The following is a 57,671-nucleotide window of genomic DNA, read 5'->3' on the forward strand; positions in this document are numbered from 1 at the left end:
GGCGTGCTTCGAGCATTCCGAGTGCTGCCGTCATGTCGGTGGCCGCAACCTGAAGCGCCTGCGGAAGCGTCCGCACGCTGTGGTCGAGTTTGATGTGCGCGTCCCACAGCGGGTACCACAGGCTGTCCGCAACCTGGGCCACGACCGCCGGGTCCATGTCGTCGTGCAGCAGAATCAGATCGAGATCGGAATACGGCAGCAGTTCGCGTCGGCCGAGACCACCCACGGCGACGATGGCAAACCCACAATCCGGTTTGATGCCCAGTTCGGTCCCCTTGGTGGTCAACCAGAATTCGTGCAGATCGACCAGTGCATGTCGCAGCGCGGGGGCGTCGAGCCTCCTGTTCTTGACGCCTCCGGTGAGTAGGGCCTTGCGTGCGCGGGCCAGGTCCGCAGCTTCGTCGGATCCCCCTGACGAGACCGGCCCTGGCCCCGTCGCTTTCGCGACGGAACCAGGGCCGAAGTTCTCGGACCCTTTCGGGTCAGAGTGCATCGCCACCGCGTTCCCCGGTGCGAACCCGGATGACCGACTCGACTGGCGAGACCCACACCTTGCCGTCACCGATCTTGCCGGTTCGAGCGGCCTCGACGATCACCTCGACCACCTTGTCCACGGCCGCGTCGTCGACGACGACCTCGACCCGGACCTTGGGTACGAAGTCCACGGAATACTCCGCGCCTCGGTACACCTCGGTGTGGCCCTTCTGTCGGCCGTAGCCCTGAACTTCGCTGACTGTCATACCCAGCACTCCGGCCTGCTCGAGTCCGGTCTTGACGTCCTCGAGCGTGAACGGCTTGACGATTGCTGTGATCAGCTTCATGTGCTCATCCCTTTCCAAACTCTGAAGTGCCTGAATTCACTTTAATCACGTGCTGATCACGCGAGGTCGTATGCGGTCTCTGCGTGTTCGGTCTCATCGATGCCGCGTGCCTCGTCCTCGGCCGAGATTCGCCAGCCCAGGGGCTTGAGTGCGAAGCCGATGATCGTCGTCAGAACGCCGGTGAAGACGAGTGCTGCGAGTGCGATCACGATCTGAACCACCAGTTGCTTGTAGTCGCCGCCGTAGAAGAGGCCGGTTGCGGTGCCGAAGAATCCGATACCGATCGTGCCCCACAGGCCGGAGACAAGGTGAACACCGACGACGTCGAGCGAGTCGTCGAAGCCGAAGCGGAACTTCAGGCCGACTGCGAGAGCGGACAGGATGCCGGCTACTGCGCCGAGGAAGATGGAACCGACCGGGTTGAGCGCACCGGCAGCAGGGGTGATGGCGACCAGACCGGCGACCGCACCGGAAGCTGCGCCGAGGCTGGTGGCGTGGCCGTCACGAATACGCTCGGTAGCGAGCCAGGCCAGGACTGCGGCACACGTCGCGGTGGTCGTGTTGACCCAGGCGAGACCGGCGTTACCGTCGGCGGCGAATGCCGAGCCGGCGTTGAAGCCGAACCAACCGAACCAGAGGAGTGCGGCGCCGAGCATCACGAAGGGCAGGTTGTGCGGACGGAAGGCGGTCTTGCCGAAGCCGAGACGCTTGCCGACGATGAGTGCGAGGACCAGACCGGCCATACCCGCGTTGATGTGAACGACTGTGCCACCGGCGAAGTCGATCGGAGCGACGTTGGCGACGGTGACTCCGTCGTCGTTGACCGTGGTGCCGAAGAGCTTTGCCGCGATGCCGTCCTCGGAACCCGAGAGGAGTCCGCCACCCCACACCATGTGTGCGAGCGGGAAGTAGACGACGGTGACCCAGATACCCGAGAACAGGAGCCAGGTGCCGAACTTGACCCGCTCGGCCAGGGCACCACTGATGAGTGCGGTGGTGATGATCGCGAATGTCACCTGGAACGCGATGTCGATGACGTTGGGGTAGCCCCAGGCGCCGGCGATGAAGTTGCCGTCAGCATCGGTGATGCTGTTCTTGAGGCCGAAGAACTCGAACGGGTTGGCAAAAATGCCCCCGATGTTCTCGGTGCCGTAGGACATCGACCATCCCCACAGAACGTAGATGACGCCGATGACGGCCATGGCCCCGAAGGACATCATCATCATGTTCAGGACGGACTTGGACCGAGACATCCCGCCGTAGAAGAAAGCGAGGCCGGGTGTCATCAGCAAGACCAGAGATGCAGCCATCAGCATCCATGCGGCGTTACCGGAGTTCGCCAACAAATCGTCGGTACTCACTTACTACCTCCTAGTCGCACGTGCCGGGCAGCACGTCGTTAAGGAGAAGAGTGCTGGGCTGGTGTTTCGTCCATGGCGCTGTCGCGTTTCGCAGACGTGAACCAATTGCCCAAATTTGTTGCAAACAGGTTTCGCCAGGGGGTTCTACCAACCCTGTGCGCCTTTTCGGTAGTTCGCGCTACCAAAAAGGCGCACGGGGGCGTCAGCCCAGGAGGGCGTCGACGAACGCACCCGGCTCGAAGGGCGCCAGGTCGTCGGCACCTTCACCGAGACCGACCAACTTCACCGGCACACCCAGTTCATGCTGAACCTGGAAGACGATTCCGCCCTTGGCGGTTCCGTCCAGCTTGGTCAGTACGACGCCGGTGATGTCCACGACCTCCGCGAACACTCGAGCCTGCGCCAATCCGTTCTGGCCGACCGTCGCATCGAGAACCAGCAGAACGTCGTCGACCGAGGCCTTCTTCTCGATAACCCGCTTGACCTTGCCGAGCTCGTCCATCAGGCCGGTCTTGGTGTGCAGGCGGCCGGCGGTGTCGATGAGGACCACGTCGACGCCGTCCGCGATGCCCCGTGAGACCGCGTCGAAGGCAATCGCAGCGGGATCGCCCCCCTCCTTGCCACGAACAACTTCAGCGCCGACACGCTCGGCCCACGTCTGGAGCTGATCGGCGGCGGCCGCGCGGAACGTGTCCGCGGCACCGAGCACGACGCGACGACCGTCGGCGACGAGCACGCGAGCCAACTTGCCGGTGGTCGTTGTCTTGCCGGTCCCGTTGACGCCGACGACGAGCAGAACAGCCGGGTGATCATCATGCGGCAATGCGCGGATGGAGCGGTCCAGTTCGGGACGCAGTTCGGCGATCAACACCTCGCGCAGAAGGGCGCGGGCGGCAGCCTCGGTCCGGACGCTGCGGGCCGCCATCTGCTCACGAAGCTTCGTGACGACCTTTTCCGTGGTCGCGGAGCCGAGGTCTGCGATGAGGAGGGTGTCCTCGACTTCTTCCCACGAGTCCTCGTCCAGATCGCCGCCACCGAGCAGACCCAGCAAGCTCTTGCCGACTGCTGACTGCGAGCGGGAAAGGCGCCCGCGCAGTCGGTCCAGCCGACCCTCGGTCGGGTCGATCTCGTCCAGCACGCGCGGTGCAGGCTCGACTGGCGCGGGAACGACGACGGGCTCGGGAACGACAGGTTCTTCGACAACCGGTTCTGCTACCGGCGCCTCTTCTACTACCGGCTCTTCGACAACCGGCTCCTCGACGGCGGCCGGCTTCTCCGCAACAGGTTCTTCGACAACCGGTTCCGCGACAGTTGGTTCCTCGATAACCGGTTCTTCGACGATCGGTTTTTCGACGACAGGTTCTTCGACGACGGGCGGCTTCTCGGCGACCGGCGGCGTCGGAACCACCGGAGGTGGCGCCGTTGCCGTCGACCCCTGACTGAAGTTGAACCCGCCACCGGCCTTGTAGCCGCCTGACTTGTCCTTCTCGGAGGCGCCGAGCTCCGGCTTCGTCTCGGGCGCCTTCAGCGATACCTGCCCCTTGCGGTAGCGCAGGAATCCGGCAACGAGAACGACGAGTAGTACGGCCGCTACAGCCGCGATGATGATCCAAGCCTGGGTAGTCACCGGCCCATTGTTTCAGGCTCCGACCCGGAAAGTGAGCAGGGCTTACGTCGAGGCCATGTCTTGACCGCGAAGTCGCTGCGAAATCACGGTGGTGATGCCGTCGCCGCGCATGCTGACGCCGTACAACGCATCGGCGATTTCCATCGTCGGTTTCTGGTGAGTGATCACGATCAACTGCGACTTCTCCCGCAATTGTTCGAAGAGTCCGATCAGCCGCCGCAGGTTGGTGTCGTCCAACGCCGCCTCGACTTCGTCCATCACGTAGAACGGGGACGGGCGTGCCCGGAAGATCGCGACCAGCATGGCCACCGCGGTCAACGACTTCTCGCCGCCCGACAGCAACGACAACCGTTTGACCTTCTTACCGGGCGGACGCGCCTCGACTTCGATGCCGGTGGTGAGCATGTCCGAGGGATCGGTGAGGACCAGCCGCCCTTCTCCCCCGGGAAACAATTTCTCGAACACTCCCACGAACTCACGCTCGACGTCGGCATAGGCCTCGGTGAACACCTGCAGAATTCGTGCGTCGACGTCTGCGACCACAGCAAGAAGGTCCTTGCGTGCGGTCTTGACGTCCTCGAGCTGAGTGGAGAGGAAGGTGTACCGCTCCTCGAGAGCTGCGAATTCCTCGAGCGCCAGCGGATTGACCTTGCCGAGGGTGGCGAGGTCCTTCTCGGCCCGCTTGGCGCGCCGTTCCTGAGTCGCGCGGTCGTACGGAAGCGGAGCGGGGGCGGTGACCTGCTCCCCACGCTCCTTGGCCTGCTCGTACTCCTCGATTTCGAGAGCGGTCGGCGGCAGTTCGACCTCGGGCCCGTACTCGGCGATCAGATCGTCGAGGCCGATACCGTACTGATCGAGGATCGACTCCTCGAGTTGTTCGATGCGCAGCGCTGCCTGTGCCTTCGCTACCTCGTCGCGGTGGACGGCGTCGGTGAGCGAAGCGAGTTGTCCGGTCAGTGCTCGGACTGTCTCGCGGACCTGATCCAGCTTGGCCGTGCACTCGGTGCGGGCCCGAGCCAACTCGTCACGGTGAGCAAGAGCCGCGGCGACGACGGTCTCGAGTTCGGCCGCCACACGCTGTCCCGATTCGGCCACGGCAGCTGCGACCTCCGCAGCGTGCGCCCTGGCGCGCAGAGCCCGTTCGGCGCGGATCCGCGCTTCTCGTTCGGCGGCCGCGGCGCGGCGAAGCGAATCAGCCTTTCCGCGTACGGATTCCGCACGCTCTTCGGCGGTGCGCACGGCAAGGCGAGCATCCATTTCGACGATGCGCACTTCGGCGAGCGCTGCTGCGGCCATTTCGCGATCGGCAGCGGTCGATTCCGCACCGTGTCCCGGTGCACTGCCGTCGGTTTCGGCGACGCGCAGACGTTCCTCCAGATCCGCGAGCTTTGTCAGCGACTCACCGCGGCCCTCCTCGGCACGCACTCGCTGGGCGGTCAACCGCTCGGATTCCGCGTGGGCGACTCGCGCTGCCTGCCCCAATCTGCCCAACTGCTCGTAGATGGCGGACATGGCAGCGTCCGACTCGTTGAGCGCGGCCAAAGTTTGCTCCGCGGTCTCGCGTCGAGCGGCCTGTTCGGCCAGAGCGCCGGACAGCGCCGCGTCGAGTTCCTCGGATCGGCTCTCCGTTGCCGCCAGTTCCGCTGCTGACGCGTCGATCGCCGCCTGCACCTCGAGCGTGCTCGGTTGCCGATCCGAGCCACCGATCATCCACCCCGAACCGTGCAGATCGCCGGAACGCGTCACTGCGCGAATTCCCTTGTGGTCAGCAACAACTCGAATCGCGTCATCGAGAGTCTCGACCAGGACGACGCCATCGAGGATGGCGGTCAATCCGGCACGCAACTCGTCAGGGCAGTCGATGACGTCGACGGCCGGACGACTACCCGGCGCGATCTCGGCCTCGCGCTTGATCGCCGGTTCACCGCTCACGATCAGTGATGCACGTCCACCGTCCTGATCGGCCAGTGCTGTGACAGCGGAACGAGCAGAGTCCAGCGACTGCGCCACGACGGCGTCCGCCGCCGGCCCCATCGCGGCAGCGATCGCGGCCTCGTAGCCGGGTTCGACGTGAATCAATCCGACCAGCGAGGTGATGCCGTCGTCGCCGCGGTGTTCGAGCAGCCAGCCGCCACCGTCCTTGCGCTGCAAACCCATCGACAGTGCCTCGATGCGCGCCCGGAGCGAAGCGATGCGTTGCCCGCTCGTTTTTTCTTCCTCACGAAGCTCTTCGACGCGCGCGTCGATCATCTCGAGAGCCTCGATGGCGCGTTCGTGATTGGTATCGAGGCCGACTTCACCGGCGTCGAGGTCCCCGATGCTTTCTTGCACCGTGTCGAACTCGGCCTGTGCGGCATCGCCACGCAGACGAGCCTCGTCGATCGCCTCGGTCAGCCGAGACACTTCCGCGTCGACGGATTCGACGCGGGTACGCAGAGTGTCGACCTGACCGGAGAGTCGAGCAAGACCTTCACGGCGGTCGGCGACGGCACGAACTTCCGCCATGTGCGCCCGTTCCGCTTCTGCTGCAGCATCTTCGGTGGCTGCGAGCTGATCCCGAGCAGCTTCCGAGGCCGCTCGCGCGATTTCGACGCCTTCGAGGAGTTCGGCCTCCTCGGCAGCAAGACGTTCGGCGCGCGCCTCCATCTCGTCCGGGTCCTGGCCGCGGTTGCCGACGGGTTCGGAGTCGAGATGACGCGCACGCTCGCGGGCGATGCGCACAGTGGCGTTCACGCGTTCGGCAAGCGCGGAAAGCTGGAACCAACTCTGCGCAGCGGCTTCCGATCCCGGAGTCAGACGAGCGAGAGCTTGCTCCTGGCGCCCGAGTTCGAGGTTGGCCTCGTCGAGCGCAGCCGCCACCTGGTTGTACTGTTCACGGGCCGCTTTCTCGTCCTGTGCCTGGTCGTTCAACTGGTTTCGACGGGTCACCAGATCGTCAGCGGCCAGACGCATCTTTGCATCACGCAGGTCAGCCTGGACCGTCTGTGCTCGCCGAGCAACCTCGGCTTGGCGTCCCAGCGGTTTGAGTTGCCGACGCAGTTCCGCGGTGAGGTCACTGAGGCGAGCGAGATTGGCCTGCATGGAATCGAGTTTGCGCACCGCTTTTTCCTTGCGGCGGCGATGTTTGAGGACTCCCGCGGCTTCTTCGATGAAGGCGCGTCGATCTTCGGGACGGGATTCGAGGATCGCGGCGAGCCGTCCCTGCCCGACGATGACATGCATTTCGCGGCCGATGCCGGAGTCGCTGAGCAGTTCCTGGACGTCCATCAGACGGCAGGACGAGCCGTTGATCTCGTACTCCCCCGCGCCGTCGCGGAACATGCGGCGCGTGATCGACACCTCGGAGTACTCGATCGGGAGCGCCCCGTCGGCGTTGTCGATGGTCAAGGTCACCTCGGCGCGGCCCAGCGGCGCGCGGCCGGAGGTGCCGGCAAAGATGACATCTTCCATCTTGCCGCCGCGCAGGGCCTTGGCGCCCTGCTCGCCCATCACCCAGGTCAACGCATCGACGACGTTGGATTTACCCGAGCCGTTCGGGCCGACCACACAGGTAATTCCCGGCTCGAACCGAAGAGTCGTTGCCGACGCAAAGGATTTGAATCCCTTGAGTGTCAGACTCTTGAGGTGCATGGGGGGAAACTTTACCGCCAAACCGGTCAGCGTTCGACGAACCCTGTCAGGTCGCCCCTGGCGGTGTCCCAGCTGTCGACCACGAGATCCACCGTGCCCGGGGTAGTGCCGGAGCGCAGCAGCTCCACCAATCGCTCGAGCTGCGTGCGTTGGCCTTCCGCCACGACGAGCACTCGACCGTCACGCTGATTGGACGCATATCCGATCAATCCGAGTTCGAGAGCGCGGGCCCTGGTCCACCACCGGAACCCGACGCCTTGAACGTATCCGTGAACCCACGCCGTCAACCGCACAGGCGCTGCTTCAGCCATGACGCTCAGCCCGCCACACGTTCGAGACGGTGAACGTCACCCAGGAATCCGGTGGTGTAGAGCGCGTTGGGATCCCAGCCCGGTCCGGCGCCGAACTTGACCGCAGATGTGAACGGCAGACCCGAGGCGATCTCACACGAAGATCCCGAATCCGGATCGACGCGAACAACTTTGCCGCCTGCATTGAATGCGACGTACAACGCGCCGTCCGGTCCGACGGTCAGATCGTCCGCCATGTTTGCCGGACCGAACCCGGGGAGCGTGATCGTTCGCACCGGCCCGCCCAGATCGTTTGCGTCGAGGATGTGGACGGCGGTGACCATGTCGAAGGTCGTGCTCACGTAGATCGTCGAACCGGAGCGTGCGAGGCCGTCGACGGTGCCGAGGTCTTCACGAACGATCGAACTGCTTCCGTCACTGTTGACGACCGTGAGCCCCGGCCTGGTGAGTGTGCGGGCAGTGAGGAAACGGTTATCGTCCAGCTGCACAAGCCCGTTCGGCATCACCAGACCGTCGGCGATCGTTGTCACCGACCCGTCTGCGACGTCGACCTTGCGGAGGCTGCCGTCGGCGATTCCGAACAGTCCCGAGACAGTCGAGTTGCCCGTGGTGAAGTACACGGATCCCTCACGCGCGACCAGACCGCCAGGTCCGGTGACGTCACCGACCAAAGTTGTCCGTGTTCCGTCCGGCGCCACTTTCAGCAGTGCACCCGGCCCGATCAGAGCCGACTGCGACAACACCATCGATCCGTTGCCGTCGAATTCGAGGTTCTCGAGCATTCCGGCACCAGTCGTCACGACGCTCGACGTCCATGTGCCGCAACTACCGGCCGAGCCGTCGGCCGGGACCGAGGCCTGCGCTGGAGCACTCAGCGCCACAACGGAACCCAGTGCGATCGCAGCGACAACGCTGCCGGCGCGGAACATCAGGCTTCCGTGTCGAACGACAGAGTGACCTTGGTTCCGGCCTTGAGCGTGCGCCCGACCGTGCATACCTTGTCCACGGAACGCTCGACGAGAGTGATGAGGCGCTGCTGTGCCTCGGCATCCAACTCGCTGAGATCGAGCTCGAGGACCTCGTCGAGCTGCGGGTAGACCTCGTTTTCACGATCGGCGGCTCCGGACACTCGGACCGTCGCGTCGTAGTTGTCACCGAGCCGGCGCGAGATCGGGAAGTCGGAGCTCATCCCGGTGCATGCGGCCAGTGCAATTTTGAGGAGTTCGCCGGGCGTGAAGACTCCTGGCACCGATTCGGAGCCGATGAGAACCTCTGCGCCGCGCGAACTCTTGCCGGTGTAGAGGCGGGTTCCGGTTCGTTCGACCCAAAGCTCCGTGTGAGCCGGGGCGGTTGCAGTGGTGTCGGGAGTCTGTTCAGCCATGACGCAATCTTGCCACTCCGCCGAACCGAAGGGGCGGGAGACCTAGGCGATTCGCCGTGCCCTCGGGGTCGGCTGGCACCGCGGGCAACTGAACGACGATCGATTCATGAACTTCTCACGCTTGATCGGCGCGCCGCATCGCGGGCACGGGAGGTTTTCCTGCCCGTACGCCGACAGCGACCGGTCGAAGTAGCCCGATTCCCCGTTGACGTTCACGTACAGCGCGTCGAAGGACGTACCGCCCTGATCGAGCGCTTCACCCATCACCGAGTGTGCCGCGGTCAACAGTTCTCGAAGTTTGGGCCTGGTAAGCGTTTCGGCGATTCGGTTGCCGTGAATCTTGGCGCGCCACAATGATTCGTCGGCGTAGATGTTTCCGATTCCGGAGACCACCGTCTGGTCGAGAATCGCGCGCTTGATCTCGGTGTGCTTGCCCCGCAGGACTTTCACGACGGATTCGAGATCGAACGCCGCATCCATGGGATCGCGGGCGATGTGCGCCACCGACTCGGGCAGCATCGTTCCATCGACCTCGACGAGGGGTGAAATCGACCAGCCACCGAAGGTCCGCTGATCGACGAATCGAAGATCGGCCCCGGAATCGAGGGCCAACCGAATGCGTAGGTGCTTTTCCCAGTCGACTGTCGGGGGTTGGACCAGCATCTGTCCGCTCATCCCGAGATGAACCACCAGTCCGACACCGGCAGGCTCGAGAACCAGCCACAGGTACTTGCCGCGACGCTCTGCCGAAGCGATGGTCTGCCCGGTGAGTTGGCCGATCAAGTCCTCGGAACCGAGAATGTGGCGCCTGATCGCGCGGGGATGGAGTACCTCGACGGCCTCGATCGCCGCACCTACAGCATGAGACTGTAGGCCGCGGCGAACGACTTCGACTTCGGGAAGCTCAGGCAAGAGTGAACTCAGCCGGCAAGATCAGGCGTGTCGTCAGCAGCGACTGCGGTAGCAGCGGCATTCTCCGACATCGTCTTCCATGCCGAACTTGCTGCCTTCTGCTCGGCTTCCTTCTTGGAACGACCGACACCGACACCCAAGGGTTTGCCACTGATGAGAACGGTGGCCGTGAATTCCTTGTCGTGATCGGGTCCTGTGGCGGTGATCTCGTAAACGGGAACTCCGGCACCGTGTTCTGCGGTCAGTTCCTGCAGACTCGTCTTCCAATCCAGACCCGCGCCCAGAAGCGGTGCGCGAGTGAGGAGATCGTCGAACAGATCGAGGACGACGCGTCGCGCAGTCTCGATGCCGTGCTGCAGGTGGATGGCGCCGAGAATCGACTCCATACCGTCGGCGAGAATGGACGGCTTGTCACGGCCGCCCGTCATTTCCTCGCCCTTACCCAGCAGCAGGTGTGCTCCGAGTCCACCTTCACCCAGAGTCCTGGCAACTTCGGCGAGTGCATGCATGTTGACCACGCTGGCACGGATCTTCGCCAGATCACCTTCGGATTTGTCCGGGTGGGACAGGTAGAGATTTTCGGTCACCGTGACGCCGAGAACGGAATCCCCGAGGAACTCGAGGCGCTCGTTCGTGGGCAGTCCGCCGTTCTCGTACGCGTACGAGCGGTGCGTGAGAGCCAGGGTCAGAAGACCGGGCTCTATATCTACGCCGACAGCGGCGAGGAGCTTGTCGTGATTGCCCTCGCCGCCGGCGGCTGAAACTGTATTTTCGCTCGTCATAGTCTTTCTCCGGGGAGAACTAGACAGCAGCGGTTACCTGGCGGCCCTTGTAAGTACCGCATGACGGGCATGCGATGTGGGGAAGGGTCTGCTCGCCACAGCCACGGTTGGGGCAGGTAACGAGGGTGGGCACAGTGGTCTTCCACTGGCTACGACGCGACCGCGTGTTGGATCGCGACATTTTGCGCTTGGGGACAGCCACTTCTACTTCTCCTCGGCTTCGGTGATCACAAGATTTTCGCTGGTGTTTGATTCCACGCCAAATTTGGCCGCGAGACCAGCCCAGCGAGGATCAAGTATGTCATGCCCATGCCCAGATTCCGCAATCGCCAGGCGAATGCCACATTCTGAGCACAATCCCAGGCAATCGTCACTGCACAGAGGCTGGAGCGGAAGCGCCAGCCCGACTGCATCGACGATGACCGGTTCGAGGTCGATTTCGTCGTCTTCGACCGCGTAGACCTCTCCCTCTTCCGTCGTCTCCTCGGTGGTGCTGTCCGGGTAAGCGAACAACTCCGTGAGATAGATGTCCACGGTGTCGGTGAAAGGTTCAAGGCACCGCGAGCATTCACCCTTGGTGGGTGCGTGCACGTTTCCGGTGACGAGAACGCCTTCGGACACTGCTTCGAGACGAAGATCGAGATCTATGTCCGCGCCCGCTTCGATCGCGATCAGATCGAGACCGATACGGTTCGGGGACTGAATTGTTCTCTCGACGGTACGCATCGACCCTGGACGACGACCGAGCTTGACCGTGTCCAGCAAAAATCCCGCATCACTTGACTGATGCGACGAACTACGACGATGCGTTGACAAAGAGAACTCACCTAACTGTTGAAACTGGTATGGGCAACCACTCCACAATACGGCAGCTACAAGGCAAATCCCAATTCGATCCACGAAAAAGTGGGCCGCCCCATATCGGACGACCCACCCTCGACTGACTTGTCTGCTCTATCGGCGCCGCTCGGAACGACGATCGTCGTCCTGGTAGTCGGGAACCCCCGAACCCGTTCGAAGCTGTTGACGACCACGCCCGACTGATCGAACCGTTCCGGTGAGGAACTCTTCGAACTCGGCCAACTTGGTGTCCACGTACAGGTCACACTCCGAACGCATCCTGTCGGACTCGGCATGAGCGGCGTCGATCACTCGCGCGGATTCCGCGTGAGCTGACTGGACAACCTCGGTCTGCGACACCAGACGAGCCTGCTCCGCCGTTCCCTCCGCCACCGAATGTTCGTACGAGGCCTGGCCGGACTCGATCATCCGATCGGCCTCGGCACGCGCCCGTCCGGTGACGGCCTCGTACTCACGACGGCCGTCGGTGACGGTCCGTTCCGCTTCTGCTTCGGCGTCCTCGACCAACTGATCGGCGTGCGCACGCGCTTCGGCAACCATGCGATCGGCCTGAGCCTTGGCATCGGACAGAATCCGGTCGGCGTCGTCGCGTGCGTTCTCCACAGTCGAGGTTGCCTCGGCATTGGCGCTGCTGACCGTCTTCTCGGCGTTTGCTCGCGCGTCACCGACCAATTTGTCGCGATGATCGAGGACGTCCTGAGCGTCGTCCAGCTCGCTCGGAATTGCGTCCCGGACGTCGTCGAGTAGCTCGAGTACGTCACCGCGAGGCACAACACACCCTGCGGTCATGGGAACACCGCGCGCCTCTTCGACAATTGCGACCAGTTCGTCCAGTGCCTCGAATACGCGGTACACAAGCAACCCCAATCTCTACCGGCCGAAATCGGCCCACATCGTCACCGGTCCACTCGGACCTGTGCCCGTTCCTGTCCAAGTTTGCCGGAAGAACGGCCAACGGGGTGTCGTCGTGGGCGGTGTGTCGGGGATCAGCTGTTTTCGGCTGCTCGCTCGGCGATACGTGCGAGTAGCCGAGAATGCACTTTGGCCGGCAACATGTCGGAGACGTCGCCGCCGAAAGTCGCGACTTCCTTCACCAGAGAACTCGACAGGTAGCTGTACGTCGGATTCGTGGCGACGAACAGTGTGTCGACGCCCGTGAGCTTCTGATTCATCTGAGCCATCTGCAGCTCGTAATCGAAGTCGTTCGCGCCGCGCAGACCCTTGACGATCGCGCTGAGGCCTTCTTGTTTCGCGTAGTCGACCAACAATCCGTGCCACGACGTGACGCGAACGTTGGGCAGGTGACTCGTCGCGTCTTCGAGCATCTCGATCCGCTCGTCGATCGTGAACATGCCACGCTTGCTCTTGTTGATCAGCACGGTGACCACGACCTCGTCGAATTGCGCAGCAACTCTTCCGATTACGTCGAGGTGACCGTTGGTCACAGGGTCGAAGGATCCGGGACAGACGGCGCCAGTCATGAGTCCAGACCGTAGCAGGTGGCCAGCTCGATGCGGGCTTCACCGTAGTTCTTGGCCTTGATCGGCTCGTAGCCCTGAGGCCACACGGTCTCCGGCGAGCGCGACGATCGTTCGAGTACCACGATCGTGCCCTCCCCCACCCATTTGTTGGCCTGCAGATCAGCGAGCATGGACACGACAGCCTCGTCGGTTACCGCATACGGTGGGTCCGCGATCACGATGTCGTATTCACGCGCGCTCGGACCCGAGACCACGGCCGCAACCGGAGCGGCGCGAACCGTCGCCCCAGGCAACGCGACAGTGCCGATGTTCGCCTTGATGACGGCAGCAGCCTTGGCATCCGATTCCACGAGAACAACGTGCTCGGCTCCCCGCGAGAGCGCCTCGAGGCCGAGAGCACCCGAACCCGCAAAGAGGTCGAGAACCGCGCACCCTTCGAGATCGATGCGCGCTTCGAGAGCACTGAACAGCGCCTCACGAACCCGATCCGACGTCGGACGGGTGCCGCTCGGCGGGACTCGCAGGCGTCGACCGCCCGCAAGTCCCGAGATGATGCGTGTCACTCTGCGGCGCTCTCCCCCGTCGAGACGACTACCAGCAGGTCTCCGCCCTCGACCTGTTGGACGGCGCTGATCGCGATCCGAGAGACGACGCCGGCGCGCGGCGAGGTGATCGCCGCTTCCATCTTCATTGCTTCGATCGTGGCCACGGTGTCGCCGGCCTCGATCTTCTGGCCTTCCTTCACCGCGAGCGTCACGACGCCCGCGAACGGTGCAGCCACGTGGCCCGGGTTGTTCTTGTCGGCCTTCTCCGCCACCGGTACGTCACTGGCAATGGAGCGATCGCGGATCGAGACCGGGCGCAGCTGGCCGTTCAGGATGCACATGACAGTGCGGTAGCCGCGCTCGTCGGGCTCGGAGATCGCCTCGAGACCGATGATCAGTTCCACGCCGGGAGCCAACTCGACCCGGTGCTCGTCGCCGCGCCGCAAACCGTAGAAGAACTGGTTCGCCGAAAGCCGCGACGTGTCACCGTACTTCTCGCGGTGTTCGAGGAATTCCTTTGTCGGGCCGGGGAACAGCAGACGGTTCAGCGTCGCCTGACGGTCCTTCGACGAGCCCTCGAGCAGCACCTCGTCCTCAGCGGACAACGTCGCTTCGGGCTTGGCCTGGCCACGTCCTTCGAGTGCCTTGCTGCGGAACGGTTCCGGCCAACCACCGGGAGGCGTACCGAGTTCACCGCGCAGGAAGCCCACCACGGAGTCGGGAATGTCGAACTTCGCCGGATCTGCGGCAAACTCCTCCGAAGGCACGCCGGCGCCGACAAGGTGGAGGGCGAGGTCGCCGACGACCTTCGACGACGGCGTCACCTTCACGAGATGCCCGAGCATGCGGTCTGCGTCGGCGTACTTGGCTTCGACCTCTTCGAACCGGTCGCCGAGACCGAGAGCAACGGCCTGGGTCCGGAGATTGGAGAGCTGGCCGCCCGGAATCTCGTGCGTGTACACACGTCCCGTCGGCGCCGGCAGTCCGGATTCGAACGGCGCGTACACCTTTCGCAGCGCCTCCCAGTACGGTTCGAGGTCGCACACGTTCTGCAGGTTCAGCCCGGTGTCGAACTCGGAGTGCGCGGCAGCGGCGACGATGGCCGAGAGCGCAGGCTGACTGGTGGTTCCGGCCAGTGCCGCCGAAGCACCGTCGACTGCGTCGGCGCCCGCCTGCCACGCGGCGAAATACGTGGCCAACTGTCCACCGGGGGTGTCATGCGTGTGGACATGAACCGGAAGATCGAAGTTGCTGCGTAGCGCCGTCACGAGCTTGGTGGCCGCCGGAGCGCGCAGCAGGCCCGCCATGTCCTTGATCGCGAGCACGTGAGCGCCCGCATCGACGATCTCTTCTGCCAACTTCAGGTAGTAGTCGAGCGTGTACAGCGTTTCGTTCGGATCCGACAGATCGCCGGTGTAGCTCAACGCCACCTCGGCGAGAGCCGTTCCGGTCTCACGCACCGCGTCGATGGCAGGGCGCATCTGGTCGACGTTGTTGAGCGCGTCGAAGATTCGGAAGATGTCGATGCCGGTGTCGGTGGCTTCCTGAACGAATGCGCGCGTGACCTTTTCGGGATACGGCGTGTAGCCCACCGTGTTTCGACCGCGAAGAAGCATCTGGAGGCAGATGTTGGGAATCGCCTCGCGCAGTGCGGCAAGCCGGTACCACGGATCCTCGTGCAGGAAGCGAAGTCCCACATCGTAGGTCGCGCCGCCCCAGGCTTCGATCGAGAGCAGTTCCGGCGTCAACCGCGCAACGTGCCCGGCAACTCCGAGCAGTCCGCTGGTTCGAACTCGCGTGGCCAACAACGACTGGTGCGCGTCACGGAAGGTGGTGTCGGTGACGCCGACGGCCTTCTGCTCACGCAGTGCCTTCGCGAAACCTTCGGGTCCGAGTTCGAGCAGGCGCTGACGGCTACCGGCAGGAGGAGGCGTCGAAAGATCGATCTTGGGCAGCTTGTCCTGCGGGTACACCGCCGAGGGCCGCTCACCGTGAGGCTTGTTGACCGTCACATCCGCGAGGTAGGTCAGGATCTTCGTGCCGCGGTCTGCCGAAGAACGCAGAGTCAGCAACTGAGGACGTTCCTCGATGAAGGAGGTCGTCACACGTCCGGCACGGAAGTCCGGGTCGTCGAGAACCGCCTGCAGGAACGGAATGTTGGTCGAGACGCCACGAATGCGGAACTCGGTGACCGCGCGGCGAGCTCGCGCCACAGCGGCTTCGAGGTCGCGACCGCGACAAGTGAGTTTGACCAGCATGGAATCGAAGTACGCTCCGACCTCGGCGCCGAGTGTGGCGCCACCGTCCAAGCGGATACCGGCTCCGCCCGGGGTGCGGTACGCGGTGATACGGCCGGTGTCCGGGCGGAATCCGTTTGCCGGATCCTCGGTCGTGATGCGGCACTGCAGCGCCGCGCCGCGAAGCTTGATCGTCTCCTGTGACAGACCAAGTTCTGCAAGCGTCGAACCGGACGCGATCTTGAGCTGCGACTGGACCAGGTCCACGTCCGTCACTTCTTCGGTGACGGTGTGCTCGACCTGAATTCGCGGGTTCATCTCGATGAAGACGTGGTTGCCGCGCTTGTCGAGAAGGAACTCGACGGTGCCCGCGCACGTGTATCCGATCTCCTTCGCGAAGGCGACGGCGTCGGCACAGATCTTGGCGCGCAACTCTTCCGAGAGATTGGGCGCCGGAGCTAGCTCGATCACCTTCTGGTGGCGACGTTGCAGCGAGCAGTCACGCTCGAAGAGGTGGATGACGTTGCCCTGCTCGTCGGCGAGGATCTGCACTTCGATGTGCCGGGGGTCGATGACGGCCTGCTCGAGGAAGACCGTCGAATCGCCGAAGGCCGATTCCGCTTCGCGTGCTGCGGCTTCGATCGATTCCTTGAGCTGTGAGCGCTCCGCAACGCGGCGCATTCCGCGCCCACCGCCGCCTGCGACAGCCTTGACGAAGAGCGGGAAGGTCATGTCCTCGGCGGCTGCGAGCAACTCGTCGATGTCCGCTGACGGCTCCGAAGACGCGAGCACCGGGAGACCGGCGGCCTTTGCCGCTGCGATGGCCCGAGCCTTGTTTCCGGTCAACTCGAGGATCTCGGCGGACGGGCCGACGAACTTGATGCCTGCCTCGGCACACGCCGCCGACAAGTCCGGGTTCTCGGAGAGGAAACCGTAACCGGGGTAGATGGCGTCGGCTCCGGCGCTCTTGGCGGCGGCGACGATCTCCTCGACCGAGAGATACGCGCGAACGGGGTGACCCTTCTCCCCGATCTGGTAGCTCTCGTCTGCCTTGAGACGGTGGATCGAATTCCGATCCTCGTACGGGAACACCGCGACGGTTCCGGCACCTAGTTCGTAGGCGGCGCGGAAGGCACGGATCGCAATTTCGCCGCGGTTCGCGACGAGCACTTTGGAGAACATTCGAGAAAACTACCCCGATTTCATCTTGCGTCTACATGCGGAGTCTCATATTTCGGACTGAATCGAGAAACCAACCCGGCGGTCCTCGTGCTATTCGATTTCAGCTTGTCGTCATACCCTTCACGACTTCTCGAGGTACTCGATCCGGTCGGAGTCCAGGGCAGCGGTCACCATGGAAGCGAGGGCGGGATGACCGTCGAGCGACGGATCGGAGTCGACGATTCCCTGAGCGAACTCCCTGGCGGACTCGAGGATGTCTCCATGGGCCATGAGGGAAAGCAGCCGCAGATTCGAGGTTGTGCCCGACTGCGCCGCACCGAGGATGTCTCCTTCACGTCTGGTCGCGAGGTCGAGTTGAGCCAGTTCGAACCCGTCGTTGGTCGCTGCCACCGCCGAGAGCCGCTCGTACGCCGGTCCCCCGGGATTGCTTCCGGTGACGAGGATGCACAGTCCCTGGTGTTTCCCTCGACCGACGCGGCCACGCAACTGATGGAGCTGACTGACGCCGAACCGCTCGGCGTCGACGATCACCATCACCGTCGCGTTCGGAACGTCGACACCGACTTCGACAACGGTCGTACAGACGAGGACGTCGATGTCACCGACGTTGAACGCGCTCATCACCACGTCCTTTTCGTCGGAAGGCAGTCGACCGTGCAGCAACCCGACTCGCAGATCGGCCAGCGGACCACTCGACAGCTCTTCGAAGACGTCGACCGCCGACTTGGTCTCGGGCTGCTTCTCCTCGGTGAACTGATCTTCGCCTGCACCCTGCTCGCCGTCACCGATCCGCGAGCACACGACATACGCCTGACGGCCGTCGGCGACGTCCTCACGGATTCGTTCCCATGCGCGATCGACCCACTGCGGCTTCTGCTTCGCGGGCACGACACTGCTCTTGATCGGGGTTCGCCCACGTGGAAGCTCTCGCAGGGTCGAGACCTCGAGGTCGCCGAGCACGGTCATGGCGATGGTTCGCGGAATCGGCGTTGCCGTCATCACCAGCAGATGCGGACTGAGTCCTTCACGGGCACGTGATCGCAACTGATCACGTTGCTCGACGCCGAAGCGGTGTTGCTCGTCGACGACAACCATGCCGAGGTTGAAGAACTCGACGTTGTCCTGAATGAGCGCATGGGTACCGATGACGATCCCGGCGTCGCCGGTCACGGCTTCGAGCAGCGCTGCGCGCTTCGCAGCGACTGGCAGCGAGCCGGTAAGAAGGGCAATACGGGTGGAATGTTCGGCAGAACCGAGTTCACCACCTGCAGCCAGCGAGCCCATCATCTTGCGCAGTGATCGCGCGTGCTGATTTGCCAGGACCTCGGTGGGTGCGAGCAACGCGCACTGATAACCCGCATCGACGACCTGCAGCATCGCGCGCAGAGCCACGATCGTCTTGCCTGACCCGACCTCGCCCTGAAGAAGGCGGCTCATCGGGTGTGGGCGGGCAAGGTCGGTGGAGATCTCCTCCGCGACTGCTTGCTGTCCCTCCGTCAGAGTGAACGGGAGCATCTCCTCGAACTGGTCCGCGATCCCGCCGGCGACCGGAGCGCAGGCCGGAGCCACACGCTCGGAATTGTCGTGACGACGCATCGCGAGGACCAACTGCAGAGACAGCGCCTCGTCGAAACGCAGACGATCCTGTGCTCGTTCGATGTCTTCCTTGGTATCTGGCAGGTGAACGGTGCGCAGCGCCTCGTCCAAACCGATGAATCCGTGCTCGGCCCGAGTCTCGGCGGGCAACGGCTCCTCGATCGGATCGAGTTGGTCGAGCACTTGCCGCACGCACCGCATGATGGTCCAGCTCTCGACCTCGCGGGTCGCCGGGTACAGCGGGATCAACGCGCGGTCGAAGACGGACAGATCGAGTTCGGCGCCGGGATCCTGATTTGCGCGAGCCAGGCCCGCAAGGTCACCGGCTCCCTTGATGGATGCAAGCGGAACTACCGAATCCTCTTCGCCGACACGAGGTTCCGGGAGAATCAGGTAGCTCGGATGAGTGAGAGACCACTTGCCGCGGAAGTACTTCACCGTCCCGGAGAACATCGCCCGAACGCCGGGCTTGATGACGTGCCGCACCTTCTGCGGGTTGAAGAACGTGACGTCGACGGTCTGCGAATCAGTCGCCAGCGATACTCGCAACATCTGCCCCGGACGGTTCTTCATCTTCACGACGGCGGCCGACGCCACCCGCGCGATGATGGTGATGTGCTCACCCTCGGGCGGCTCCTTCTCGGCGAGTTCCTTGCCTGCCGACGCGTACCGGTGTGGGTAGTGACGCAGCAGGTCCTCGACGGTGCGGATCTCGAATGCCTCGTCGAGCGCGTCCGCGGTCTTCTTTCCCAGCAGCCGATCGAGTGGGTCGGCGAGCGTCGCCATCAGTTCCTCCAGCACAGTGTCGCGGTAAGCACATGTGTTCGTATATCAGCAGTCACCGACAGACCAGGTTCGATCACTCCACACCCAACTGGAACAGGTCACCCGGCTGATCACCCTGATAGACGAGCACGTCGACGCCCGGGTGGTGCGCGACGACGTGCGCCTCGAGCTGCCCGGCCAGGTCGTCCGGCGCGTCTGCGCCCATGAGTAGGGTCACGAGTTCGCCGCCGGATCCGAGCGCGAGGTCGACCAGTCGCGCACTCGACTCCGCGACGTCGGGACCGATGAGCACCACCTCGTGCCCCATCAGACCGATCGCGTCACCCGGATCACATGTCCCGACGTAGGTCAGCGAACGCTCGACCGCGATCCGCAACGATCCCCAGCGCGTGGCGGCCGCCGCCTCGGACATCGTGAAGCCGTCGTCGGCGACGTTGCGCTGAGGGTCGTGAACGGCAAGTGCTGCCAGGCCCTGGACCATCGACGACGTCGACAGCAGCAGAACCTGGTGAAGCGGATCGCGTGCAGCGGCACTGACTGCGACGAGTTCCTGCGCGGTCAAAGCTCCGTTCGGAAGCACCAGAACTTCGCTGCGTTCCATCTGACGAATGCGGCCGAGCAGTTGTGCGCGTGTCACCGGCGCATCGTCGCACCGAAGAACCGTCGCACCCTCACTCTCGAACAACGCCGCCGCGCTGTCACCGGCAACGACGGCCAGTACGCCGCGCGCGCCGGCCCCGGGGAATCGCCTCTCCGCCCGTGCCACCAACTGGTCGCGTTCGTCGACGAGAAAACTGCTGATGCGAATACCGTGCACCTTCCCGGCCTCGAGGCCGGCTTCCACGGCTGCACCGGCATCGCAGCAATGCACGTGCACCGACCAGCCGCCGAAACCGTCGCTGACGATGACCGTCGAATCTCCGAGGACGGACAGCCGCGTGCGCAGCGCCGTCATGCGATCGTCGTCGGAGTCGTCGACGAGGTACATGACCTCGAAATCCTGTTCCGAGTGATCACCACATTCGATCGGGCTCTTGTGAGCCCAATCGTGATCGAATGCGCTGACGTCGACAACTGCGCTCGACCTCGGGTCCGGCGTCCCCAGATCTTCGCGAACCTGCGGCTTCCCGGTCAGCACCTCGACAAAAGCGTCGAGGATCAGAACCAGACCGAATCCCCCGGCATCGACCACCCCGGCGGACGCGAGAACGTCCAGTTGCTCCGGCGTCTTGTTCAGTGCGACCGCAGCGGCGTCGGCAGCGGCGGCAACCACGGATGCAAGATCCTCGCCGCTCGGTGTCCTGGTGTCGACGCACTCCTGCGCTGCTTCTCCCGATGCGCGCAATACCGTGACGATGGTGCCTTCCACCAGATCGGAGACAGCCCGAGAGGCCAGCGTCGTCGCCGTGGTCAGCGAGTTCGCGAAGCTACGGCCGTCGATGTGCTCACCTTGAACACTCTCGGCGATGCCCCGGATCACCTGGGAGAGGATCACTCCGGAATTACCGCGAGCACCGGACACGGCGCCCCGAGCCAGAGCGTTGGCGACGCGGCCCGCACTGCGGACGTCGTCCTCGATCGTCTCGGCGGAATCGAGTGCAGCCCGCATCGTGAACAGCAGATTGGTGCCGGTATCCGAATCAGGGATGGGAAAGACGTTGAGGCTGTTGATCTCACCGCGACGTTTCTGGAGGCTGTCGACCGCCCGGCGGGCCCAGCGCCGCAGCAGACGTCCGTCCGCGACGGATTCCGCTTCTTCGGCGACGCGTTGCACTTCCCCCACTGACGGTTCCCCTCGACGATGGAAAGACTGACGATGAAAAAGAGATCGGTGATCGGTGCAGTCGAGGGTAGTCCGACGCTTCTGCGCAACCGTCATTACCGGGCGGTTTGGCCATTCGGGCCGGAAGCGGTTACTCTTACACGGTTGCCTCGAACGGGCTACACGAAATAATGCTGCACTTTGTTTGTTGCTGATTGACTGTTTTCACGTTCGGCTGCACAGTGAGCGGTCAAGGATCGGTTCGAAGTCGAGTATATTCGGATTGTAATTCTGGCTGCCCTACCGTGTAGGGTAACCACTTCAATATTCATTTCTAACAAGGAGTTCGCGACTATGGCTGCCGTCTGCGACGTATGCGCCAAGGGGCCCGGCTTCGGTAAGTCGGTCTCGCACTCGCACCGGCGTACCAATCGTCGCTGGAACCCGAACATTCAGTCTGTTCGTACCGAGGTTGCCCCGGGTAACACCCGTAAGGTCAACGTGTGCACCTCCTGCCTGAAGGCAGGCAAGGTCGCTCGGGGCTGATTGCCCGAGCACAAACTATTGCAGGCTCTGCCCCCGTCACTTCGGTGACGGGGGCAGAGCTGTATCTATGTGGCTGTATCTATGTGTCCCCGTGTTTCGTATGGCTGTCGGACACCCGTAATGTGCGTTGAGTGACTTCCATCGATGACCTGAGCAAAGTGACCCTCGACGAGGGCGTACTCCGCATCACCATTTCCACCGCCGCCAACGGCACCTCCCTCGACGACGAAGGACTGGTTCAGGGCGCGCAGGCGCTCGAGACAGTCGGAAACGACATCGGGAGCATCCTTCTGGTCGGCGAAGGCGCAAACTTCTGTGCCGGCGGCAACGTCCGTGCGTTCGCCGCAGCTCCTGACCGCGGCGAGTACGTCGCCGAGGTTGCCCGCGTCTTCCACGTGTTCGTTCGCGCGCTCGACGCTGCGACCGCTCCAGTGGTGGCCGGGGTCCACGGATGGGCTGCCGGCGCCGGAATGAGCCTGGTCTGCCTCGCCGACGTCGCAATCGGCGGCACCGGCACCAAGCTTCGCCCCGCGTACCCCTCCATCGGTTTCACCCCGGACGGCGGAATGTCGTGGACGCTTCCACGCATCGTCGGCGTGGCACGCGCTCGCGAGATTCTTCTCAACGATTCGGTGATCGGTGGCGACGAAGCCGTCCGCCTGGGGATCCTCACCCGACTCGTCGGCGACGACGAGGTCCAGGAAGAGGCAGCTCGCCTCGCCCGCGCTCTGGCCAACGGACCGAGTACGTCGTACTCGGGAATCAAAGCACTGCTGCGTTCGTCCCGGACGAACTCGCTCGCCGAGCAACTCGACGCCGAAGCCGCGTCCATCGCCATCGCAGCGAACAGCCCGATCGGACGCGAGGGCGTCGACGCGTTCGTCGACAAGCGTCGGCCCGATTTCACTTCCGCAAAGCAGGCCTAGTCGAACTGCCGTGCCGAACGTCGCGACTCGACGTTCGGCAGGCCGGTTCGTGCAGACACCGTTCGATCAGCCCAGATTCCAGTCGACCGGATCGGCTCCGAGTCCGGTCAAGAGTTCGTTCGCACGACTGAAGGGGCGCGAACCGAAGAAGCCACGCGAGGCCGAAAGCGGTGACGGGTGCGCGGATTCGATGATCGGTGTGTCGCCGAGCATCGGCGCGAGAGTGGCCGCGTCACGACCCCACAAGATCGCCACCATCGGCGACGACCGCGCGACCAGAGCGCGGATAGCCTGCTCGGTCACCGGCTCCCAGCCCTTCTTACGATGAGAAGCGGCTTGACCCGGCTGCACGGTGAGAACGCGATTGAGAAGCAGCACACCTTGTTTCGACCACGGTGTCAGATCGCCGTTCGGCGGTATCGGCAACCCGAGATCCTGGTGATACTCCTTGTAGATGTTGCCGAGACTTCGCGGAACCGGCCGCACGTCCGGTGCAACCGAAAAGCTCAACCCGACAGCGTGACCGGGCGTCGGATAAGGGTCCTGACCGACGATGAGCACTCGAACGTCCTCGAAAGGGTTCGTGAACGCACGCAAGACGTTCTCCCCCGCCGGCAGGTACTCCCGTCCCGCAGCGATCTCTTCGCGCAAGAACTTACCCATCGCGGAGATCTGCTCCGAGACCGGTTCGAGTGCCCGCGCCCACCCTGGATCGACGATCTCTGCAAGCGGCGCCATCAGTCGAGCCTGCGCAACGCGTCGCGGTAGTACGCCGCATTGGCTGCGTACATCTTGACGTTTCCGTCGAGGTGGCCGAGCGGAACTTCGTATCCCGCACGGACCTTGGCGGGCACACCGAGTGCCATGCTGCGCGGGGGAACCTGCATCTTGTTGGCCACCACCGCACCCGCGGCGACGATCGACCCCGTCCCGATCACCGTTCCGTTGAGAACAACTGACCCCGACGCGATCAGGCAATGGTCCTCGATGGTCGATCCCTCGATGTGCGCGTTGTGGCCCACGACGCAACCGGAACCGATGACAGTCGCATCGATGGCGGTGCAATGGATGACGGTTCCGTCCTGGATGTTCGATCCGATTCCCACCGAAATGGTTCCGTAGTCACCACGCAATACCGCTTGCGGCCAGATCGAGGTACCCGCTGCGAGAGTCACGGCGCCGATCACCACCGCGTCCGGGTGGACGTATGCGTCCGGATGAATGTCCGGAACTCTGTCTCCAAGTGCGTATACAGCCATGAAAGCAACCTATACCGCGGTGGTACCGGTGGTCGAAAAGCTGTGCCAGCCCCCGTCGCTCTCGCGAAGCGAACCGTCGACGCTCACGCCCGAACCGGCGGCAACCTCACCGATCACGATCCAACCCGACGGAATCTCGACCTCAGGCCCGAAAGTTGCTGCAAATCCGTGATCTTCACCACCGGAGAGGATCCAGTCCAGCGGATCGACGTCGAGTGCCTCGGCCGCCGATGCGACATCCGGTGAGGTCGGAACCGCAGCCGAGAAGATGTCGAACCGCACGTGCGAGGCCTCTGCGAGATGTCGGAGGTCCGCGATCAATCCGTCGGACACGTCCGTCATGGAATGTGCTGATTCTGCGGCGTCCCATGCCGATTGATACGGCGGATTCGGAACGCGATGGGAGGCAAGCAAATCTGGAAAGTTTGCGGGCTTGTCGAGCAGTACGGCTTCGTCGAGCAGTAGTGCCAACCCTGCTGCCGAGCAACCGAACAACCCGGCGACCGCGATCTTGTCACCGATCTTTGCTCCCGAACGCAGAACTGCCGCACGGCCACCGAGATCGCCGAGCACGGTCACCGACACCACGATCACCGGTGACTGGACCAGGTCACCGCCGACCACACCGGCACCCAGATCGGTTGCCGCGTCCCAGATTCCCGCGGAGATTGCGTCGACCACGTCGACGGGTGTCGAAGGCGGGCACCCCAGAGACACCGTGAAGGCCGTCGGCCGCGCTCCCATCGAGACCACATCAGCAGCGTTCTGTGCCACTGCCTTCCGGCCGATGTCGCGTGGTGAAGACCAATCCATTCGGAAATGTCGACCTTCGACCAACATGTCGGACGAGACGACCACACGGCCGTCTCCGGAAGTCACGATGGCGGCATCGTCACCCGGCCCCAATTCAGTGGTGACCGGTTGGATTCGGCCGAGAAGAGATCGCGCGATCACGTCGAACTCCCCCACCTGCTCGACAGTGGGCTCCGACCCGAACTCCGATGACGCAGCGAACTCCGATGATGCAGTGAACTCCGATGATGCGATGAGTCTCTCCAATGCCGACGCAATTCGCTCGTAAGCGGCCTGCGGTACCTTCTAGCTGTGGTCGTGAATGCTTCTGCAAGCTCACGCGTGTGTCGGCAATCCTACCGATTCACCGACATGCTCTCAGAAGTGACAAGACCGCTGATCGACTGGACCAGGACCCGAGCGAAGAACTGAGCATGGCAGAAAACACCTCCACCGCAGACAACGCCGACATCGACCCCGACGGCGACGACGATCCGTCAGAGCGCCGCAGTCCGGCGCTGATCGCCACCGCCATCGCACTCCCGGTAGCCCTGATCGTCGGAGTAGTGATCGCGGCCGTCGTCGCGGGAAACAACCCTGAACTCTCGCCGGTTGCATTGGGACCCGTGCCGGCACCGGCAGCGGAGTCGCCGGCCTGCGTTTCCCTTCTCGGCGCGCTCCCCGACAAGATCGACGACTTCACGAAAGCCGAATTGGTAGAACCTGCTCCGGCCGGTGCGGCAGCGTGGCAGCGCAGCGAAGGAGAGCCGATCGTCTTGCGCTGCGGACTCGACCGTCCGTCCGAGTTCGATCAGGCTGCAGCACTACAGGTCGTGAACGGTGTCCAGTGGTTCCAGGTCTCGGGAACCGACATCGGTTTGGCGGCGAGCACTTGGTTTGCCGTAGACCGCGGTGAATACATCGGTATCACGATCCCCGACGGGACCGGTCCGACGCCGATTCAGGAAATCTCCGACACCATCACGGCGACTCTCGAACAGAAGCCTCTCGACCCGGCGCCGGTCGCGGTTCCCTGATCAGCGAAGGCCGGTGCCGCGAGCGACGGCGGTGTCGACCAGAGTCGAAATCAAAGTGCGGTAATCGATTCCGGTGGCGTTCCACATCTTCGGGTACATCGAGATGGAAGTGAACCCGGGCATCGTGTTGATCTCGTTGATCACCGGGCCGTCAGCCGTGACGAAGAAATCGACCCGCGAGAGTCCCTGGCAATCGAGTGCCTTGAACGCGCGGACAGCAAGCTCCCTGATCTGGTCGCTCACCGACTCGTCGAGTTTCGCGGGGATGTCGAATTCACAGACGTCGTCGAGGTACTTGGTGTCGAAGTCGTAGAACGCGTCCGAATCGGCGTCGGAATCCGGCATCCGGATCTCGGCGACCACACTCGCCTTGACGTCGCCGTTCGGGAATTCGAGGACGCCGCATTCCACCTCGCGGCCGATGATCGCGCCTTCGACGATCACCTTGGGATCGTGCAGGCGTGCATGAGCGATCGCCCCGTCCAGACCGTCCCAATTGCTCACCCGAGTGATGCCGATGGACGAGCCTCCACGAGCGGGCTTGACGAAAACCGGAAGGCCCAATTCCGCCTTCTGCTCTTCGGTCAGCGTTGCGGTTCCCGGTCGAAGCACGACCTGCACTCCGACGGGAAGTCCTTCAGCAGCAAGAAGCTTCTTCGTGAACTCTTTGTCCATGCCGGCGGCGCTGGCCAGAACTCCGGGTCCGACGTACGGAACCCCGGCAAGTTCGAGCAGACCCTGAATCGTGCCGTCTTCGCCGTAAGCCCCATGAAGAACGGGGAACACGACGTCGACCGACGCGAGCACAGCACCGGCGTCGGAGCCGTCGAAGGAGATTACCTCGCCCTCGCGGGTGGGGTCCGCGCTGAGGACCACCGACGTTCCGTCTTTGTCGACCGACGGCAGCGCGCGCCCGCTGATCGCGAGGGAACTGGGGTCGCTCGAACCGAGCACCCAGGAACCGTCGACGGTGATGCCGATCGGTACGACGTCGTACCGGTCGGGGTCGAGGTTGCTCAGGACGCTTCCGGCGGAAACACAGGACACTGAATGCTCATTGCTCCGGCCACCGAAGATCACGGCCACGCGGGTACGACTGCTGTTCACGCGTCAAACCGTACCGCCGAATCGACTGCGGCACGCGATCGGGCCGGACCGATTTCGTCGACCCGGCCCGTTTACGCGTCGAGTGCGCGCTCGATGTCGGCCAGGAGATCGGCGGTGTCCTCGATGCCACAAGCGATTCGGACAAACCCCGCACTGACCGGATCGCCCCAGCGCGCACGGCGATCCGCCGTCGTGTGGATCCCGCCGAAGCTGGTAGCAGCCGTGACGAGAGCGCTCGCTTCGACGAACGAGTGGAATGCCTGAGCCGAATCCAACTCGACGCTCACCAATCCGCCGAATCGATTCATCTGACCGGATGCCGTTGCATAGGACGGGTCACCGCGAAGGCCGGGGTAACGAACGGACCGGACTGCTTTGTGATTTACCAACATCTCGGCAAGCGCCAGCGCGTTGTCGCACTGACGCCCGAATCGCAGGCCTGCCGTGCCGAGGCTCCGGTGCGCAAGCCACGTCTCGAAGGGGCCGAGCACCGTTCCCGAGAGAAGTCGCTCACGCTCGATTCGCCGACTCACTGCCGCATCGGAGGTGGCGACGTAACCCATCAGGAGGTCACTGTGCCCGCTGAGAGCCTTGGTACCGCTGGCCACCACGACGTCGGCACCCAATTCGAGCGGGCGCTGACCCAGCGGTGTCGCGGTCGTGTTGTCGACGATCAGCAGCGCACCCGAACGGTGGCACACGTCGGCGAGCACGCGAAGGTCGACCACGTCCAGCACCGGGTTGGACGGCGTCTCGGCGACGACGACCACGCGGCCCGGTGACGCGTCGAGCAGATCTACGAAGCTCGCGTCGCCCATCTGCAGAGTCGAAACCTCGCGAACGGTGATTCCCAACGGCGCGAGGCGCTCGTTCGCGTACAACCGCACTTGGTAATACCCGTCCGAGGGCACGACGACGGTATCCCCCGCGACGAGGACGCTGCGCAAGGTAGCGGTGATCGCGGACATCCCCGATCCCATGACGAGGGCGTGGTCCGCTCTCTCGAGCGCCGCGAGCGCGGATTCGAGTCCGCGCCAACCCGGGTTCGATGCACGTGCATAGGTATCGGACTCGGAACCTTCGTCCGCCGAAAGTTGGTACGGCGCAGCGAATATCGGGCCCAGTTGCATGGGCTGACCCGCGGCGTGTTCGCGCGCGACGGCGCTCACGCTGCGCGTCGAATCCCCGTAATCCTCGAAGCGACCCACACCGATTTCACTCATTCCGGCTTCGTCCGGCGTCCGAGCAACTGACCGATCGCATCGCTGACGGCCATGCCTTCGTGGCACACCCGGTGGACCGCGTCGGTCAACGGCATCTCCACGTCGTATCCGGCAGCGAGTGCGCGTACCGACGTGCACGACTTCACGCCCTCGGCGACCTGACCGTTGGTTGCCTTCTGTGCCGACTCCATTGACCCGCCTCGTCCGAGCCGCTCTCCGAACGTCCGGTTTCGCGACAACTCGGACGTGCATGTCGCTACCAGGTCACCGACACCCGCCAAGCCTGCAAGAGTCGACGCCTTGGCGCCGAGCGCAACGCCGAGACGAATCGTCTCGGCGAGCCCACGGGTGATGATGCTGGCGACCGTGTTGTCGCCGAATCCACTGCCGGCGGCCATGCCGCAGGCCAGCGCGATCACGTTCTTACACGCACCACCGATCTCGCATCCGATGACGTCGGAGTTGGTGTACGGCCTGAAATAGCCGGTAGCACAAGCATCCTGGAGAGCGAGGGCACGCGAGGAATCCGAACAGGCGATCACCGTCGCCGCGGGTTGCCCGCCGGCGATCTCGTGTGCAAGATTCGGGCCCGAGAGCACCGCGACGCGCCCCGGTTCCACGCCGGTCACCGACACGATGACCTGGCTCATGCGCATGAGCGTCCCGGTCTCGATTCCCTTGGCCAGACTCAGCAGAGTCGCATCGGGTCCGATCGAGCCTTTCCACTGCTCCAGGTTTGCTCGTAGCGACTGCGAGGGAACCGCCAGCACGATGAAGTCAGCACCTGCCATCGCCTCCTCGTGGTGGTGGGTCGCGCGAATCGACGAAGGCAAAGCAATGCCTGGCAGATAGTCGCTGTTCTCGTGCGTGGTGTCGATGCGCTTCGCGACCTCTTCACGCCTGGCCCACATCGTCACGTCGGTTCCGGCCTCGGCCATCACCTTCGCCAACGCCGTTCCCCACGAACCTGCGCCCAATACAGCTGCCTTACTCACACGCTCACCCCGTCTACCCGGCGAAGCGGGTCGCCGCCAGAAAAATCGTCTGCACAGAGTATCGCCTGTGGTGCACTGCGGTGGGCAGCCGCGGACACCGAGCGTGATGACTGGCAAGATCGAGGGATGGACAGCGCGGAACCCCCGTACCCACACGCCGTGGAGACACCGCATGCGCGCACGGAGATCGAACGCCCCATGCATGCGATAGTGGCCGTCAAGTCCTTGAGATCGGCCAAGTCCCGCCTCGCGGGCGAACTCGACTCGGACGCGCGTGCAGACCTCGTGTTGGCCATGCTTCACGACACCCTCGCCACAGTTGCAGCCGTCTCGGCCATCGACAGCGTCACAGTGGTCACCCCGGACCCCACCGTTGCCGCCCTTGCATATTCCGTCGGCGTGACGGTCTACGCCGATCCAGCTCCCGACGGCGCCCGAACCAACGGCGCAACACCGCGCACGGAGGAAACCCTCAACGCGGCGTTGAGCGCAGCGGCCGCCGATATCCGAGCCAAGCGCGGAGTGGTCGACCTCGTTGTGCTGCAAGCCGACTTGCCCGCCATGCAACCGAGCGAACTGACGGAGGCCGTGGCCGCGGCCCGAAGCGGCGGACGTTCAGTCGTCGTCGATCACCACGGTACCGGCACTTCCGCATTGTTTGCGTGCGGCGAAAGCGCGCTCGACCCTCGGTTCGGGCCGGAATCCGCACTTGGACATGCCAATTCAGGTGCTCGTCCACTCAACGGCAAATGGCCGGGACTGCGCACCGACGTCGACACCCATGCCGATCTCGGCACTGTGCGAGCACTGGGAGTAGGCCCCGCGACATCGGCTTCGTTGACCAGACTCAAGGCCACGCCGTCGAACAGTCGATGAATTTTCTTTCATCGATTGTCGGACCGCGCGATTGTGGGGGATGATCGACGAGTGAGCAATGGCGAAGCACTCGAAAACCGTATTTCCGAAGACCAGTCGGACGGAGACCACAGCTCCGGCCGGCACGAGAACGGCGCGGCCACCTCGCCGCGATCTCAGGCCGTCGCGGTCGCCACCAACATCCCGGGCGCTCCCCCTGCAGCTACCAAGGCAGAGCTACCCGAATTGCTCGTCGGACTTCCCGAGGATCGTTACCTCAACCGCGAACTCAGCTGGCTCGATTTCAATGCCCGTGTTCTCGCATTGGCTGCCGACGAGTCACTGCCGTTGCTCGAACGCGCAAAGTTCCTCGCCATCTTCGCTTCCAATCTCGACGAATTTTTCATGGTCCGGGTCGCCGGACTCAAGCGCCGCGACGAGACGGGACTGTCGGTCAGGTCCGCCGACGGCCTCTCCCCACGCGAACAATTGGCGCTCATCGCGCGTCGCACCCAGGAACTCGCTGACAAGCACGCACACGTGTTTCTCGACTCGGTCCGCCCTGCCCTGGCGGCAGAAGGCATTTCAATTGTTCGATGGGCCGACCTCAGTGCCGACGATCACGGCCGGCTCTCGGCGCATTTCCACGAGCAGGTCTTCCCGGTACTGACGCCGTTGGCAGTCGATCACGCCCACCCGTTCCCCTACATCAGCGGACTGAGCCTCAACCTCGCCGTGACAGTGAAGGACTCCGTCACCCGCGGCGAACACTTCGCTCGCGTCAAGGTTCCCGACAACGTCGGCCGGTTCGTGCGAGTCAAGAGCACGACATCTTCGTCCACCATCGATTCTTTCCTCCCGATGGAAGAACTGATTTCGGCTCATCTGGACGTGCTGTTCCCCGGAATGGAAATCGTCGAACATCACGCTTTCCGAATCACACGCAACGCCGATTTCGAGGTCGAAGAAGATCGGGACGAGGATCTGCTGCAGGCACTCGAACGTGAATTGGCGCGTCGTCGTTTCGGTTCACCCGTTCGCCTCGAAGTTGCCGACGACATGACCGAGCACATGCTCGAACTGCTTCTGCGTGAACTCGACGTCGATCCGGCCGACGTGATCGAGGTTTCCGGTCTCCTCGACTTGTCCTGCCTCTGGCAGGTTTACGCCGTCGACCGCCCCGCTCTCAAAGACGCTCCGTTCGTCCCGGCGACGCATCCGGCGTTCGGTGAACGCGAGACTCCGAAGAGCGTGTTCTCGACCCTGCGCGAAGGCGACGTGCTCGTCCACCACCCATACGACTCGTTTTCCACAAGCGTTCAACGCTTCATCGAACAGGCCGCCGCCGACCCGCAGGTGCTCGCGATCAAGCAGACCCTGTACCGCACTTCCGGCGACTCCCCCATCGTCAATGCACTGATCGACGCCGCCGAAGCGGGCAAGCAGGTTGTCGCGCTGGTGGAGATCAAGGCCCGCTTCGACGAGCAGGCCAACATCAAGTGGGCACGCAAACTCGAGCAGGCCGGCGTTCACGTCGTCTACGGTCTCGTCGGTCTCAAGACTCACTGCAAGACGTGCCTCGTCGTCAGGCGAGAGGGCTCGACCATTCGTCGTTACTGCCACATCGGCACGGGCAACTACAATCCGAAGACCGCGCGCATGTACGAGGACGTCGGATTGCTCACCGCAGCACCGGAGATCGGTGCAGACCTCACCGACCTCTTCAACTCGCTGACCGGATACTCCCGAAAGACGAGCTACCGCAACCTTCTCGTAGCGCCGTACGGGGTTCGCCGCGGGATCATCGAGCGGATCGACAACGAGATCGCGCACAAGCTCGCAGGCCGCGATGCCGGTATCCGCTTGAAGGCCAACGCATTGGTCGACGAGCAGGTCATCGACGCGTTGTACCGCGCGTCCAAGGCCGGTATCCCCGTCGAGATCGTGGTTCGCGGAATCTGCGCGCTCAAGCCGGGCGTTCCCGGCCTCAGCGAAAACATCGAAGTACGTTCCATTCTCGGACGCTTCCTCGAACACTCGCGAATGTTCCATTTCCGCTCGGCGCGACGAATTCTGGATCGGCAGCGCAGACATGATGCACCGCAACCTCGATCGCCGCGTCGAGGTCATGGTGCAGGTCAAGGACCCGAAACTGTCGAAGCAACTCGGTGACATCTTCGACTCCGCGCTCGATCCCCGAACTCGCTGCTGGGTACTGCATCCGGACGGGAGTTGGGTCGCTGCCCCCGAACGCGGTGAGGACGTACGTGAGCATCAACAGTCGTTGATGCGCAGCCGCACCGCCAGCGGGTCTTGACGGGCTCGGATCACACAATGAGCGACAAGCCGGTCAAAGCCAACATCTTTGCCGCAGGCGCGGTTCTGTGGCGGAAGGCTCCTCAGGATCCTTCCGCCATCGAGATCGCCGTCGTACATCGACCGAAGTACGACGACTGGTCATTCCCCAAAGGAAAGCTCGATCCCGGCGAGACCTTCTTGACCGCAGCAGTTCGCGAGGTCCGCGAAGAGACCTCGATCACTGGACGTTTCGGAAGGCACCTCGGTGGCGTGACGTACCCGATCCCGGGACATCGCAAACTCAAACGGGTCGAATACTGGTCGGCCGAAGCAGTGGACGGAGATTTCGGGCCGAATAGCGAAGTGGATGTTCTCTATTGGCTTCCGGTCACCGAGGTAGCCGATCATCTTTCCTACCCGATGGATCGAATGATTCTTCGCCGCTTCGTTTCCCTTCGGCCTGACACGAAAACGGTATTACTCGTCCGCCACGCAAAAGCTGGAAGCCGTAAGCGATACAAGGGCGACGACAATGTGCGTCCACTCGACGCCAAGGGCAAAGAGCAATCCGCCGCCTTGGTCGAACAGCTGAAAATCTTCGGAGCCGATTCGGTTTTCGCGGCTGACCGTACGCGCTGCATCGACACTGTGATGCCATTGGCGGAGGCATTGGGTGTAGAGATTTCGACGGAACCTCTTCTGACCGAAGAAGGTTACGAGGCCGATCCCGACGCCGCCAGGGCGCGTGCGCTGCAGATCGCCGCACTGGAGGGCACTCCCGTAATCTGCAGCCAAGGAGGCGTCATCCCCGATTTGATGCGCTGGTGGGCTGATACGGCCGGTGTAACACTGCCCTCGGCGCGCAACCGTAAGGCGAGCACTTGGGTGCTCTCGTTCCTCGACGGCCGTCTGGTAGCCGCGGATCACCTCGACAGCCCGCTCCCCAAAGTCGCCAACTCCTGAGGGATTTGGACCAACCGACACCCAGCTCGATTCGGTAGTTTTGCAAAGCACTGAAACACAGGAGAATTCACACTTCTCCCAGACAGCAAAAAAGAGGTGCAGCCGCGGATCTGATCCGCGGCTGCACCTCTTTGTCTTACGGCATCGGGTTTTTCACCCGAACGCGACTACTTTGCGCGCTTGGCCGGAGCCTTCTTGGCCGGAGCCTTCTTGGCTGCGGTCTTGGCGGGGGCCTTCTTGGCCGGAGCCTTCTTGGCCGGAGCCTTGGCTGCGGTCTTGGCCGGAGCCTTCTTGGCGGGAGCCTTGGTGGCAACCGTCTTCTTGGCTGCGGTCTTGGCCGGAGCCTTCTTGGCGGGAGCCTTGGTGGCAACCGTCTTCTTGGCTGCGGTCTTGGCCGGAGCCTTCTTGGCGGGAGCCTTCGCGGCAACCGTCTTCTTGGCTGCGGTCTTGGCCGGAGCCTTCTTGGCCGGAGCCTTCTTGGCTGCGGTCTTCTTGGCAGCAGCCTTCTTGGCTGCAGCCTTGGTGGCCGGTGCTGCTACGCCACGCTTGACTGCCGGGCCGGTGGCCGGAAGCTTCTGTCCACCAGCGATAACAGCCTTGAACTGCGCACCCGGACGGAAAGCCGGAACCGACGTCGGCTTGACCTTGACGGTCTCGCCCGTACGCGGGTTGCGTGCAACACGTGCTGCACGACGACGCTGCTCGAAGACTCCGAAGCCGGTGATGGTCACGCTCTCGCCACGGTGGACGGCGCGGACGATGGTGTCCACGACGTGCTCCACTGCGTCGGTCGCTGTGCGCCTGTCCGAACCCAGCTTTTCAGTCAGAACATCGATGAGCTCTGCCTTGTTCATTGAAATTCCTCCGCTAATTGTGGTCCACCGTCGGACCGACTGAGAACCACGGTAAACCTGATAACGGCAAGAGTCTATGTGCCACGCCAATTCTCATTCAACGTGACTGCGAAATGGTGACCTATTTCTCTTCCCGCGCGGAGTTGCGGATTTCGGTTCAGCCCTGCGAAATTCGGGCTGGAAGGGTAGTCGGTTTCCATGAAGGCCTTGACTTTTCGAACTCGGAAATCGCGTCTACCTGCCGCAATGTCAGTCCGATGTCGTCGAGACCCTCCAGCAGACGCCACCGTGTGTAGTCGTCAATATTGAACGGCACCACCGTAGTTCCGGCGCTGACGGTCCGATTCTCGAGATCTACTGTCAATTCCAGTCCGGGCTGCTCTTCGAGCAACTTCCAGAGCAATTCGACGTCGCTCTGCTCGACCTGAGCCGCTACGAGACCGGCTTTTCCGGCGTTTCCGCGGAAGATGTCGGCGAACCGGGAAGCAATGACGACCCGAAATCCGAAGTCGGAGAGAGCCCACACGGCATGCTCACGCGAAGAGCCCGTGCCGAAATCGGGACCGGCCACGAGGACACTTCCCTTGTCGTACGGAGCCAGATTGAGAATGAAGTTGGGGTCGGTACGCCAGCCTGCGAACAGCCCGTCCTCGAATCCGGTGCGCGTCACCCGTTTCAGGTACACGGCAGGGATGATCTGGTCGGTATCGACATTCGAGCGTCGCAGCGGGACGCCGATACCCTTGTGCGTGGTAAAGGATTCCATCGAAATTCTCCTCGAGATGGTAAGTGGGTCAGACCAGATCGGCCGGTGCCGAGAGCGTTCCGCGGACCGCCGTGGCAGCCGCGACGAGCGGGGAAACCAGATGGGTCCGGCCGCCTTTACCCTGTCGGCCTTCGAAATTCCGGTTGGACGTCGATGCCGAACGCTCGCCGGGAGCAAGCTGGTCAGGGTTCATTCCCAAGCACATCGAGCAACCGGCCTGGCGCCATTCAGCCCCTGCCGCTGTGAAGATTTCACCGAGACCTTCGCTTTCGGCTTGAGCCCGCACCCGCATCGAGCCGGGAACGATGAGCATCCGAACGCCCTCTGCCACATGGCGACCCTCGAGCACCTCCGCCACTGCGCGCAGGTCTTCGATGCGTCCGTTGGTGCACGAACCGACGAACACGGTGTCGACAGAAACATCCCGAAGCGGCATACCGGCGTCGAGACCCATGTAGGTGAGCGCCTTCTCGGCTGCCTGACGCTCGCTCTCGTCGACGATCAGTTCGGGATCAGGCACACGGTCGCCGAGCGGCGCACCCTGTCCCGGATTGGTTCCCCACGTGACGAAAGGCGTCAATGCGCTTGCGTCGATGTGAACCTCGTTGTCGAATTCCGCGCCCTCGTCGGTCTTGAGCAACTCCCACGCGGCGACGGCTTCGTCCCACTCTGCGCCGGACGGTGCATGCGGACGGCCCTTGATGAACTCGTAAGTGGTCTCGTCCGGTGCGATCATGCCCGCGCGGGCTCCGGCCTCGATCGACATGTTGCAGATGGTCATACGAGCTTCCATCGACAGTTTGCGAATGGCCTCGCCGCGGTACTCCAGTACGTAGCCCTGGCCGCCGCCGGTGCCGATCTTGGCGATGACTGCGAGGATCAAGTCCTTGCTCGTGACGCCGGGAGGCAGCTCGCCGTCGACCGTGATCGCCATGGTCTTGAAGGGGCGCAACGACAATGTCTGCGTTGCCATCACATGCTCGACCTCGCTGGTGCCGATTCCCATTGCGAGCGCACCGAATGCGCCGTGCGTCGACGTATGACTGTCGCCGCACACCACGGTGGTTCCGGGCTGCGTCAGGCCGAGCTGCGGTCCGACCACATGCACGATGCCTTGGTCGAGATCGCCCATGCGGTGCAAGCGAACTCCGAACTCCGCGCAATTTCGGCGCAAGGTGTCGACCTGAGTCTTGGACACAGGATCTGCGATCGGCTTGTCGATGTCGATCGTCGGAACGTTGTGGTCCTCGGTGGCGATCGTCAGGTCGGGACGGCGCAACTGGCGTCCCGCCAGGCGAAGTCCGTCGAATGCCTGGGGGCTCGTCACTTCGTGAACGAGGTGGAGATCGATGTAGATGAGGTCGGGATCCTGCCCCTCCCCTTTCACGACAACGTGGTCGTCCCACACCTTCTCGGCGAGAGTGCGTGCTTTCTGTGCCATGTCTTCCACCTCTGTACGTAGCCTCGCGTCGGCGGACTACGGGCTGGCCCGCCGCGCGTGAAGTAGGTCCCCAGCCTTCACAGCAGATGCAGACTGTCCCGAGGAAATGCGCTATCCCTACAGGAAATGCGGTAGCATCCCACTATGCGAGAAACTGGTATCGACCTATGAGACAGCATAGCGGCATCGGCGTCCTGGACAAAGCAATGGGCGTGCTTCATGCAGTAGCTGAGGAACCGTGCAGCCTCACCGAACTCTGTGCACGAACCGGTTTGCCGCGCGCGACCGCCCATAGACTCGCCGTCGGTCTCGAAGTCCATCGACTCCTCACTCGCGACTCGGACGGTCAGTGGTGCCCAGGGCCCGGACTCGCCGAACTCGCTGCCACCGCTAATGATCCACTCATTGCTGCGGCCGGACTCATCCTCCCCCGCCTTCGCGAAATCACCGGCGAAAGCGTCCAGCTGTACCGTCGCGAAGGCACACAACGCATCTGCGTCGCGTCGATGGAACCACCGACGGGCCTGCGTGACACGGTGCTCGTCGGAGCCCGACTGCCGATGAACGCCGGATCCGGTGCCAAGGTCCTTCTCGCATGGGCAGATCCACAAACCCAACGGACCGTCCTCGCCGATGCGTCCTTCGGCGAACGAGTGCTGCTCGAGGTTCGCCGGCGCGGCTGGGCACAGAGCGCGGCCGAACGTGAGCCCGGTGTCGCCAGCGTCGCGGCTCCCGTCCGAGACTCGGCAGGCGCTGTCATTGCCGCGATTTCGGTCTCCGGCCCCATCGATCGGATGGGTAGACGACCGGGAGCCCGCTGGGCGGCGGACCTTCTCGCAGCTGCCGAAGCGCTCCACAAGCGTCTGTAATTCGTGACACAGTAAGGCCTTCAGATCCTCGAGCACGTAGGAGTACGACGCGACCATGGCAGGAAAGCAGCGTAGTCAGATCACGATGACCGAGGCCGAAATCTCGAGCTTCGTCGAAAAGAGCCGTACGGCAACGATGGCGACGTTGAGCGCCGACGGAATGCCTCACCTGATCGCGATGTGGTTCGCGATAGTCGACGGCGAAATCTGGTTCGAGACCAAAGCCAAGTCGCAGAAGGCCGTCAATCTTCGCCGGGACGCCCGTATGTCCGTCCTGATCGAAGACGGTCAGACGTACGACACGCTCCGAGGAGTCTCGATGGAGGGTACCGGGGTCATCGTCGAAGATCCGGAAGCCCTCTTCGCTGTGGGAATCAGCGTCTGGGAGCGATACACGGGCCCGTACACCGACGATCTCCGCCCGGCCGTCGACGCGATGCTCCACAAGCGCGTCGCGGTACGGTTCGTTCCCGATCGAACTCGTTCGTGGGATCACCGCAAGCTCGGGATGCCTGCGATGCCTCTTTCCGGCTCTACCGCACCGCCGCCGCAGCCCTGAGATTCGTGAGCGGAAAAATCACGAGCAATCGAATTCGGGCCGGCGTAGTTTCACCAACAGGCCCAACAACAAGGAGTGAGCATATGAGCGATCTCGACAGCAACACCCCGTCCGAACCCGAATCCCAATCGGAGGAAACCAAACGAAAGTTCCGTGAGGCCCTCGAACGGAAGAATCATCAGAACGCCAAATCGACCGACCATCGCGACGGACAGTCCAAGGTCCACAACACGCATGGCCCGGCCGATCACAAGCGAGAGTTCCGCCGTAAGAGCGGATAACCGATCGCGGACAACAGAGTGAGATGACGATCACCCCCAGTCGAATTCGACTGGGGGTGATCGTTTTTCGCATCGCCGGAAACATTTCCCGCACATACGAAAAGACCCCCCGATCAATGATCGGAGGGTCTTTCCTTTGTAGCCCCGACGGGATTCGAACCCGCGCTACCGCCTTGAGAGGGCGGCGTCCTAGGCCGCTAGACGACGGGGCCAGGACACGCTTTTAAACGTGGTATTTCAGTCTTGCTCTTGGATGCTCAGCAAGCTTAGCTTGTCTGAGTCCGGCCACAAAATCGACCGGATTTCCGCTGGGGTACCAGGACTCGAACCTAGAATGGCGGTACCAGAAACCGCTGTGTTGCCAATTACACCATACCCCAAGGTCTTGCTCACCAGCCTTGCTCGATCCGCTTCGCTGTTGTGCTCGGCGGCTCGTCTCCGGCCGAAAAGAAGATTACCAGTACCCCTGCCCCAAATACCAAATCGTATGGTCACAGGAGGTTTTTGCTTCATTTTCGGCCGGAAGACCGTCCGATCTAGGCGGTTACCGCTGCCCTACCGGCGCGCAACCGAGCGAGCGAGACCTCACGACCGAGCAATTCCATCGACTCGTACAGCGGAGGGCTGATGTGAGAGCCCGTGATCGCGACCCGAACCGGAGCGAAGGCCTTACGCGGTTTGAGCTCCAGATCCTCGATGAGGGCCTTCTTGAGTGCTTCCTCGATACTGGCCGCCGACCACTCTGAGATGGCATCGAGCGCCGCAAGAGACGCGTCCAGAACCGGACCGGCATCTTCCTTCAAGTTCTTTGCCGTCGCGGCCGGATCGAGAGCAAACGACGCCTCGTCGACGAACAGGAATTTCAGCAGATCCCACGCGTCGGACAGGACGACGATGCGCGTCTGCACGAGGTCCGCCGCAACAGTGAACGTCGCTTCGTCGACGTCGGCGCCGATGTGTCCGTGCTCCACCAGGAACGACTTCAGACGACCGGCGAAGTCGGCCGGCTCGAGCAGACGAATGTGCTCGGCATTGATCGCGTCGGCCTTCTTCTGGTCGAAGCGGGCAGGATTGGAGTTGACCTTGGTGACGTCGAAGGCCGCAACCATCTCGTCGAGCGAGAAGACATCGTGATCGTCGGCGATGCTCCACCCGAGCAGAGCCAGGTAGTTCAGCAATCCCTCGGGAATGAAGCCCCGATCGCGGTGGATGAAGAGGTTGGACTCGGGATCGCGCTTGGAAAGCTTCTTGTTGCCCTGACCCATCACGAAAGGCAAGTGCCCGAACGACGGTGTGAAATCGGCGACACCGATACGAATCAATGCCTCGTACAACGCGAGCTGACGCGGAGTCGAGGACAGCAGATCTTCGCCGCGCAGTACATGGGTGATCTTCATCAACGCGTCGTCGACCGGGTTGACCAAGGTGTACAGCGGAATGCCGTTGCCGCGAGTCAGCGCGAAGTCCGGAACGGTGCCTGCCTTGAACGTGGTCTCGCCCCGCACCAGGTCGTTCCAGGTCAGATCATGATCGGGCATCCGGAGGCGGACGACGGGCTTGCGCCCCTCGGCGATGTAGGCAGCGCGCTGCTCGTCGCTGAGCTCGCGATCGAAGTTGTCGTATCCGAGCTTCGGATCGCGTCCGGCCGCCTTGTGTCGCGCTTCGACCTCCTCGTTCGTCGAGTAGGACTCGTAGGCCTCGCCCGCGGCCAGCAACTTGGCAACAACGTCGAGATGCAGGTCGCGACGCTCGGACTGGCGATACGGTGCGTGCGGCCCACCGACCTCCGGGCCTTCGTCCCAATTGAGCCCCAACCAGCGGAGGGCGTCGAGGATGGCCTGGTAGGACTCTTCACTGTCGCGCTGCGCATCGGTGTCTTCGATACGGAACACGAATGTGCCGCCGTGGTGTCGTGCGAATGCCCAGTTGAACAAGGCGGTGCGCACCAAACCCACGTGCGGGGTTCCGGTGGGTGACGGACAGAAACGGACGCGTACTTCGCTGTTGGTCATGGCTCACTTGGCTCGGCGATGATGGATGGTCGTACTACAGGTTAGTCCGGCAGCCCTTCCTCCATCCGGCCGATCACTTACCCGGCAGGACGTTGATGCGTGTCATGTCGCCGTCGTAGTAGGCCAGCAGTCGCTTGTCCATGACCTTTCGCCACAGCGGCGGCACCCACGCGCAGACGATCATGACTGCGTAACCCGCTGGAAGTTGCGGCGCTTCGGCCGCACTTCGCAGGCTCTGGTACCGCAGACGCGGATTCGCGTGATGGTCGCTGTGACGCTGAAGTTGATAGAGGAACAGATTGCTGACGACGTGGTCGCTGTTCCAGCTGTCCTCGGGCGAGCACCGGACGTACGAGCCGTCAGGCCGCTTCGCACGTAGCAAGCCGTAGTGCTCGAGATAGTTGGCGGTCTCGAGGAACGTGAAGCCTGCAATTGCCTGAACGGCGAGCCACGGCGCAATTTCCCAGCCGAACGCGGCGATCAGACTGCCGAACAGAACCACACTCATCGCCCACGCGTTCAGGATGTTGTTGCGGTAACTCCACGTCCGTCTCCCCTGACGCCTCAGACGAGCGCTTTCGATCCGCCATCCCGAGCGCAGGCCGCCGATGACGCTGCGAGGCAAGAAGAACCAGAAGTTTTCCTTGTACCGCGAGCTGGCCGGATCCTCCGGCGTCGCGACGCGGACGTGATGACCATGGTTGTGTTCGACGTAGAAATGGCCGTAGAAGGACTGCGCGAGCGCTACTTTCGCGAGCCACTTCTCGAGCTTCTCACTCTTGTGCCCCAATTCATGCGCCGCGTTGATCCCCACACCGGCAACCACGCCGGCAGTCATCGCGAGCGCGAACTTCTCCCCCGCCGCCATCGGCGCGTTCACCCAACACCACGCGACGAACACCAGCCCGACGTATTGGAGGGGCAGGAACAAGTACGTGCACCAGCGGTAGAAACGATCCTCTTGCAATTCAGGGATCGCTTCGTCCGGTGGGCTGTTACCGTCCTCGCCCGCCAGGAGATCGATCAGGGGAATGACGATGACGATCAGCCACGCCCCGATGGCCCAGAAGAGCCCGAGACTGAATTTGTCGACCAGGAACCACGCAGCGAACGGGCTGAGAGGAACCAGCAAACCCAGTGGCCACAGGTAGCGCTTCTTGTCTCGCCACACCGGCCGCTGCCCGTTCCGCGCTTGCCCTGCCGCTGTCCGGGAGGCTTCCGCGAAGGTCGTCATGTATCACCACGTTTCTGCGCAATCCACTCGATTGCCCCATCGGCTTCTATCCAGTTATCGGTCACCCTACTGCTCAGCGTTACATTTCAGGGAATTTGGTCTGTTACGGGCTGCGACAGCAAACCGTATGGCGAACTCTCCCAACCTGGCCAAATCCGACATAACGCCAGGAGGATCAGAGGCGAAGCTTCGCCTGGGTCATGAAACCCGCAGGTCAGTCCCGGAGCCTGATTTCTTCGAGTCGGTTGGCAATCCCGATCAATCCACTGGCGATAGTTACCATCTTGCGACTTTTCTGCGACAGACACCTCTCGACCTCACACCACGACGGAGGCCCCATCCGGTTGGATGGGGCCTCCGTAGTCGCGTGACTGAACGAACCGGGTCAGATCAGCTCTTGGCGGTCACCGGGTTCGTGAGCGTGCCGATCCCCGAGACCGTGACCGACACGGAATCGCCGTCGACGATCGGGCCTACTCCGGCGGGGGTGCCGGTGAGGATGACGTCGCCAGGCAAGAGAGTCATCACCGCCGAGATCCACTCGATGATCTTCGGAATGTCGTGGAGGAGAAAAGCCGTGCTGCTGTCCTGCTTGACCTGGCCGTTCACCTCGGTCTTGATATCGACGTCGGACGCATCCAGACTGGTTTCGATCCACGGTCCGAGTGGGCAGAAAGTGTCGTGGCCCTTCGCGCGCGTCCACTGCCCGTCGTGACGCTGATGATCTCGCGCCGACACGTCGTTGGCGATCGTGTAACCGAGGACCACGCTCAACGCCTTCGCCGCCGGAACGTCCTTGCACGGTTGACCGATGACGACCGCGAGTTCACCCTCGAAGTGCACCTCGTTCGAGGTGGGAGGCAAGACGATCGGGGCACCCGGGCCAACTATGGACGTGTTTGGCTTGAGGAAGATCACGGGGTCCGCGGGAGCCTCTCCGCCCATCTCCGCGATGTGATCTGCATAATTCTTGCCGATGCAGATCACCTTGCTGGCGAGAATCGGAGCCAGCAGACGAACATCGGCGAGCGGCCAACTTCGGCCGGTAAATGTGGGGTTCCCGAACGGGTGCTCCGCAATTTCCTTGGCGACGAGGGCATCCTCTTCACCTTCGATACTGACGAACGCAACACCATCGGGACTGGCAATTCGACCAAGACGCATGCCGGCCAGTCTATCGGGGTGCCGGAAACGACTGACGCGCGCAAGCCGAAAGGCTTACGCGCGTCAGTCTCGTGAAAGAATTCCTTACAGCGCTGCAGTGATCCGGTCGCCGATCTCCGTTGTGGAGATGGGACCTTCGCCGCGGGTAGCCAGGTCGGCAGCGACCACAGCCTCGACCCGAGCGGCGTCGTCCTCGCGTCCGAGATGGCGAAGAAGCAGTGCGGCCGAGAGGATCGCGGCGGTGGGATCAGCGATTCCCTTGCCGGCGATGTCCGGAGCACTGCCGTGAACGGGCTCGAACATCGACGGGTTGGTACCCGAGGCATCGATGTTTCCGCTTGCGGCCAAACCGATGCCACCGGTTACGGCGCCGGCGAGGTCGGTGATGATGTCACCGAAGAGGTTGTCCGTGACGATCACGTCGAAGCGCGACGGGTCGGTGACCATGTAGATCGTGGCCGCGTCGATGTGGCAGTACGCGGTTTCGACGTCCGGGAACTCGGCACCGACGGTCTCGATTGCACGCGTCCAGATTGCGCCCGCGTTGGAGAGCACGTTGGTCTTGTGAATCAAGGTGAGGTGCTTGGACCGGGTCTGCGCCAAGGCAAATGCGTAACGCACCACGCGCTCGGCACCGAACCAGGTATTGATCGACACCTCGGTTGCGATCTCGTGATCGGTGCCGACGCGGATCGCTCCACCGTTTCCGGTGTACGGACCCTCGGTGCCTTCACGAACCACGACGAAGTCGATCTCCGGCTGGGCCGCCAACGGCGACAGCGCACCCGGATACAGCTGTGCGGGGCGAAGATTCACGTGATGATCGAGCTGGAAGCGCATGTTCAGCAGCAGACCACGCTCGAGGATGCCGGGTGCGACGATCCGCGGATCACCGATGGCGCCCAACAGAATTGCGTCGTGCTGACGAATCTGGTCCAGCTCGTCCGCCGGGAGCAACTCGCCGGTGGCGTTGTAGCGACGGGCACCGAGATCGTATTCGGTGGTTTCCAGATCCGGAACCAACTTGCCGAGCACCTTGAGCGCCTCGGCAGTGACCTCGACGCCGATTCCGTCACCCGGAATGACCGCAAGCTTCATGGAGTCCTCATCTCAGTAGAACTGTGCGCCTTTATCAACCGCGGGCGGTTGATAAAGGCGCACAGCAAAAACAATCAGGAAAGGTCGACCTGGGCGACGCGAGCGTCGAGCTGCGAGACGATTGCCTCGACCTCGGCGTCACCGACGACGCGATCGACGCGCAAGATGACAGTTGCGCCTTCGCCTTCGGCATCCTGGCTCAGTGCTGCTGCGAGGATGTCGACGCCCGCGTTTCCGAGGACGGTGCCGAGGACACCGAGAACGCCCGGGCGATCGCTGTAGTGAACGACGATGTTGTGGCCCTCGGCGCGCAGGTCGAAGCTGCGTCCGTTGATGTTGACGATCTTCTCGACCTGCTGCAGACCGGTGAGTGCGCCCGTGACCGACGTGACCGTGCCGTCGGCGGCAACTGCACGCACCTCGACCGCGCTGCGGTGAGCAAGAGCCTCGGAGTGCTTCTCGACCGACACAGTCACGCCGCGCTGCTCGGCCAGTGCCGGAGCGTTGACGAACGTGACAGCCTCATCGCTGCTGGCGGAGAACACGCCGCGCAGTGCAGCCAGGCCGAGGATGTCGACGGTTTCGGCAGACAGCTCGCCGGTGGCGACAACCTGCACGGTCTGCACAGCTTCGGGCGACAACGTCGCAGCGAGGAGACCGAGCTTGCGGACGAGCTCGAGCCACGGAGCAACTTCTTCGCCCACGGGGCCTCCGGAGACGTTGACAGCCTCGGGAACGAATTCGCCTGCCAGAGCGAGGAGAACACTCTTGGCCACGTCGATACCTGCGCGGTCCTGAGCCTCGGACGTCGATGCTCCGAGGTGCGGGGTGACAACGACGTTGTCGAGCTCGAAAAGCTTCGAATCGGTGCACGGCTCGGTGCTGAACACGTCGAGACCGGCGCCTCGGACCTTGCCGGAGACGAGTGCGTCGTAGAGCGCATCTTCGTCGATCAGACCACCGCGAGCGGCGTTGACGATGATGACGCCGTCCTTGGCCTTGGCGAGGCGCTCGGCGTTGATCAGGCCGGCCGTTTCCTTGGTCTTGGGCAGGTGCACGGAGATGAAGTCGGCGCGCTCGACGAGCTCGTCGATGGTGACCAGTTCGATGCCGAGCTGCGCTGCGCGCGCTGCGGGCAGGTAGGGGTCGTACGCGATGATCGTGGTCTCGAACGCAGCGAGACGCTGCGCGAAGAGCTGGCCGATGCGGCCGAGTCCGACGACACCGACGGTCTTGCCGAGGATCTCGACACCGTTGAACTTGCTTCGCTTCCAGGTGTTCTCACGCAGGGTCTTGTCTGCTGCGGGAATCTGGCGAGCGGTCGACATGAGGAGCGCGACAGCGTGCTCGGCAGCGGAGTGAATGTTGGAGGTCGGTGCGTTGACGACCATCACGCCGCGCTCGGTGGCCGCGGGGATCTCGACGTTGTCCAGGCCGACACCGGCGCGGCCGATGATCTTCAGCTTGGTGCCGGCAGCCAGAACCTCGGCGTCGACGGTAGTGGCGGAACGGACGAGAATCGCGTCGGCCTCGGGTACCGCGGCGAGCAGCGCCGGGCGGTCGGGTCCGTCGACCCAACGCACCTCCACACCGTCACCGAGCGCCTCGACTGTGGACGGCGCGAGCTTGTCGGCGATCAGAACAACGGGACGGCCAGGCTGGCTCACGTGCAAACTCCCTGATTAGGTGGGTGTGAAGGTGGTTTAACCACCGATAGTTTAGTGCGCGCTCACTTGGAATCCACAACGCGGTAGGCAATACCACATAGTGGACACTTTCGCGGGCAAATTCTCGACGGAATATGAATCCGGACTCAGACGACCCGGAAAACGACTCCGGCCCAATGCCGCGCTGGTTCAACGTAATTGAACCGGCGCGGCATCAGGCCAGTGGAGACGTGGAGCGTGAAACTGCGAATTACGCGGTTTCGGTGATCGGACGATCGACCCAGCTCATCAGGTCGCGCAGCTTCTTGCCGGTGACCTCGATGGGGTGCTCGGCGTTGGCCTTGCGCAGGCCCTCGAGCTCGGTGTTGCCGTTCTCGACGTTGGCAACCAGACGACGGGTGAACTCGCCGGACTGGATGTCGGCCAGGATCGCCTTCATGCGCTCCTTGGTGTCGGCGTCGATGACGCGCGGGCCGGAGAGGTATCCACCGAACTCAGCGGTGTCGGACACCGAGTAGTTCATGCGGGCGATGCCACCCTCGTACATGAGGTCGACGATGAGCTTGAGCTCGTGCAGAACCTCGAAGTACGCCATCTCGGGTGCGTAGCCGGCCTCGACCATGACCTCGAAACCGGTCTTGACCAGTTCCTCGGTGCCGCCGCAGAGCACGGCCTGCTCGCCGAAGAGGTCCGTCTCGGTCTCTTCCTTGAACGTGGTCTTGATGACGCCTGCGCGGGTTCCGCCGATGCCCTTGGCGTAGGACAGAGCGAGAGCCTGTCCTTCACCCTTGGGATCCTGGTCGATGGCGATGAGCGCGGGAACGCCCTTGCCGTCGACGAACTGACGACGCACCAGGTGGCCGGGGCCCTTGGGGGCGACCATGCCGACGGTTACGAACTCCGGAGCCTTGATCAGGTCGAAGTGAATGTTCAGGCCGTGACCGAAGAACAGCGCGTCGCCGTCCTTGAGGTTCGGCTCGATGTCATTGGTGAAAATGCTCGCCTGCGCGGTGTCAGGTGCGAGCACCATGATGACGTCGGCCCACTCGGAAACCTCTGCCGGCGTACCGACCGTCAGCCCCTGCTCTTCAGCCTTCTCACGCGACTTCGAGCCTTCCTTGAGGCCGATGCGCACATCGACGCCCGAGTCACGCAGGCTCAGCGAATGGGCGTGGCCCTGGCTTCCGTAGCCGATCACAGCAACCTTGCGGCCCTGAATGATCGACAGATCGGCATCGTCGTCGTAGAACATCTCGACTGCCACAGTTCTCAACCTCTCCTTGGATTTTTACGTGTCTAAAAGTACTAGCGGGTGGCCGTGATCGACTTCGGCCCTCGACCGACTGCCACGACCCCGGACTGAACGATCTCCCGGATACCGTACGGATCAAGCATCCGCAGCAGTGCATCCAGCTTGGACCGAGTACCGGTCGCCTCGATGGTGACGGACTCCGGAGAGACGTCGATCACCTTGGCGCGGAACAGGTTCACCGTTTCGATGACCTGCGTGCGCACGCTTGCATCAGCGCGCACCTTGATGAGCACGAGCTCGCGAGCGACGGATGCTTCACCGTCCTGCTCGACGATCTTGATGACGTTGATCAGCTTGTTGAGCTGCTTCGTCACCTGCTCGAGAGGGAACTCGTCGACCGTGACGACGATGGTCATACGTGAGATCTCGGGGATCTCGGTTCCGCCCACCGCAAGGGATTCGATGTTGAATCCGCGGCGGGAGAAAAGTGCGGAGACGCGAGCCAGCACGCCTGGCTTGTCCTCGACGAGAACACTGAGGGTGTGACTGGTGCTCACTTCTGATCCTCCCCTGTGCCCGCGGCGGGTCCGGCTTGCTCGCGTGACATGGCTTCGTGGATGACGGCGGGCTCGGCAACTGCCTCGTCGTCGTCGAACAGCGGCCGGATGCCCCGGGCCGCCATGATTTCGTCGTTGCTCGTTCCGGCAGCGACCATCGGCCACACCTGTGCGTCGGCGGTGACGATGAAGTCGATCACGACAGGCTTGTCGTTGATGGACTGCGCCTCACGGATCGCAGCTTCGACATCTTCTTCACGCTCGACACGAATTCCGTGGCAGCCCAATGCTTCTGCGAGCTTCACGAAGTCCGGGATGCGGATGGCGCCGTGCGTTCCGAGGTTGGTGTTGGAGTAGCGCTCTTCATAGAAGAGTGTCTGCCACTGGCGCACCATGCCGAGGTTGCCGTTGTTGATGAGGGCAACCTTGATCGGAATACCTTCGAGTGCGCAGGTTGCGAGTTCCTGATTGGTCATCTGGAAGCAGCCGTCGCCGTCGATCGCCCACACCTCGGTGTCGGGCATACCCATCTTGGCGCCCATGGCTGCGGGAACCGCGTACCCCATGGTGCCGAGCCCGCCCGAGTTGAGCCACGTGCGCGGCTTCTCGTAGCCGACGAACTGCGCGGCCCACATCTGGTGCTGACCGACGCCGGCGCAGTAGATGGCATCCGGTCCGGCGAGCTTGCCGACGGTCTGGATCACGTACTCCGGGCTCAGCTGACCGTCGGTGGGACGGTCGTAGCTCAGCGGGTACGTACGACGGATGTCGTTCAGGTACGCCCACCACTCGGTGAGGTCGAACGTGGTGCCCGTGGCCATGTCGGCACGGATCGCCTCGATGAGTTCGGTGATGACCTCTTTGCAGTCGCCCACGATCGGGACGTCCGCGTAGCGGTTCTTGCCGATCTCGGCCGGGTCGATGTCGGCATGGATGACCTTGGCGTCGGGCGCGAAGGAATTCAGCTGACCGGTCACGCGGTCGTCGAAACGCGCACCGAGGGTGATCAGTAGATCGCTACGCTGCAGAGCGGCGACTGCGGCAACGGTGCCGTGCATTCCCGGCATACCGCAGTTGAGGTCGTGACTGTCCGGGAACGCGCCGCGGGCCATCAGCGTGGTGACGACGGGGATACCGGTCAGCTCGGCCAATTCGAGCAGCTCCGGCGAGGAGTCGGACTTGATGACGCCGCCACCGACGTACAGAACCGGCGACTTGGCGTCGGCGATCAGACGTGCAGCTTCACGAACCTGCTTGCCGTGCGGCTTGGTCACCGGGCGGTAGCCCGGCAGACGCATCTCCGGCGGCCACGAGAACGTGGTCTGCGACTGCAGGATGTCCTTGGGGATATCGACCAGGACGGCGCCGGGGCGACCGCTGGCCGCGAGGTAGAAGGCCTCGGCCATGATGCGCGGGATGTCGATCGCGTCGGTGATCAGGAAGTTGTGCTTGGTGACCGGCATCGTGATGCCTGAGATGTCGGCTTCCTGGAAGCCGTCGGTACCGATCAGCGAGCGCGCCACCTGTCCGGTGATCGCCACGATCGGAACGGAGTCCATCTGCGCGTCGGCCAGCGGCGTGACCAGGTTGGTCGCACCGGGACCCGAGGTAGCCATGCAGACGCCGACCTTGCCGGTCGCCTGGGCGTAACCGGTGGCAGCGTGGCCTGCACCCTGCTCGTGGCGCACGAGCACGTGGCGAACCTTGACCGAATCGAAGAGTGGGTCGTAAACCGGGAGCACGGCACCGCCGGGAATGCCGAATACCGTGTCGACCTCGAGCTCTTCGAGGGCTCGAACCACAGACTGCGCGCCGGTTACCCGCTCAGGCGGGAGCTGGCGACGGTTGGCCGTCTGGGTTGCGGCAGCCGCGGTTGTCGGGCTCGGTGTCCCTGACTTGCGCGGCGTGGGTTGAGGCCGTGCTGTTGGTGCGCTCACTGGGAAATCCTCTGATTCTGGCTCCGGGCAACAAAAAACCCCCGTCAGCATCTGCTGAGCGAGGGTGGCGCGTCGTTATCTGGTGAGTTGAAAAATCGACTCAGGCGACGACGCGCCGGCCGATTACGAGCAACTCATTCTGTTTCACGCACTCGACAGTAGAGGCGCTAGTCGCGAACGGCAAACTTGGTGAGTCGACCGTCCCAGAATCTGAGATACATCGGCTGCAATGCGAAGATGTAGAGGTGTCAACTTCGCAGCAGCCCGTGCCACCGGCTCAATCATCCCACACGCCGAAACCACTTCGGCACGTCATCCGCATTTCGCAGCTCGCTTACATGGCGTGCGCGTTCCTTCTGTTCGCGGTCAGCTTCCCGATCTTCGGGTGGCCCGTCGCCTTCAGCTGGTTGCTGATCCTTCCGATCATCGCCGTCTATCTCGTCGCGCGACTGCGCACCACCGTCAGCCCTGACGGCCTCGAGGTCCGCTCGACGTTCTCCAAGCGCACCCTCGCCTGGGACGACGTCAAGGGTTTCCGCTTCCCGAAGCGGAGTTGGGCGCGCGCGGAACTCACCGACGGAACCGAGGTGACCCTGCCTGCGGTCAGCTTCGTCAGGCTTCCCGAGATCGCGATCGCCAGCGGCGGCCGCATCACCGATCCCTATGCATCTGCCGCAGAAGCCTTCGCCGCCAAGGAAGCCGAAGAGGAAGAAGCAGCTGCAGAAGCAGAAGCAGAATCCGAGGTCGCCGAGAACACACAGGACCAGCCCGAAGAGAAGCGCCCGTAGCACGCGAGTAGCGTTGAAAGGCCCTCGCTTCTATTTGAGTGGACCAGCAACGATCACATAAGGAACACGCCCATGCCCCCGTTGAGGTCACGCACCACCACCATCGGACGTAATGCTGCCGGAGCCCGATCCCTGTGGCGCGCCACAGGAATGACGGATTCCGACTTCGGAAAGCCGATCGTCGCCGTAGCGAACTCGTACACCCAGTTCGTACCCGGCCACGTGCATCTCAAGAACGTGGGCGAGATCGTTGCCGAGGCCATCAGTGCGGCCGGCGGCGTCGCTCGTGAGTTCCACACCATCGCAGTCGACGACGGCATCGCAATGGGCCACGGCGGAATGCTCTACTCGCTCCCGAGCCGCGAGATCATCGCCGACTCGGTCGAGTACATGGCAAACGCCCACACAGCCGACGCACTGGTGTGTATCTCCAACTGCGACAAGATCACTCCCGGCATGCTCAACGCTGCAATGCGTCTCAACATCCCGACCGTCTTCGTCTCCGGTGGTCCGATGGAGGCCGGTAAGGCAGTGGTCGTCGGCGGCGTGGCCCAAGCCCCCACCGACCTCATCACCGCGATCTCCGCCTCTGCCAACGATGCCGTGTCCGACGCGGGCCTCGACGAGGTCGAGCGCAGCGCGTGCCCGACATGCGGGTCCTGCTCCGGAATGTTCACCGCCAATTCCATGAACTGCCTGACGGAGGCCCTCGGCCTCGCATTGCCGGGCAACGGCTCCACGCTGGCAACTCACAAGGCTCGTCACGCACTCTTCTCTCGTGCGGGCACCACCGTGGTCGAGGCTGCCCTCAAGTACTACCGCGACGGCGACGAGTCGGTGCTGCCACGCAACATCGCGACCCCGGCAGCGTTCCGCAACGCGATGGCTCTCGACGTCGCCATGGGCGGTTCCACCAACACCGTCCTGCACACGCTGGCTGCGGCGCAGGAAGGCGAGGTCGACTTCGACCTCGACACCATCGACGCGATCAGCCGAAAGGTTCCGTGCCTGTCCAAGGTCTCTCCCAACTCGGACTACCACATGGAAGACGTCCACCGCGCCGGCGGAATCCCCGCCCTGCTCGGTGAGCTTCGCCGCGGCGGACTCCTCGAAACCGACGTGTCCACCGTGCACACCAAGAGCTTCGACCAGTGGCTCGACGACTGGGACATCCGCTCCGGCAAGGCAACCGACGAGGCAATCGAACTCTTCCACGCGGCTCCCGGCGGCGTGCGCACCATCGAACCGTTCTCCACGGACAACCGTTGGTCTGCCCTCGACACCGATGCGGCCGGCGGCTGTATCCGCGACGTCGAGAACGCCTACACCGTCGAAGGCGGCTTGGTTGTCCTGCGTGGCAACATCGCACTCGACGGCGCAATCCTCAAGACGGCCGGCATCGACGAGGAACTGTTTTCCTTCCAGGGCCCGGCGCTCGTCGTCGAATCCCAAGAAGAAGCCGTCTCGGTCATCTTGCAGAAGAAGATCAAGGCCGGCGACGTTCTCGTCGTGCGTTACGAAGGCCCCAAGGGCGGCCCCGGCATGCAGGAAATGCTGCACCCCACTGCCTTCCTCAAGGGCGCAGGCCTCGGTAAGGAATGCGCACTGATCACCGACGGTCGTTTCTCGGGCGGAACCTCCGGGCTGTCCATCGGTCACATCTCCCCCGAGGCTGCCGCAGGCGGAATCATCGGTCTCGTCCAGAACGGCGATCAGGTTCGCATCGACGTCGCCTCGCGCACGCTCGAGATCCTGGTCGACGACGACGTCCTCGCCGAGCGACGCGCAAAGATGGAGGCCTCGGAGCGCCCGTGGCAGCCGGTCGATCGTCAGCGCACCGTGACGACAGCACTGCGCGCCTACGCCGCTCTGGCAACGTCCGCCGACAAGGGCGCGGTTCGCTACGTTCCGTAAGTTCTGCCACGAATCGAAAAAGATCCCCGGCCGCCTTTCGGCCGGGGATCTTTTCTGTAAGCGTGCGTGCGGCTCGAGACGCGCGTAGCCGATGTGACAGTCACACAAGGTTTTCGGGCAGTCGGACGTGCGGCAACCAACTCAGCTCCACGAGAATGCTCGCCAACGGGCCACGGCAGAGGGTCGACAGAGTCGGGTTCATGTCACCTCGGAGAAGAACGCGGGACCGACTGCGTCCGAACACGCCGTACTTCCTCCGGTGCTGTATGAGCTTGAACCACAACCCAATCCGATCATCCCGTCGCCGAGACACTCTGCCACGACGCGTGATCGACGCTCGATCGGATCCAGGTACGCGTTGGTCCTCTCGCCTGTCGCCCCGATACGGGTGAAATGGGACGTGCTGGCACAGCGACAGTGCAACTCATCGACAGCAAGACCGACCGACAGGTACCGAATAGTCGGGCGACACGCGGAGCACCAACGGAACGATATGAGCTATCAGACATTTCAGACCGAATCGCGCGTCCGGCTCGTGAGCGAATTCACTTGGACGTAGGGTTTCAGACACCAGCTGATCAATTCAGATACATGAGGGGGGATGACTTTCAGTCAGGTGATCATTTCGGTCAGTTCGAGCGAGCCGACTTGCACACGGCGCTCACCAGTGGTTCCCTCATCAGGTCGCTGAGACGCACATCACAACGACGACAGTCAGCCACCGCCCGTCACCCACAAGGTCGACGGGAAACAACCAAGGAGCAATACATGCCCGGAGTCGGCATATGGCGCACCAAATCAGTCGAGCAATCGATCGCGGACACCGACGAGCCTGAGACAAAGCTCAAGAAGGAACTGACCGCGAAGGACCTCACGGTATTCGGAGTCGCCGTCGTCATCGGCGCAGGCATCTTCACGCTGACTGCTCGAACCGCAGGCAATGTCGCAGGACCCTCCATTTCACTGGCATTCGTTCTCGCTGCCATCGCCTGTGGCCTCGCCGCGCTGTGTTACGCGGAGTTCGCCTCCACCGTCCCCGTCGCAGGCAGCGCATACACGTTCTCCTACGCCACGTTCGGGGAGTTCGCCGCCTGGATCATCGGCTGGGACCTCATTCTCGAGTTCGCTCTCGCCTCCGCCGTCGTCGGCAAGGGCTGGTCGCTGTACCTCGGCAACGTCATCGGGGCCAGCGGAAGCACCACCGCCCACATCGGTTCGATCAGCTTCGACTGGGGCGCTCTGCTCATCATCGGCGCGATCACGCTGATCCTCGCGATCGGCACCAAGGTTTCCTCGCGAGTCTCCGCGATCATCACCGCGATCAAGATCGCAGTAGTCCTGCTCGTCATCGTCGTGGGCGCGTTCTACATCAAGAAGGAGAACTACTCCCCCTTCATCCCGCCGTCCGAAGGAACCGAGAGTTCTGCAAGCGGAATCCATCAGACCCTGTTCTCCTGGCTGACCGGCGCAGGCGGAAGTAGCTACGGCGCTTACGGATTGCTCGCCGCAGCCAGCCTCGTGTTCTTTGCCTTCATCGGTTTCGACGTCGTCGCCACCACCGCCGAGGAAACCAAGAACCCGCAGAAGTCGTTGCCGCGAGGAATCTTCGGCTCGCTCGCCATCGTCACGGTTCTCTACGTTGCCGTCACGCTCGTACTGACCGGCATGGTCAAGTACACCGAACTCAAGGACGGCAGTCCGTTGGTCGGCGATTCCAGCGCCACCCTCGCAACCGCATTCGAGGCCAACGGCATTGGTTGGGCACAAACCGCCATCAACTTCGGTGGCCTGGCCGGCCTCACGACAGTTGTCATGGTCATGATGCTCGGCCAGACCCGCGTCCTCTTCGCCATGTCCCGTGACGGCCTCATGCCGCGCAGCCTGGCCAAGACCAACGCCAAGGGCATCCCGATGCGCATCACGTTGATCGTCGGTGGCATCGTTGCCGTCCTGGCAGCGTTCTTCCCCATGGGCACGCTCGAAGAGATGGTCAACATCGGAACGCTGTTCGCCTTCGTCCTGGTTTGTGTCGGTGTCATCGTCCTTCGCCGCACCCGCCCCGACCTGCCGCGCGGATTCCGCGTCCCGCTGGTGCCGTTCGTTCCGATCGTCGCCGTGCTCGCCTGCGGTTGGCTGATGCTCAACCTCTCGGTCGAGACCTGGATCCGGTTCCTCGTCTGGATGGCCATCGGTGTGCTCGTGTACTTCGCCTACGGTCACCGCAAGTCGGTCCTCGGTCGCAAGCTCAAGGACGGAACGGCCATCCCGTCCGCGAACGCCGACCCGGTACTCGTCAAGGACTGATCCTTCACAAACGAACCGCCGCTCTCCGATTCGGAGAGCGGCGGTTCGTTGGTTCGACGGCGCGAGTTTCAGATGAGCGGATTGGCACCGTTCAGGAAGATCCAGGTGCAGACGCCGGCAGCGATACCGAGGATCAAAACCACGAGCGATCCGATAAACGGACGAGTTGCCCAGCCACGACGACCGTCGAGCGCAATACGACCTGGTCCCGTCAAAATGATGACGCCCGCACAGATTCCGAGCAGCATCTCGTACTCGGTCCCGGCCGGGGCGAAGTACTCCAGGCCGGGTGCGCTCGCCTGACGCAGCGCCCACGCATTGATCATCACCGCCAGAACCGACGCTGCCGCAACGGGAGTCAGCAACCCGAGGATCAGGAGGGCGCCACCTGCGACTTCACCGACGGCGCCGAGTATCGCCATCCACTTCGCCTGCTGGAACCCGGCGTCCGCCAGCATCGACTCGAACCCGTTCAGCCCCGGCCCGTTCCAGATACCGGTCAACTTCTGCAGACCGTGCACCAACGCAGTTCCACCGACGGCCAATCGCAGTGCAAGCAACCCGAGGTCGAGAGTGCCTCGGCCCCGCGGAGACTCAGTTGTACCTGCCACGGCTTCGGCGGTGGGAACGGCGGCGATCGGAGCGTCGTACGCCGTCTCACGCTCGAGAGCCACGGTCGGCTGATCCGCGCCAGGTGCTCGGTATGTCGGTATCTGTTCGGTCAGGGAGTTGGCGTTCGTGGAACCGAAATCGAGATCGTCGTCGGTCCGCGGCAACGGATTCTTGGCGCTCACCGTCGGAAATTGTTCGGTGGGCGAATCATACGGACTGGACACATTGCCCGTCGGCTTGTCCGCATCCGACAACTCGCTGGGATCTTTTCGCTCGTCAGTCACGTAGGTGAGCCTATGACCGATTCACGAACTCGACGGGGAACCTTGGTCCGGCGTGGCGGCATCTGCCGTGCATTACGTAACGTCTTGGGCATGACTACGGGTAGGCATGCAGCGCTGGGCGCACTGGCGCTGGTGCTCGGGACATCGTTGCTCGCAGGTTGCGCCGACTTCGACGAATCGACTGCCTCGCCGTTCACACCCGAACCGACCAACCAGGCCAGCGCGGAAGTGCAGCCGGAGAACCCGCCGCCGTCGACCACGCCGCCGGCGCCGCGGACCGGCCCCCTCGGACCGTGTCAGGATGCCGACACCGCCGTGATCGCAACCTGTCTCGACACCACGGGTGGGCTCGTCACACTCCCGGACGGGAACTCCGGACTGGTTGCCGAACGGCGGACCGGCCGGATCATGCAGGTAGCTCCCAACACGACACCGGTCGAGGTAGCCAAGATCGACGTCGACGGCAGCGGTGACGGCGGCCTGCTCGACATCGCACTCTCCCCCACGTTTGTCGAAGACAACCTGATCTATGCCTACGTCACCACCGGAACGGACAACCGGGTGGTCCGCATCGCTCCGGGTGACACCGCCAAGGAAGTACTCGGTGGAATCCCGCGCGGCGCGAGCGGCAACGGCGGGTCACTGGAGTTCGCGGCCCCGGACCAGCTCATGGTTCTGACAGGCGATACCGGAAACCCCGCGGTTGCTCAGGATCCCGCCTCGTTGGCGGGGAAACTCTTGCGGGTCCGATCGCTGACACCCAACGCTGCGCCGCCTCGCCCGGAAGTAGTTCTGTCCGGAATCGGAAACGGCGGCGGCGTGTGCGTCGATCCGGGAATCGCGACGTGGGTCACGGACCGAACCACTCTCGAGGATCGCCTCCAACGCGTCGGCGCCGACGGCACGGTGACATCCCCCGCGTGGACGTGGCCCGACCGACCCGGAGTCGGCGGGTGCATCGCGGCGCAGGGAGTGGTAGCTGTCGCGCTGGGGGCCGGCAAAGCGATCTCGGCGCTGGCCGCAGATCCAGGAACAGGTGCCGTCACGACCGCGCCGTCGGCAGTGGCGAAAGACACGTACGGCCAGCTGGGCGGTTTGGCACTCGGATCCGACGGTTTGATGTGGGCGAGCACGATAAACAAAACCGCGGGCGAGCCGGGTCCGAACGACGACAAGGTGGTCAAGATCCCGATGCCGAGTGGCAGCGGCGGGATCGACTGAGCCGCCATGTCTGTTCGGTCACGGATCCCGTGACCGAACATGCACAGATGCGTACTCTTTTGTTAGCGGGGCTAAACACCACGCATTTGCCAGGACCGGTTGGCCCAACCACGACAAAGGAGTCGGTATGAAGGCAATCCAGTACACGAGAATCGGCGCAGAACCCGAACTCACGGAGATTCCCAAACCCGAGCCCGGTCCAGGTGAAGTGCTCCTGGAAGTCACCGCTGCCGGCGTCTGCCACTCGGACGACTTCATCATGAGCCTGCCCGAGGAGCAGTACACCTACGGCCTTCCTCTCACGCTCGGCCACGAGGGCGCCGGCCGGGTCGCCGCCGTCGGCGAGGGCGTCGAAGGGCTCGACATCGGAACCAATGTCGTCGTCTACGGACCCTGGGGCTGTGGCAGCTGTTGGCACTGCTCGCAAGGACTCGAAAACTACTGTTCTCGAGCAAAAGAACTCGGCATCAATCCTCCTGGTCTCGGTGCACCCGGCGCGTTGGCCGAATTCATGATCGTCGATTCACCTCGCCACCTCGTCCCGATCGGCGACCTCGATCCGGTCAAGACGGTGCCGCTGACCGACGCCGGTCTGACTCCGTATCACGCGATCAAGCGTTCACTGCCGAAACTTCGCGGTGGCTCGTACGCCGTCGTCATCGGTACCGGCGGTCTCGGCCATGTCGCCATCCAACTCCTCCGCCACCTCTCGGCAGCAACCGTCATCGCACTCGACGTGAGCGCGGACAAGCTCGAACTGGCAACCAAGGTAGGCGCTCACGAAGTGGTTCTGTCCGACAAGGACGCGGCCGAGAACGTCCGCAGGATCACCGGAAGTCAGGGCGCCGCACTGGTTCTCGACTTCGTCGGCTATCAGCCCACCATCGACACCGCGATGGCTGTCGCCGGCGTCGGATCGGACGTCACGATCGTCGGGATCGGCGACGGGCAGGCCCATGCCAAAGTCGGGTTCTTCCAAAGTCCTTACGAGGCTTCTGTGACAGTTCCGTACTGGGGTGCCCGCAACGAGCTGATCGAATTGATCGACCTGGCGCACGCCGGCATCTTCGACATCGCGGTGGAGACCTTCAGTCTCGACAACGGCGCCGAAGCGTATCGACGACTGGCCGCCGGAACGCTCAGCGGCCGCGCGGTTGTGGTCCCTGGTCTGTAGACCGACAGCGGCAAAACGACAGCGAAAAACACTGATGCCCGGCCGAATTCGATTCGGCCGGGCATCAGTGTCAGAAATTCAGTGTGCGCTAGCTGCACGCCTCGATGACAAGTTCCTTCACACGAGCCGCGTCTGCCTGTCCACGAGTGGCCTTCATGACGTCGCCGACGATCTTTCCGGCGGCCTGCACCTTGCCACTGCGAATCTTGTCCGCGATGTCGGGGTTCGCTGCGAGCGCTTCGTCGACGGCTGCCTTGAGCTTGGTTTCGTCACGTTCGACGACCAACTCCGGGTGGGCCGCGACAACCTGCTCCGGGTCACCCTCGCCGTCGAGGACGTGATCGACGACCTGGCGAGCCACTTTGTTGTTGAGCTTGCCGCTGTCGATGAGAGCTACGACCTGGGCA

Annotated in this window: 50 protein-coding genes, 2 tRNA genes and 1 pseudogene (2 of these 53 running past the window's edge); 14 read left to right on the forward strand and 39 right to left on the reverse strand. The window is 63.2% G+C overall.

The genetic code is table 11. From position 1 onward, the window contains the following. The 18 genes from ABIE52_RS09870 to ABIE52_RS09955 form a co-directional block, all read right to left on the reverse strand. Window positions 1-493 carry the 5' portion of a [protein-PII] uridylyltransferase gene (locus ABIE52_RS09870; protein WP_003942689.1) on the reverse strand. The gene continues 2,015 nt to the left of window position 1, outside the view, so 493 of the gene's 2,508 nt are visible here — the first part of the coding sequence; the start codon lies at window positions 491-493; the stop codon falls past the left edge of the window. Then, window positions 483-821: a P-II family nitrogen regulator gene (locus tag ABIE52_RS09875; protein WP_003942772.1), complete on the reverse strand. Its 339-nt coding sequence runs from the start codon at window positions 819-821 to the stop codon at window positions 483-485. Before ABIE52_RS09875 ends, ABIE52_RS09870 begins: the two co-directional genes overlap by 11 nt. A gap of 56 nt (window positions 822-877) precedes the next feature. Next, on the reverse strand, window positions 878-2,137 hold the full coding sequence (locus ABIE52_RS09880; RefSeq protein ID WP_042450902.1) for an ammonium transporter: 1,260 nt from the start codon (window positions 2,135-2,137) through the stop codon (window positions 878-880). A 247-nt stretch (window positions 2,138-2,384) separates the two neighbouring features. Beyond that, on the reverse strand, window positions 2,385-3,809 hold the full coding sequence (ftsY, locus tag ABIE52_RS09885) for a signal recognition particle-docking protein FtsY (RefSeq protein ID WP_192712517.1): 1,425 nt from the start codon (window positions 3,807-3,809) through the stop codon (window positions 2,385-2,387). Window positions 3,810-3,851: 42 nt separating this feature from the next. Beyond that, window positions 3,852-7,439, reverse strand: coding sequence for a chromosome segregation protein SMC (gene smc / locus ABIE52_RS09890; RefSeq protein ID WP_192712518.1), 3,588 nt, complete (start codon window positions 7,437-7,439; stop codon window positions 3,852-3,854). A gap of 26 nt (window positions 7,440-7,465) precedes the next feature. After that, entirely contained in the window at window positions 7,466-7,750 is a 285-nt protein-coding gene (locus ABIE52_RS09895; protein WP_007729313.1) for an acylphosphatase, read from the reverse strand. 5 nt (window positions 7,751-7,755) lie between these two features. Continuing rightward, window positions 7,756-8,679, reverse strand: a complete 924-nt coding sequence (locus ABIE52_RS09900; RefSeq protein ID WP_064444395.1) for an SMP-30/gluconolactonase/LRE family protein — start codon at window positions 8,677-8,679, stop codon at window positions 7,756-7,758. After that, on the reverse strand, window positions 8,679-9,131 hold the full coding sequence (locus ABIE52_RS09905; RefSeq protein WP_003942740.1) for an OsmC family protein: 453 nt from the start codon (window positions 9,129-9,131) through the stop codon (window positions 8,679-8,681). The genes ABIE52_RS09900 and ABIE52_RS09905 overlap by 1 nt, the downstream gene beginning before the upstream one ends. Window positions 9,132-9,173: 42 nt before the next feature. Further along, the gene (gene mutM, locus ABIE52_RS09910) at window positions 9,174-10,043 is read right to left on the reverse strand and encodes a bifunctional DNA-formamidopyrimidine glycosylase/DNA-(apurinic or apyrimidinic site) lyase (RefSeq protein ID WP_003942752.1); all 870 of its coding nucleotides are present in this window, start codon (window positions 10,041-10,043) and stop codon (window positions 9,174-9,176) included. A gap of 8 nt (window positions 10,044-10,051) precedes the next feature. Beyond that, complete coding sequence (gene rnc / locus ABIE52_RS09915; protein ID WP_003942759.1) at window positions 10,052-10,825, reverse strand: ribonuclease III; 774 nt, start codon at window positions 10,823-10,825, stop codon at window positions 10,052-10,054. 19 nt (window positions 10,826-10,844) lie between these two features. Further along, window positions 10,845-11,027 carry a 50S ribosomal protein L32 gene (rpmF, locus tag ABIE52_RS09920; protein WP_007729318.1) on the reverse strand — a complete coding sequence of 61 codons (183 nt, stop codon included), beginning with the start codon at window positions 11,025-11,027 and terminating at the stop codon, window positions 10,845-10,847. Window positions 11,028-11,029: 2 nt separating this feature from the next. Beyond that, complete coding sequence (locus ABIE52_RS09925; RefSeq protein ID WP_007729319.1) at window positions 11,030-11,590, reverse strand: YceD family protein; 561 nt, start codon at window positions 11,588-11,590, stop codon at window positions 11,030-11,032. Window positions 11,591-11,779: 189 nt separating this feature from the next. After that, complete coding sequence (locus ABIE52_RS09930) at window positions 11,780-12,541, reverse strand: DivIVA domain-containing protein (RefSeq protein WP_003942696.1); 762 nt, start codon at window positions 12,539-12,541, stop codon at window positions 11,780-11,782. 131 nt (window positions 12,542-12,672) lie between these two features. After that, window positions 12,673-13,167, reverse strand: coding sequence for a pantetheine-phosphate adenylyltransferase (gene coaD, locus ABIE52_RS09935; protein WP_003942776.1), 495 nt, complete (start codon window positions 13,165-13,167; stop codon window positions 12,673-12,675). Further along, window positions 13,164-13,730 (reverse strand): 16S rRNA (guanine(966)-N(2))-methyltransferase RsmD, encoded by a 567-nt coding sequence (gene rsmD / locus ABIE52_RS09940; protein WP_003942746.1) that lies wholly within the window; start codon window positions 13,728-13,730, stop codon window positions 13,164-13,166. The genes coaD and rsmD overlap by 4 nt, the downstream gene beginning before the upstream one ends. Continuing rightward, complete coding sequence (locus tag ABIE52_RS09945; protein WP_003942675.1) at window positions 13,727-17,131, reverse strand: pyruvate carboxylase; 3,405 nt, start codon at window positions 17,129-17,131, stop codon at window positions 13,727-13,729. The genes rsmD and ABIE52_RS09945 overlap by 4 nt, the downstream gene beginning before the upstream one ends. 120 nt (window positions 17,132-17,251) lie before the next feature. Then, entirely contained in the window at window positions 17,252-19,513 is a 2,262-nt protein-coding gene (gene recG / locus ABIE52_RS09950; protein WP_003942757.1) for an ATP-dependent DNA helicase RecG, read from the reverse strand. Window positions 19,514-19,586: 73 nt separating this feature from the next. Further along, window positions 19,587-21,296: a DAK2 domain-containing protein gene (locus ABIE52_RS09955; protein WP_064444393.1), complete on the reverse strand. Its 1,710-nt coding sequence runs from the start codon at window positions 21,294-21,296 to the stop codon at window positions 19,587-19,589. Between the two features lie 333 nt (window positions 21,297-21,629). Here ABIE52_RS09955 and rpmB point away from each other — a divergent pair, with 333 nt between their 5' ends. Together rpmB and ABIE52_RS09965 are read left to right on the forward strand one after the other, a co-directional pair. Next, window positions 21,630-21,821: a 50S ribosomal protein L28 gene (rpmB, locus tag ABIE52_RS09960; RefSeq protein WP_003942669.1), complete on the forward strand. Its 192-nt coding sequence runs from the start codon at window positions 21,630-21,632 to the stop codon at window positions 21,819-21,821. Between the two features lie 131 nt (window positions 21,822-21,952). Then, window positions 21,953-22,747, forward strand: coding sequence for an enoyl-CoA hydratase-related protein (locus tag ABIE52_RS09965; protein WP_003942812.1), 795 nt, complete (start codon window positions 21,953-21,955; stop codon window positions 22,745-22,747). Between the two features lie 66 nt (window positions 22,748-22,813). On the opposite strand, the gene ABIE52_RS09970 is transcribed toward ABIE52_RS09965, so the two are convergent. Genes ABIE52_RS09970 through ABIE52_RS09980 form a run of 3 tightly spaced genes read right to left on the reverse strand, consistent with a single transcriptional unit; the run spans window position 22,814 to window position 25,065 of the window. Continuing rightward, complete coding sequence (locus tag ABIE52_RS09970) at window positions 22,814-23,485, reverse strand: uracil-DNA glycosylase (protein WP_007729326.1); 672 nt, start codon at window positions 23,483-23,485, stop codon at window positions 22,814-22,816. Next, window positions 23,485-24,006, reverse strand: coding sequence for a gamma carbonic anhydrase family protein (locus ABIE52_RS09975; protein ID WP_007729328.1), 522 nt, complete (start codon window positions 24,004-24,006; stop codon window positions 23,485-23,487). Before ABIE52_RS09975 ends, ABIE52_RS09970 begins: the two co-directional genes overlap by 1 nt. Before the next feature lie 9 nt (window positions 24,007-24,015). Continuing rightward, window positions 24,016-25,065 (reverse strand): thiamine-phosphate kinase, encoded by a 1,050-nt coding sequence (locus ABIE52_RS09980; RefSeq protein WP_192712519.1) that lies wholly within the window; start codon window positions 25,063-25,065, stop codon window positions 24,016-24,018. 77 nt (window positions 25,066-25,142) lie between these two features. Between ABIE52_RS09980 and ABIE52_RS09985 the strand changes: the two genes are divergently transcribed. After that, complete coding sequence (locus tag ABIE52_RS09985) at window positions 25,143-25,835, forward strand: DUF3515 domain-containing protein (RefSeq protein WP_003942765.1); 693 nt, start codon at window positions 25,143-25,145, stop codon at window positions 25,833-25,835. Here the strand turns inward: ABIE52_RS09985 and ABIE52_RS09990 are convergent, their stop codons facing one another. The 3 genes from ABIE52_RS09990 to ABIE52_RS10000 form a co-directional block, all read right to left on the reverse strand. Next, complete coding sequence (locus ABIE52_RS09990; protein ID WP_042450837.1) at window positions 25,836-26,942, reverse strand: D-alanine--D-alanine ligase family protein; 1,107 nt, start codon at window positions 26,940-26,942, stop codon at window positions 25,836-25,838. A gap of 71 nt (window positions 26,943-27,013) precedes the next feature. Further along, window positions 27,014-28,165 carry a cystathionine gamma-lyase gene (locus ABIE52_RS09995; protein WP_003942728.1) on the reverse strand — a complete coding sequence of 384 codons (1,152 nt, stop codon included), beginning with the start codon at window positions 28,163-28,165 and terminating at the stop codon, window positions 27,014-27,016. Continuing rightward, entirely contained in the window at window positions 28,162-29,160 is a 999-nt protein-coding gene (locus tag ABIE52_RS10000) for an NAD(P)H-dependent glycerol-3-phosphate dehydrogenase (RefSeq protein WP_030535420.1), read from the reverse strand. The genes ABIE52_RS09995 and ABIE52_RS10000 overlap by 4 nt, the downstream gene beginning before the upstream one ends. Before the next feature lie 126 nt (window positions 29,161-29,286). On the opposite strand from ABIE52_RS10000, the gene cofC reads away from it, so the two are divergent. From cofC to ABIE52_RS10015, 3 genes and pseudogenes are all read left to right on the forward strand, one after another. Beyond that, entirely contained in the window at window positions 29,287-30,036 is a 750-nt protein-coding gene (gene cofC, locus ABIE52_RS10005; RefSeq protein WP_308252605.1) for a 2-phospho-L-lactate guanylyltransferase, read from the forward strand. A 180-nt stretch (window positions 30,037-30,216) separates the two neighbouring features. After that, window positions 30,217-32,332: pseudogene (locus ABIE52_RS10010) on the forward strand (RNA degradosome polyphosphate kinase). Window positions 32,333-32,349: 17 nt separating this feature from the next. Further along, window positions 32,350-33,276 carry a bifunctional NUDIX hydrolase/histidine phosphatase family protein gene (locus ABIE52_RS10015; RefSeq protein ID WP_007729338.1) on the forward strand — a complete coding sequence of 309 codons (927 nt, stop codon included), beginning with the start codon at window positions 32,350-32,352 and terminating at the stop codon, window positions 33,274-33,276. 167 nt (window positions 33,277-33,443) lie between these two features. On the opposite strand, the gene ABIE52_RS10020 is transcribed toward ABIE52_RS10015, so the two are convergent. From ABIE52_RS10020 to leuC, 3 genes are all read right to left on the reverse strand, one after another. Continuing rightward, window positions 33,444-34,130, reverse strand: a complete 687-nt coding sequence (locus tag ABIE52_RS10020) for an HU family DNA-binding protein (protein ID WP_047271271.1) — start codon at window positions 34,128-34,130, stop codon at window positions 33,444-33,446. Window positions 34,131-34,287: 157 nt separating this feature from the next. Further along, window positions 34,288-34,896 carry a 3-isopropylmalate dehydratase small subunit gene (gene leuD, locus ABIE52_RS10025; RefSeq protein ID WP_003944724.1) on the reverse strand — a complete coding sequence of 203 codons (609 nt, stop codon included), beginning with the start codon at window positions 34,894-34,896 and terminating at the stop codon, window positions 34,288-34,290. 28 nt (window positions 34,897-34,924) lie between these two features. Beyond that, window positions 34,925-36,346 carry a 3-isopropylmalate dehydratase large subunit gene (gene leuC, locus ABIE52_RS10030; RefSeq protein WP_192712520.1) on the reverse strand — a complete coding sequence of 474 codons (1,422 nt, stop codon included), beginning with the start codon at window positions 36,344-36,346 and terminating at the stop codon, window positions 34,925-34,927. Between the two features lie 158 nt (window positions 36,347-36,504). Between leuC and ABIE52_RS10035 the strand changes: the two genes are divergently transcribed. From ABIE52_RS10035 to ABIE52_RS10045, 3 genes are all read left to right on the forward strand, one after another. Next, the gene (locus tag ABIE52_RS10035; protein ID WP_007729342.1) at window positions 36,505-37,206 is read left to right on the forward strand and encodes an IclR family transcriptional regulator; all 702 of its coding nucleotides are present in this window, start codon (window positions 36,505-36,507) and stop codon (window positions 37,204-37,206) included. A 55-nt stretch (window positions 37,207-37,261) separates the two neighbouring features. Next, window positions 37,262-37,765 carry a pyridoxamine 5'-phosphate oxidase family protein gene (locus tag ABIE52_RS10040; protein WP_003944740.1) on the forward strand — a complete coding sequence of 168 codons (504 nt, stop codon included), beginning with the start codon at window positions 37,262-37,264 and terminating at the stop codon, window positions 37,763-37,765. Between the two features lie 83 nt (window positions 37,766-37,848). Continuing rightward, the gene (locus ABIE52_RS10045; protein ID WP_007729345.1) at window positions 37,849-38,046 is read left to right on the forward strand and encodes a DUF5302 domain-containing protein; all 198 of its coding nucleotides are present in this window, start codon (window positions 37,849-37,851) and stop codon (window positions 38,044-38,046) included. Between the two features lie 139 nt (window positions 38,047-38,185). Here ABIE52_RS10045 and ABIE52_RS10050 read toward each other — a convergent pair. The 10 genes from ABIE52_RS10050 to ABIE52_RS10095 all read right to left on the reverse strand — a co-directional run bounded on the left by ABIE52_RS10050 (window position 38,186) and on the right by ABIE52_RS10095 (window position 48,967). Next, window positions 38,186-38,258, reverse strand: a tRNA-Glu gene (locus ABIE52_RS10050). Between the two features lie 96 nt (window positions 38,259-38,354). Further along, window positions 38,355-38,426 (reverse strand) — tRNA-Gln (locus ABIE52_RS10055). Window positions 38,427-38,582: 156 nt separating this feature from the next. Then, entirely contained in the window at window positions 38,583-40,058 is a 1,476-nt protein-coding gene (gene gltX, locus ABIE52_RS10060; RefSeq protein ID WP_192712521.1) for a glutamate--tRNA ligase, read from the reverse strand. Window positions 40,059-40,131: 73 nt separating this feature from the next. Continuing rightward, on the reverse strand, window positions 40,132-41,292 hold the full coding sequence (locus ABIE52_RS10065) for an alkane 1-monooxygenase (protein WP_030535413.1): 1,161 nt from the start codon (window positions 41,290-41,292) through the stop codon (window positions 40,132-40,134). A 390-nt stretch (window positions 41,293-41,682) separates the two neighbouring features. Beyond that, the gene (locus tag ABIE52_RS10070; RefSeq protein ID WP_003944722.1) at window positions 41,683-42,456 is read right to left on the reverse strand and encodes a fumarylacetoacetate hydrolase family protein; all 774 of its coding nucleotides are present in this window, start codon (window positions 42,454-42,456) and stop codon (window positions 41,683-41,685) included. 84 nt (window positions 42,457-42,540) lie between these two features. After that, window positions 42,541-43,554 carry a 3-isopropylmalate dehydrogenase gene (locus ABIE52_RS10075; RefSeq protein ID WP_003944691.1) on the reverse strand — a complete coding sequence of 338 codons (1,014 nt, stop codon included), beginning with the start codon at window positions 43,552-43,554 and terminating at the stop codon, window positions 42,541-42,543. Window positions 43,555-43,628: 74 nt separating this feature from the next. Then, window positions 43,629-45,221, reverse strand: a complete 1,593-nt coding sequence (gene serA / locus ABIE52_RS10080; RefSeq protein ID WP_003944758.1) for a phosphoglycerate dehydrogenase — start codon at window positions 45,219-45,221, stop codon at window positions 43,629-43,631. Between the two features lie 250 nt (window positions 45,222-45,471). Further along, window positions 45,472-46,473, reverse strand: coding sequence for a ketol-acid reductoisomerase (gene ilvC / locus ABIE52_RS10085; protein WP_030535412.1), 1,002 nt, complete (start codon window positions 46,471-46,473; stop codon window positions 45,472-45,474). 53 nt (window positions 46,474-46,526) lie between these two features. Then, window positions 46,527-47,030, reverse strand: a complete 504-nt coding sequence (gene ilvN, locus ABIE52_RS10090; protein ID WP_003944718.1) for an acetolactate synthase small subunit — start codon at window positions 47,028-47,030, stop codon at window positions 46,527-46,529. Next, the gene (locus ABIE52_RS10095) at window positions 47,027-48,967 is read right to left on the reverse strand and encodes an acetolactate synthase large subunit (RefSeq protein WP_030535411.1); all 1,941 of its coding nucleotides are present in this window, start codon (window positions 48,965-48,967) and stop codon (window positions 47,027-47,029) included. Before ABIE52_RS10095 ends, ilvN begins: the two co-directional genes overlap by 4 nt. A 266-nt stretch (window positions 48,968-49,233) precedes the next feature. On the opposite strand from ABIE52_RS10095, the gene ABIE52_RS10100 reads away from it, so the two are divergent. The 3 genes from ABIE52_RS10100 to ABIE52_RS10110 all read left to right on the forward strand — a co-directional run bounded on the left by ABIE52_RS10100 (window position 49,234) and on the right by ABIE52_RS10110 (window position 53,973). Next, window positions 49,234-49,755 carry a PH domain-containing protein gene (locus ABIE52_RS10100; protein ID WP_030535410.1) on the forward strand — a complete coding sequence of 174 codons (522 nt, stop codon included), beginning with the start codon at window positions 49,234-49,236 and terminating at the stop codon, window positions 49,753-49,755. Window positions 49,756-49,827: 72 nt separating this feature from the next. Continuing rightward, window positions 49,828-51,669 (forward strand): dihydroxy-acid dehydratase, encoded by a 1,842-nt coding sequence (ilvD, locus tag ABIE52_RS10105; protein ID WP_070162233.1) that lies wholly within the window; start codon window positions 49,828-49,830, stop codon window positions 51,667-51,669. Window positions 51,670-52,437: 768 nt separating this feature from the next. Further along, entirely contained in the window at window positions 52,438-53,973 is a 1,536-nt protein-coding gene (locus tag ABIE52_RS10110; protein WP_003944693.1) for an amino acid permease, read from the forward strand. A gap of 68 nt (window positions 53,974-54,041) precedes the next feature. Here the strand turns inward: ABIE52_RS10110 and ABIE52_RS10115 are convergent, their stop codons facing one another. Next, the gene (locus tag ABIE52_RS10115; protein ID WP_003944742.1) at window positions 54,042-54,869 is read right to left on the reverse strand and encodes a DoxX family protein; all 828 of its coding nucleotides are present in this window, start codon (window positions 54,867-54,869) and stop codon (window positions 54,042-54,044) included. 90 nt (window positions 54,870-54,959) lie between these two features. On the opposite strand from ABIE52_RS10115, the gene ABIE52_RS10120 reads away from it, so the two are divergent. After that, entirely contained in the window at window positions 54,960-56,090 is a 1,131-nt protein-coding gene (locus tag ABIE52_RS10120) for a PQQ-dependent sugar dehydrogenase (RefSeq protein WP_003944688.1), read from the forward strand. Window positions 56,091-56,217: 127 nt separating this feature from the next. Further along, window positions 56,218-57,264: an NAD(P)-dependent alcohol dehydrogenase gene (locus ABIE52_RS10125; RefSeq protein ID WP_042447438.1), complete on the forward strand. Its 1,047-nt coding sequence runs from the start codon at window positions 56,218-56,220 to the stop codon at window positions 57,262-57,264. 88 nt (window positions 57,265-57,352) lie between these two features. Here the strand turns inward: ABIE52_RS10125 and gatB are convergent, their stop codons facing one another. Then, a protein-coding gene (gene gatB, locus ABIE52_RS10130; protein ID WP_007729370.1) for an Asp-tRNA(Asn)/Glu-tRNA(Gln) amidotransferase subunit GatB crosses the window boundary here: on the reverse strand, window positions 57,353-57,671 show its 3' portion. It continues 1,193 nt past the right edge of the window; the window shows 319 of its 1,512 coding nt (coding positions 1,194-1,512); the start codon falls outside the window, past its right edge; it ends in the stop codon at window positions 57,353-57,355.

It is taken from the genome of Rhodococcus sp. OAS809 (assembly GCF_040546695.1).
GTDB lineage: Bacteria > Actinomycetota > Actinomycetes > Mycobacteriales > Mycobacteriaceae > Rhodococcus_F > Rhodococcus_F qingshengii.

Bases quoted from the DNA above. Each gene is read 5' to 3' on its own strand.
- ABIE52_RS09875 (WP_003942772.1), bottom strand. From the start codon at position 821: ATGAAGCTGATCACAGCAATCGTCAAGCCGTTCACGCTCGAGGACGTC.
- ABIE52_RS09880 (WP_042450902.1), bottom strand. From the start codon at position 2,137: ATGCTGATGGCTGCATCTCTGGTCTTGCTGATGACACCCGGCCTCGCT.
- smc (WP_192712518.1), bottom strand. From the start codon at position 7,439: ATGCACCTCAAGAGTCTGACACTCAAGGGATTCAAATCCTTTGCGTCG.
- ABIE52_RS09895 (WP_007729313.1), bottom strand. From the start codon at position 7,750: ATGGCTGAAGCAGCGCCTGTGCGGTTGACGGCGTGGGTTCACGGATAC.
- ABIE52_RS09900 (WP_064444395.1), bottom strand. From the start codon at position 8,679: ATGTTCCGCGCCGGCAGCGTTGTCGCTGCGATCGCACTGGGTTCCGTT.
- ABIE52_RS09905 (WP_003942740.1), bottom strand. From the start codon at position 9,131: ATGGCTGAACAGACTCCCGACACCACTGCAACCGCCCCGGCTCACACG.
- rnc (WP_003942759.1), bottom strand. From the start codon at position 10,825: ATGACGAGCGAAAATACAGTTTCAGCCGCCGGCGGCGAGGGCAATCAC.
- coaD (WP_003942776.1), bottom strand. From the start codon at position 13,167: ATGACTGGCGCCGTCTGTCCCGGATCCTTCGACCCTGTGACCAACGGT.
- ABIE52_RS09945 (WP_003942675.1), bottom strand. From the start codon at position 17,131: ATGTTCTCCAAAGTGCTCGTCGCGAACCGCGGCGAAATTGCGATCCGT.
- recG (WP_003942757.1), bottom strand. From the start codon at position 19,513: ATGGCGACGCTCGCCGACCCACTCGATCGGCTGCTGGGAAAGAAGACC.
- rpmB (WP_003942669.1), top strand. From the start codon at position 21,630: ATGGCTGCCGTCTGCGACGTATGCGCCAAGGGGCCCGGCTTCGGTAAG.
- ABIE52_RS09970 (WP_007729326.1), bottom strand. From the start codon at position 23,485: ATGGCGCCGCTTGCAGAGATCGTCGATCCAGGGTGGGCGCGGGCACTC.
- ABIE52_RS09975 (WP_007729328.1), bottom strand. From the start codon at position 24,006: ATGGCTGTATACGCACTTGGAGACAGAGTTCCGGACATTCATCCGGAC.
- ABIE52_RS09995 (WP_003942728.1), bottom strand. From the start codon at position 28,165: ATGAGTGAAATCGGTGTGGGTCGCTTCGAGGATTACGGGGATTCGACG.
- cofC (WP_308252605.1), top strand. From the start codon at position 29,287: ATGGACAGCGCGGAACCCCCGTACCCACACGCCGTGGAGACACCGCAT.
- ABIE52_RS10015 (WP_007729338.1), top strand. From the start codon at position 32,350: ATGAGCGACAAGCCGGTCAAAGCCAACATCTTTGCCGCAGGCGCGGTT.
- ABIE52_RS10020 (WP_047271271.1), bottom strand. From the start codon at position 34,130: ATGAACAAGGCAGAGCTCATCGATGTTCTGACTGAAAAGCTGGGTTCG.
- leuD (WP_003944724.1), bottom strand. From the start codon at position 34,896: ATGGAATCCTTTACCACGCACAAGGGTATCGGCGTCCCGCTGCGACGC.
- ABIE52_RS10035 (WP_007729342.1), top strand. From the start codon at position 36,505: ATGAGACAGCATAGCGGCATCGGCGTCCTGGACAAAGCAATGGGCGTG.
- ABIE52_RS10040 (WP_003944740.1), top strand. From the start codon at position 37,262: ATGGCAGGAAAGCAGCGTAGTCAGATCACGATGACCGAGGCCGAAATC.
- ABIE52_RS10045 (WP_007729345.1), top strand. From the start codon at position 37,849: ATGAGCGATCTCGACAGCAACACCCCGTCCGAACCCGAATCCCAATCG.
- gltX (WP_192712521.1), bottom strand. From the start codon at position 40,058: ATGACCAACAGCGAAGTACGCGTCCGTTTCTGTCCGTCACCCACCGGA.
- ABIE52_RS10065 (WP_030535413.1), bottom strand. From the start codon at position 41,292: ATGACGACCTTCGCGGAAGCCTCCCGGACAGCGGCAGGGCAAGCGCGG.
- ABIE52_RS10070 (WP_003944722.1), bottom strand. From the start codon at position 42,456: ATGCGTCTTGGTCGAATTGCCAGTCCCGATGGTGTTGCGTTCGTCAGT.
- ABIE52_RS10075 (WP_003944691.1), bottom strand. From the start codon at position 43,554: ATGAAGCTTGCGGTCATTCCGGGTGACGGAATCGGCGTCGAGGTCACT.
- ilvC (WP_030535412.1), bottom strand. From the start codon at position 46,473: ATGTTCTACGACGACGATGCCGATCTGTCGATCATTCAGGGCCGCAAG.
- ilvD (WP_070162233.1), top strand. From the start codon at position 49,828: ATGCCCCCGTTGAGGTCACGCACCACCACCATCGGACGTAATGCTGCC.
- ABIE52_RS10110 (WP_003944693.1), top strand. From the start codon at position 52,438: ATGCCCGGAGTCGGCATATGGCGCACCAAATCAGTCGAGCAATCGATC.
- ABIE52_RS10120 (WP_003944688.1), top strand. From the start codon at position 54,960: ATGACTACGGGTAGGCATGCAGCGCTGGGCGCACTGGCGCTGGTGCTC.
- ABIE52_RS10125 (WP_042447438.1), top strand. From the start codon at position 56,218: ATGAAGGCAATCCAGTACACGAGAATCGGCGCAGAACCCGAACTCACG.